General features: G+C 62.3%; 56 protein-coding genes (2 of these 56 running past the window's edge). 28 read left to right on the forward strand and 28 right to left on the reverse strand.

Annotation, left to right across the window (positions count from 1 at the left end; genetic code table 11):
• The 5 genes in view from bamC to C5P05_RS17845 are tightly spaced (at most 43 nt apart) and all read right to left on the reverse strand, a layout consistent with a single transcriptional unit that may run on beyond the window.
• On the reverse strand, positions 1–796 hold the 5' portion of the coding sequence (gene bamC, locus C5P05_RS17830) for an outer membrane protein assembly factor BamC (protein ID WP_114971183.1). The gene continues 287 nt to the left of window position 1, outside the view; 796 of the gene's 1083 nt are visible here — the first part of the coding sequence; its start codon is at positions 794–796; its stop codon lies beyond the left edge, outside the window.
• A gap of 43 nt (positions 797–839) precedes the next feature.
• Positions 840–1733, reverse strand: coding sequence for a 4-hydroxy-tetrahydrodipicolinate synthase (gene dapA, locus C5P05_RS17835; RefSeq protein WP_114971184.1), 894 nt, complete (start codon positions 1731–1733; stop codon positions 840–842).
• Positions 1734–1769: 36 nt separating this feature from the next.
• The gene (locus C5P05_RS17840; protein ID WP_114971185.1) at positions 1770–2357 is read right to left on the reverse strand and encodes a class I SAM-dependent methyltransferase; all 588 of its coding nucleotides are present in this window, start codon (positions 2355–2357) and stop codon (positions 1770–1772) included.
• 11 nt (positions 2358–2368) lie between these two features.
• On the reverse strand, positions 2369–2494 hold the full coding sequence (locus C5P05_RS34990; RefSeq protein ID WP_269813941.1) for a hypothetical protein: 126 nt from the start codon (positions 2492–2494) through the stop codon (positions 2369–2371).
• 4 nt (positions 2495–2498) lie between these two features.
• A complete protein-coding gene (locus C5P05_RS17845; RefSeq protein ID WP_420130762.1) occupies positions 2499–3692 on the reverse strand; it encodes an MFS transporter in 1194 nt (397 codons plus the stop codon).
• 141 nt (positions 3693–3833) lie between these two features.
• Here C5P05_RS17845 and C5P05_RS17850 point away from each other — a divergent pair, with 141 nt between their 5' ends.
• The 15 genes from C5P05_RS17850 (at position 3834) to C5P05_RS17920 (ending at position 18830) form a co-directional block, all read left to right on the forward strand.
• Positions 3834–5804 (forward strand): DNA topoisomerase IV subunit B, encoded by a 1971-nt coding sequence (locus C5P05_RS17850; protein WP_114971186.1) that lies wholly within the window; start codon positions 3834–3836, stop codon positions 5802–5804.
• Positions 5804–6685 carry a lytic transglycosylase domain-containing protein gene (locus C5P05_RS17855; protein ID WP_114971187.1) on the forward strand — a complete coding sequence of 294 codons (882 nt, stop codon included), beginning with the start codon at positions 5804–5806 and terminating at the stop codon, positions 6683–6685. The genes C5P05_RS17850 and C5P05_RS17855 overlap by 1 nt, the downstream gene beginning before the upstream one ends.
• A 66-nt stretch (positions 6686–6751) precedes the next feature.
• A complete protein-coding gene (gene parC, locus C5P05_RS17860) occupies positions 6752–9115 on the forward strand; it encodes a DNA topoisomerase IV subunit A (protein ID WP_114971188.1) in 2364 nt (787 codons plus the stop codon).
• Between the two features lie 25 nt (positions 9116–9140).
• Entirely contained in the window at positions 9141–9851 is a 711-nt protein-coding gene (locus tag C5P05_RS17865; protein ID WP_114971189.1) for an alpha/beta fold hydrolase, read from the forward strand.
• Positions 9852–9912: 61 nt separating this feature from the next.
• A complete protein-coding gene (locus C5P05_RS17870) occupies positions 9913–10890 on the forward strand; it encodes a hypothetical protein (RefSeq protein WP_114971190.1) in 978 nt (325 codons plus the stop codon).
• A gap of 226 nt (positions 10891–11116) precedes the next feature.
• Positions 11117–11590 carry a Spy/CpxP family protein refolding chaperone gene (locus C5P05_RS17875; RefSeq protein WP_114971191.1) on the forward strand — a complete coding sequence of 158 codons (474 nt, stop codon included), beginning with the start codon at positions 11117–11119 and terminating at the stop codon, positions 11588–11590.
• A gap of 6 nt (positions 11591–11596) precedes the next feature.
• Positions 11597–11905: a hypothetical protein gene (locus tag C5P05_RS17880; RefSeq protein WP_114971192.1), complete on the forward strand. Its 309-nt coding sequence runs from the start codon at positions 11597–11599 to the stop codon at positions 11903–11905.
• On the forward strand, positions 11883–12563 hold the full coding sequence (locus tag C5P05_RS17885; RefSeq protein WP_114971193.1) for a response regulator transcription factor: 681 nt from the start codon (positions 11883–11885) through the stop codon (positions 12561–12563). The genes C5P05_RS17880 and C5P05_RS17885 overlap by 23 nt, the downstream gene beginning before the upstream one ends.
• Complete coding sequence (locus C5P05_RS17890; RefSeq protein ID WP_114971194.1) at positions 12560–13966, forward strand: HAMP domain-containing sensor histidine kinase; 1407 nt, start codon at positions 12560–12562, stop codon at positions 13964–13966. Before C5P05_RS17885 ends, C5P05_RS17890 begins: the two co-directional genes overlap by 4 nt.
• An 18-nt stretch (positions 13967–13984) precedes the next feature.
• Positions 13985–14335: a nucleotide pyrophosphohydrolase gene (locus C5P05_RS17895; protein WP_114971195.1), complete on the forward strand. Its 351-nt coding sequence runs from the start codon at positions 13985–13987 to the stop codon at positions 14333–14335.
• A 164-nt stretch (positions 14336–14499) separates the two neighbouring features.
• Positions 14500–15771, forward strand: a complete 1272-nt coding sequence (locus tag C5P05_RS17900) for a DEAD/DEAH box helicase family protein (protein WP_114971196.1) — start codon at positions 14500–14502, stop codon at positions 15769–15771.
• Between the two features lie 34 nt (positions 15772–15805).
• Positions 15806–16069 carry a hypothetical protein gene (locus C5P05_RS34055; RefSeq protein WP_198674766.1) on the forward strand — a complete coding sequence of 88 codons (264 nt, stop codon included), beginning with the start codon at positions 15806–15808 and terminating at the stop codon, positions 16067–16069.
• A 56-nt stretch (positions 16070–16125) separates the two neighbouring features.
• Positions 16126–16548, forward strand: coding sequence for a PPC domain-containing DNA-binding protein (locus C5P05_RS17910; RefSeq protein ID WP_114971197.1), 423 nt, complete (start codon positions 16126–16128; stop codon positions 16546–16548).
• 78 nt (positions 16549–16626) lie between these two features.
• Positions 16627–17310, forward strand: coding sequence for a hypothetical protein (locus C5P05_RS33760; RefSeq protein ID WP_157979376.1), 684 nt, complete (start codon positions 16627–16629; stop codon positions 17308–17310).
• A complete protein-coding gene (locus tag C5P05_RS17920) occupies positions 17307–18830 on the forward strand; it encodes an HsdM family class I SAM-dependent methyltransferase (protein ID WP_114971199.1) in 1524 nt (507 codons plus the stop codon). The genes C5P05_RS33760 and C5P05_RS17920 overlap by 4 nt, the downstream gene beginning before the upstream one ends.
• Before the next feature lie 77 nt (positions 18831–18907).
• On the opposite strand, the gene C5P05_RS17925 is transcribed toward C5P05_RS17920, so the two are convergent.
• Genes C5P05_RS17925 through C5P05_RS17935 form a run of 3 tightly spaced genes read right to left on the reverse strand, consistent with a single transcriptional unit; the run spans position 18908 to position 21653 of the window.
• Positions 18908–20143: an NAD(P)/FAD-dependent oxidoreductase gene (locus C5P05_RS17925; protein ID WP_114971200.1), complete on the reverse strand. Its 1236-nt coding sequence runs from the start codon at positions 20141–20143 to the stop codon at positions 18908–18910.
• 3 nt (positions 20144–20146) lie between these two features.
• On the reverse strand, positions 20147–20470 hold the full coding sequence (locus C5P05_RS17930; RefSeq protein ID WP_114971201.1) for a 2Fe-2S iron-sulfur cluster-binding protein: 324 nt from the start codon (positions 20468–20470) through the stop codon (positions 20147–20149).
• Positions 20471–20474: 4 nt separating this feature from the next.
• Positions 20475–21653, reverse strand: a complete 1179-nt coding sequence (locus C5P05_RS17935) for a cytochrome P450 (RefSeq protein WP_114971202.1) — start codon at positions 21651–21653, stop codon at positions 20475–20477.
• A gap of 112 nt (positions 21654–21765) precedes the next feature.
• Between C5P05_RS17935 and C5P05_RS17940 the strand changes: the two genes are divergently transcribed.
• The gene (locus tag C5P05_RS17940) at positions 21766–22725 is read left to right on the forward strand and encodes a helix-turn-helix domain-containing protein (RefSeq protein ID WP_114971203.1); all 960 of its coding nucleotides are present in this window, start codon (positions 21766–21768) and stop codon (positions 22723–22725) included.
• A gap of 38 nt (positions 22726–22763) precedes the next feature.
• On the opposite strand, the gene C5P05_RS17945 is transcribed toward C5P05_RS17940, so the two are convergent.
• The 6 genes from C5P05_RS17945 to C5P05_RS17970 form a co-directional block, all read right to left on the reverse strand.
• Complete coding sequence (locus C5P05_RS17945) at positions 22764–23009, reverse strand: hypothetical protein (RefSeq protein WP_157979377.1); 246 nt, start codon at positions 23007–23009, stop codon at positions 22764–22766.
• A gap of 105 nt (positions 23010–23114) precedes the next feature.
• Complete coding sequence (locus C5P05_RS17950; RefSeq protein WP_114971399.1) at positions 23115–23507, reverse strand: RNA-binding S4 domain-containing protein; 393 nt, start codon at positions 23505–23507, stop codon at positions 23115–23117.
• Positions 23508–23514: 7 nt separating this feature from the next.
• A complete protein-coding gene (locus C5P05_RS17955) occupies positions 23515–24912 on the reverse strand; it encodes a sensor histidine kinase (RefSeq protein WP_114971400.1) in 1398 nt (465 codons plus the stop codon).
• A 110-nt stretch (positions 24913–25022) separates the two neighbouring features.
• Positions 25023–25703 (reverse strand): response regulator transcription factor, encoded by a 681-nt coding sequence (locus C5P05_RS17960; RefSeq protein WP_114971401.1) that lies wholly within the window; start codon positions 25701–25703, stop codon positions 25023–25025.
• A gap of 49 nt (positions 25704–25752) precedes the next feature.
• A complete protein-coding gene (locus C5P05_RS17965) occupies positions 25753–26262 on the reverse strand; it encodes a DUF1993 domain-containing protein (protein ID WP_114971205.1) in 510 nt (169 codons plus the stop codon).
• A gap of 82 nt (positions 26263–26344) precedes the next feature.
• A complete protein-coding gene (locus C5P05_RS17970; protein ID WP_198674767.1) occupies positions 26345–27562 on the reverse strand; it encodes a methyltransferase in 1218 nt (405 codons plus the stop codon).
• Positions 27563–27715: 153 nt separating this feature from the next.
• Between C5P05_RS17970 and C5P05_RS17975 the strand changes: the two genes are divergently transcribed.
• From C5P05_RS17975 to C5P05_RS17985, 3 genes are all read left to right on the forward strand, one after another.
• Positions 27716–28675, forward strand: a complete 960-nt coding sequence (locus C5P05_RS17975) for a Bug family tripartite tricarboxylate transporter substrate binding protein (protein WP_114971207.1) — start codon at positions 27716–27718, stop codon at positions 28673–28675.
• 106 nt (positions 28676–28781) lie between these two features.
• Positions 28782–29312 carry a tripartite tricarboxylate transporter TctB family protein gene (locus tag C5P05_RS17980; protein ID WP_114971208.1) on the forward strand — a complete coding sequence of 177 codons (531 nt, stop codon included), beginning with the start codon at positions 28782–28784 and terminating at the stop codon, positions 29310–29312.
• Entirely contained in the window at positions 29312–30811 is a 1500-nt protein-coding gene (locus C5P05_RS17985) for a tripartite tricarboxylate transporter permease (protein WP_114971209.1), read from the forward strand. The genes C5P05_RS17980 and C5P05_RS17985 overlap by 1 nt, the downstream gene beginning before the upstream one ends.
• A 109-nt stretch (positions 30812–30920) precedes the next feature.
• Here C5P05_RS17985 and C5P05_RS17990 read toward each other — a convergent pair whose 3' ends face one another.
• Positions 30921–31319, reverse strand: coding sequence for a hypothetical protein (locus tag C5P05_RS17990; RefSeq protein ID WP_157979378.1), 399 nt, complete (start codon positions 31317–31319; stop codon positions 30921–30923).
• Between the two features lie 228 nt (positions 31320–31547).
• Here C5P05_RS17990 and C5P05_RS17995 point away from each other — a divergent pair, with 228 nt between their 5' ends.
• The 8 genes from C5P05_RS17995 (at position 31548) to C5P05_RS18030 (ending at position 41335) form a co-directional block, all read left to right on the forward strand.
• Complete coding sequence (locus C5P05_RS17995; protein ID WP_114971211.1) at positions 31548–33044, forward strand: sigma-54 interaction domain-containing protein; 1497 nt, start codon at positions 31548–31550, stop codon at positions 33042–33044.
• Between the two features lie 157 nt (positions 33045–33201).
• Positions 33202–34401 carry a substrate-binding domain-containing protein gene (locus tag C5P05_RS18000; protein WP_114971212.1) on the forward strand — a complete coding sequence of 400 codons (1200 nt, stop codon included), beginning with the start codon at positions 33202–33204 and terminating at the stop codon, positions 34399–34401.
• 10 nt (positions 34402–34411) lie between these two features.
• Positions 34412–35188, forward strand: a complete 777-nt coding sequence (locus C5P05_RS18005) for an ABC transporter ATP-binding protein (protein ID WP_114971213.1) — start codon at positions 34412–34414, stop codon at positions 35186–35188.
• Entirely contained in the window at positions 35185–35910 is a 726-nt protein-coding gene (locus C5P05_RS18010) for an ABC transporter ATP-binding protein (protein WP_114971214.1), read from the forward strand. Before C5P05_RS18005 ends, C5P05_RS18010 begins: the two co-directional genes overlap by 4 nt.
• Complete coding sequence (locus tag C5P05_RS18015; RefSeq protein ID WP_114971215.1) at positions 35907–36899, forward strand: branched-chain amino acid ABC transporter permease; 993 nt, start codon at positions 35907–35909, stop codon at positions 36897–36899. Before C5P05_RS18010 ends, C5P05_RS18015 begins: the two co-directional genes overlap by 4 nt.
• A gap of 134 nt (positions 36900–37033) precedes the next feature.
• The gene (locus C5P05_RS18020; protein WP_114971216.1) at positions 37034–38101 is read left to right on the forward strand and encodes a branched-chain amino acid ABC transporter permease; all 1068 of its coding nucleotides are present in this window, start codon (positions 37034–37036) and stop codon (positions 38099–38101) included.
• 38 nt (positions 38102–38139) lie between these two features.
• Positions 38140–40335, forward strand: a complete 2196-nt coding sequence (locus C5P05_RS18025) for a 3-hydroxybutyrate oligomer hydrolase family protein (protein WP_198674768.1) — start codon at positions 38140–38142, stop codon at positions 40333–40335.
• A gap of 103 nt (positions 40336–40438) precedes the next feature.
• A complete protein-coding gene (locus C5P05_RS18030) occupies positions 40439–41335 on the forward strand; it encodes an alpha/beta fold hydrolase (RefSeq protein ID WP_114971217.1) in 897 nt (298 codons plus the stop codon).
• Positions 41336–41395: 60 nt separating this feature from the next.
• Here C5P05_RS18030 and C5P05_RS18035 read toward each other — a convergent pair whose 3' ends face one another.
• The 8 genes from C5P05_RS18035 to C5P05_RS18070 form a co-directional block, all read right to left on the reverse strand.
• A complete protein-coding gene (locus C5P05_RS18035) occupies positions 41396–42670 on the reverse strand; it encodes a hypothetical protein (protein WP_114971218.1) in 1275 nt (424 codons plus the stop codon).
• A gap of 66 nt (positions 42671–42736) precedes the next feature.
• Positions 42737–43483 (reverse strand): hypothetical protein, encoded by a 747-nt coding sequence (locus C5P05_RS18040; protein WP_114971219.1) that lies wholly within the window; start codon positions 43481–43483, stop codon positions 42737–42739.
• 40 nt (positions 43484–43523) lie between these two features.
• Positions 43524–44096: a hypothetical protein gene (locus C5P05_RS18045; protein WP_114971220.1), complete on the reverse strand. Its 573-nt coding sequence runs from the start codon at positions 44094–44096 to the stop codon at positions 43524–43526.
• Positions 44097–44107: 11 nt separating this feature from the next.
• Positions 44108–44383 carry a DnaJ domain-containing protein gene (locus tag C5P05_RS18050; RefSeq protein ID WP_114971221.1) on the reverse strand — a complete coding sequence of 92 codons (276 nt, stop codon included), beginning with the start codon at positions 44381–44383 and terminating at the stop codon, positions 44108–44110.
• 156 nt (positions 44384–44539) lie between these two features.
• Complete coding sequence (locus C5P05_RS18055; RefSeq protein ID WP_114971222.1) at positions 44540–45322, reverse strand: fused MFS/spermidine synthase; 783 nt, start codon at positions 45320–45322, stop codon at positions 44540–44542.
• A complete protein-coding gene (locus C5P05_RS18060; RefSeq protein WP_114971223.1) occupies positions 45306–46034 on the reverse strand; it encodes a fused MFS/spermidine synthase in 729 nt (242 codons plus the stop codon). The genes C5P05_RS18055 and C5P05_RS18060 overlap by 17 nt, the downstream gene beginning before the upstream one ends.
• A 48-nt stretch (positions 46035–46082) precedes the next feature.
• A complete protein-coding gene (locus C5P05_RS18065) occupies positions 46083–48377 on the reverse strand; it encodes an NADP-dependent malic enzyme (RefSeq protein WP_114971224.1) in 2295 nt (764 codons plus the stop codon).
• A 40-nt stretch (positions 48378–48417) separates the two neighbouring features.
• A complete protein-coding gene (locus tag C5P05_RS18070; RefSeq protein WP_114971225.1) occupies positions 48418–49227 on the reverse strand; it encodes a hypothetical protein in 810 nt (269 codons plus the stop codon).
• Between the two features lie 182 nt (positions 49228–49409).
• Here C5P05_RS18070 and C5P05_RS18075 point away from each other — a divergent pair, with 182 nt between their 5' ends.
• A complete protein-coding gene (locus C5P05_RS18075) occupies positions 49410–49619 on the forward strand; it encodes a ribbon-helix-helix protein, CopG family (protein ID WP_114971226.1) in 210 nt (69 codons plus the stop codon).
• A 9-nt stretch (positions 49620–49628) separates the two neighbouring features.
• Here the strand turns inward: C5P05_RS18075 and C5P05_RS18080 are convergent, their stop codons facing one another.
• The 5 genes from C5P05_RS18080 to C5P05_RS18100 all read right to left on the reverse strand — a co-directional run.
• Positions 49629–50027 carry an FKBP-type peptidyl-prolyl cis-trans isomerase gene (locus C5P05_RS18080; RefSeq protein WP_114971227.1) on the reverse strand — a complete coding sequence of 133 codons (399 nt, stop codon included), beginning with the start codon at positions 50025–50027 and terminating at the stop codon, positions 49629–49631.
• Between the two features lie 38 nt (positions 50028–50065).
• Complete coding sequence (locus C5P05_RS18085; protein WP_232834558.1) at positions 50066–50647, reverse strand: NYN domain-containing protein; 582 nt, start codon at positions 50645–50647, stop codon at positions 50066–50068.
• A gap of 30 nt (positions 50648–50677) precedes the next feature.
• Positions 50678–53647, reverse strand: a complete 2970-nt coding sequence (locus C5P05_RS18090) for a hybrid sensor histidine kinase/response regulator (RefSeq protein WP_114971228.1) — start codon at positions 53645–53647, stop codon at positions 50678–50680.
• A gap of 34 nt (positions 53648–53681) precedes the next feature.
• On the reverse strand, positions 53682–54776 hold the full coding sequence (locus C5P05_RS18095; RefSeq protein ID WP_114971403.1) for a response regulator: 1095 nt from the start codon (positions 54774–54776) through the stop codon (positions 53682–53684).
• Positions 54777–55285: 509 nt separating this feature from the next.
• Positions 55286–55500, reverse strand: partial view of a zinc-binding alcohol dehydrogenase family protein gene (locus C5P05_RS18100; RefSeq protein WP_114971229.1) — the final stretch only. The gene runs 793 nt beyond the window's last position; only the last 215 of its 1008 coding nucleotides appear in the window; its start codon lies off the right edge, out of view; the stop codon is at positions 55286–55288.

The following is a 55500-nucleotide window of genomic DNA, read 5'->3' on the forward strand; positions in this document are numbered from 1 at the left end:
CACGTCGCCATGCGCGATCGAAACCTTCATCAATTTGTACGACAGATTGCCCGTTGAGCGTTGTGGCGCGCGAACTGGTCTTGGTGGCGCCTGCGGCAACCAATGCCTTGGACTGCTCCTGACTCACACCCAGTTTGACCATCAAGCGACGCAGAAATTCTGCTTCGAGTTCCGGGTCTGCGGCGCGGGGTTGCCACACAGTCGATTCTTTTTTGCTGCTGTCATACACCTCGATCATGCCGCGATGACTGATGAAGACATCGGTCCCACCGGTTGCATTGCGTTCCAGACGGGTGCGAAACTTGTCGCGCTCTCCGGTCGAATAGAGTGAGTCAAGCACTTTGCCCAGCGTATTGCGGATGAAGTCTTGAGGTATTTTTGCGCGATTTTCGGCCCAGTCCGTCTCCATGATGCCCAGATTGGCTTGGTCCATGGCCAGCAGGAAACCATTTTCCTGCCAGAAGTCACGTACGGGTTCCCACAGCTTGTCTGCAGGTCGATTGATGACCAGCCATCGCTGCGTCCCAGCACGTTCAACACGAACGTCGCCTATAGACGTGACCGCGGTAGGTACGGATGATTCGGTCGTTTGGCCAATCTGAAAGCTGGATGCGGTCACTGCAGCGCCGGGAACTGCATAACGGGATTCGCGAGACAGTTGGGTCAGATCGGGCGGGACGTCCAGCGTGGGGCCTTTGCCGGCGCTCTTGTAATTGACCTTGTCGGTTTCAAGAACCGAGCACGCAGCCAACGTCAGTGAAAGGCCCAGTAGCGCAAGTTTGGAAATTTGATTCACAAAAAAATCTCTTAGAGTAATAGGTCAGGCCGGATCAGATCGATCAGACCAAGCCGGTTGCGCGCAAAGCGCTTTCAACCACGGCTTCGCTAGCTTGGGTCAGAGGCGTCATGGGCAGACGCATGGTGCCACCACACAGTTTCATTCTTGCCATGGCCCACTTCAAGGGAATGGGGTTGGCTTCCACAAACAGGTTCTTGTGCAGGGGCATCAGCCTGAACTGAATTTCCATCGCCCGTCGGGTGTCGCCCGCCATGGCGGCGACGCACAACTCGTGCATGAGGCGCGGCGCCAGATTGGCGGTTACGCTGATGTTGCCATGGCCACCGCACAGCATCAGGGCGACCGCAGTCGGGTCATCGCCCGAATAAATGGCGAATCCCCTTGGCGCTTCGCGAATAAGCCACTGCGCCCGCTCTATATTGCCCGTCGCTTCCTTGATGCCAACAATGCCGGGCACTTGCGCCAAACGCAGCGCTGTGTCATGCAGCATGTCTGCCACAGAACGACCGGGCACGTTGTAAAGAATCATAGGCAGGTCAACCGCTTCCGCAATCGCCTTGAAGTGCAGGTACTGACCTTCCTGGGTCGGCTTGTTGTAATAGGGCACAACCTGCAACTGGCAATCGGCCCCCACCTGCTTGGCAAATTTGGTAAGTTCGATCGCCTCAGCCGTGGAATTGGCGCCGCACCCCGCCATGATGGGCACGCGTCCCCCGGCCTGCTCCACAGAGACGCGGATGATTTCGCAATGCTCTTGCACATTGACGGTCGGCGATTCACCGGTGGTGCCAACGACGCCAATGCAGTCGGTGCCTTCCACGATGTGCCAGTCGATCAATTTGCGCAGGGTGGGGTAGTCCACACTGCCATCTTCATGCATGGGGGTGACGAGTGCCACGATGCTGCCCCTGATTTGGCCGGTTGAGGATGTCATGTCCGAGTGTTGGTTAACGGTAAAAGAGCATTCTAACTAGAGCGTGTAACGCATCGGTGAAGTGCCGGTTACATCCCGTGAATCGGGTTGCGCCGCTGCGAGCCGTTGCACAAAGCGGGGTGGATTCTCAAGAAAGCCTTCTTCAAAGGCGATGACGCGCATAGGGTTGCAAGCTTGCAGCAATTCTGCGGAACGCAAGAGGAAATCAGGCCTTGAGGGCTTGCCCACTGTTTCATTGCCCTCGGAAAAGGTCTCGTAGATCAGCAGTCCCCCGGGCGCAACGCTTTGGACAATCACCGGGAAAAGCGGTCGCCATAAATAGTTGGTGACGATGACCGCGTCGAATTGACGAGGCTGCTCACCATTCATCAGGGGCCAGGGACCGTTTTCGATATCTGCCAGAACGGTCTCGCCGAAAGCTGCCGCGGCATGAATGGCCTCGGCTGAGCGATCAACACCCAGCACCGCATGGCCTTTATCGGCAAACCACTTCATGTGGCGGCCCTGCCCGCAAGCCATGTCCAGTACCGTCCCGCCCGGCGGGACGAGGTGAGACCAGCGCGTGACCCAGTTTGACGGAGCCCCCAAGCCATGCGGGACTGGTGTTGTCGATCTATCTACCATATTGACTCTTTTCAGAAACAGGCCCAGACCTGGTTCGCCAGGGTGACCAAAAAATCGGGACGTGTGTACAGCGCAAACACAGCCAGCAGCACGCACGCTGCGCCGGCATAGAGCAAGACCCTGTGACTGCGTTTCATGACTTCACGCCGCTTGCGCTACAGGGCGGCGGATGATGGCCTTTTCCTGGATCGGCAGATTGACCAGTGCGGCCAGCACGCCCAAGGCAATGGCGATGTACCAGACCACGTCATAGCTGCCGGTGCGGTCATACAGATAGCCACCCAGCCACACCCCCATGAACGAGCCAATCTGATGGCTGAAAAACACAAAGCCGCTCAGCATGGACAAATGCGCCACGCCAAAGATCTGCGCCACGGCGGCATTGGTGACGGGCACGGTGGAGAGCCACAACAGGCCCATGACGCTGGAGAAAACGTAGACGCTCACGGGCGTCAAGGGCGCCAGCAGAAACAGGCTGATGGCAAGCGCACGCGCGAGGTAGATGAAGGCCAGAATGTTCTTTTTCTGCAGTCGCTGTCCCATTACGCCGGCGGCATAGGTGCCGAAGATATTGAACAAGCCAATCAAGGCCAGGGCGTAGCCCGCCACTTCGGGCGACAGTCCCTTGTCTTTCAGGTAACTGGGCATGTGCACAGCGATGAAAACCACCTGAAAGCCACAAACGAAGTAGCCCGCCATGAGCAACTGGAAGCTCGGGTACTTGAAGGCTTCTTTCAAGGCCTGCAAAATGGTTTGTTCACGACGAATGGTGCCGCCGCCGGCAAGACCCGGTTCGCGTAAACCCCAGGCCAGCGGCACCATCATCAAGGACGCCAGGCCCAGGACCATCAAGGCCTCTTTCCAGCCCAGGCTGCTGATCAGAAAACTCTCAGTCGGCACCATCAAAAACTGGCCAAATGACCCTGCCGCTGCCGCGATGCCCATAGCCCATGAACGTTTTTCCGCCGAGATGTTGCGACCGATCACCCCATAAATGACGGCATACGTGGTGCCCGCCTGGGCCATGCCAATCAGCACCCCCGCCGTGGCGGTAAATACCAGCGGTGTGGTGGCCGTGGCCATACCGGCCAAGCCGAGCGCATACAAAAGAGCGCCGCCCACGATGACCTTGAAGGCTCCAAACCGGTCGGCCAACATGCCGGCGAAAATGCCGGAAACGCCCCAGGCCAGATTCTGGATGGCGATGGCAAAGGCAAAGGTTTCGCGGCTCCAGCCCTGGCTTTGAGTGACCGGCTGCAGCCACAGACCAAAGCCGTGGCGTATGCCCATGGAGAGCGTCACGATGGCGGCGCCACACAGGAGAAGCTGCGTCATCGATAGTGTTTTGTGGGAACTTGTCATGCGGCAAATGTAGCCAATCTGTTTCCGCAACGCTGACACGGGTTCATTTTGCAGGCGATGAAAACTGGTGTTCCATACAGTTAATCCTCGGCTGCGCGACTACAATTCGCCGCTATGGCAGTCAAACCCACCCCCGAATATTCCGAAAGTTCCATCCGCGTGCTCAAGGGCCTGGAGCCCGTCAAGCAGCGCCCTGGCATGTACACGCGGACCGACAACCCGCTGCACGTTATCCAGGAAGTGCTGGACAACGCCGCGGATGAAGCCCTGGCAGGGCACGGCAAAAAAATCAAGGTTGTGCTGCACGAGGACGGCTCGGTCAGCATCGAAGACGATGGCCGGGGCATTCCGTTCGGCCTGCACCCGGAAGAAAACGCGCCGGTGATTGAGCTGGTGTTCACGCGCCTGCATGCCGGCGGCAAGTTCGACAAGGGCAAGGGCGGCGCCTACAGCTTTTCGGGCGGCTTGCATGGCGTTGGTGTGAGCGTGACCAACGCCCTGGCCACGCGGCTGGAGGCCACCACCTACCGTGAGGGCCAGGTCGCTCGCCTGGTTTTTGCCGGCGGCGATGTCATCGAGCCGCTGCTGGCGCGAAAGCAGGGCGAGGGTGACCGCAAGTCGGGCACCACCGTGCGGGTCTGGCCCGACGCGAAATACTTTGAAGCCCTGGCCTTGCCCATGGCGCAACTTATCCACCTGCTGCGCAGCAAGGCGGTGTTGATGCCTGGCGTCACGGTGACGCTGGTCACAGAGAAGACCAAAGAGACGCAAACCTGGACTTACAAAGGCGGTTTGCGCGACTACCTGATGCAAACGCTGAACGGCGAGTTGGTGATTCCGGTGTTTGAAGGCGAGGGTTTTGCCGATACCCAGAGCGAGAGCTTTGCCGAAGGCGAAGGCGCGTCCTGGTGCGTGGCCTTCACCGAAGACGGTCAACCGGTGCGCGAAAGCTACGTCAACCTGATCCCCACCCATGCCGGTGGCACCCATGAAAGCGGCTTGCGTGATGGCCTGTTCACGGCGGTCAAAAGCTTTATCGAACTGCACTCGCTGCTGCCCAAAGGCGTCAAGCTCTTGCCGGAAGACGTCTTCGCCCGCGCCAGTTATGTGTTGTCGGCCAAAGTGCTGGACCCGCAGTTTCAGGGCCAGATCAAGGAGCGTTTGAACTCGCGGGACGCTGTGCGCCTGGTGTCCAGCTTTGTGCGCCCGAGCCTGGAGTTGTGGCTTAACCATCACGTTGAATACGGCAAGAAACTGGCCGAACTGGCGATCAAGGCGGCGCAATACCGCCAGAAAGCCGGCCAGAAAGTCGAGAAGCGCAAGGGCTCCGGTGTGGCCGTGCTGCCGGGCAAACTAACCGATTGTGAAAGCCGTGATCTGGCCCACAACGAAGTGTTTCTGGTCGAGGGCGATTCGGCCGGCGGCAGCGCCAAGATGGGGCGCGACAAAGAGAGTCAGGCGATTTTGCCCCTGCGTGGCAAGGTGCTCAACACCTGGGAGGTTGACCGCGACCGCCTGTTTGGCAATACCGAAATTCACGATATCTCCGTCGCCATTGGGGTTGATCCGCATGGCCCGAACGACAGCCCTGACATGAGCGGCCTGCGTTACGGCAAGGTGTGCATTCTGTCGGACGCGGACGTGGACGGCTCGCACATCCAGGTGCTGCTGCTGACCCTGTTTTTCCGGCACTTCCCCAAGCTGATTGAAACCGGCCATGTCTATGTGGCGCGGCCCCCCTTGTTCCGCGTGGACGCGCCGGCACGCGGCAAGAAGCCCGCCTCCAAGGCCTACGCGCTGGACGAAGGCGAGCTGGCCGCCATCCTCGACAAGCTGCGCAAGGAGGGCGTGCGCGAGACCGCCTGGAGCATCAGCCGCTTCAAGGGCTTGGGTGAGATGAATGCGGTGCAGCTGTGGGAAACCACGCTCAATCCGGACACCCGCCGTTTGCTGCCGGTGCAGTTGGGCAGCATGGACTTTGTGCAAACCGAGGCCTTGATCACTAAACTGATGGGCAAAGGCGAGGCCGCCGCGCGCCGCGAGTTGATGGAGTTGCACGGGGACACGGTCGAGATCGACATCTGATGAACACGCTGCTGTTCTGCAAACGTAGATTTACAAGCATTTTTGGCCTGTGGCGCTTGATCGCCCTGGGCTTATTGCTATCGTTTTTGCAGCAGGCGGCGCGAGCAGATATCTGGGGCTACGTGGACGAGAAGGGTGTGGCCCACTATGCGGCGGAACGCATCGACGAGCGCTACGAGATTTTTTATCGAGGTGGCGAAAGTTTTGACACGGCCGGCGCTGTGACGGGAGCCGGCACCCTCTTTAATTCCGCTGAAACACCGGCCATGCAGCCTTCCATGGCGTCCAAGGTATTGGCTTTTTTTGAGGTCTCGCCCAACTACAAAGTCGTTAAGCACCATTTGCGCGAGGCGTCCCGCATGCAACAGATTGACTATGAGCTGCTGCAGGCGCTGATCGCCACCGAATCCGGGTTTGATGCGCTGGCGGTGTCGCCCAAGGGCGCCATTGGCCTGATGCAGCTCATGCCCGCCACCGCCGCACGCTATGGGGTCACGGGTGACAAAAAGACATCGATCGAGAAGAAGCTGTCCGATCCGGGCACCAATATCAAGACCGGGGCGCGCTATTTGAGCTACCTGATCAATCTTTTTCCAGACCAGTTGGAGTTGGCCTTGGCTGCCTACAACGCGGGCGAAGGGGCGGTGCAGCGCGCCGGCAACAAGATCCCCAATTACAAGGAAACGCAGAACTACGTGAAAACCGTGATGCAGCTCTACACCGTGCTCAAGCCTCCGGCGCTGAGAGCGGCCAGACGCCAAACACCGACGCGCGTGCGCATGCAAATTCAAGGCGGGGCTTTGAGCCGCGGCAACATGGTTTCAACGGTTCCGTCCATGAACCCGGCTTTCCCCGAACCCCCCGCTCAAACCCGAGACTAAACCGAAATTTAGCGGGACAAACCGCCGCTACGCGCTGGCTGAGCCAGCTCTGTCCCCAACTGATTTATGACCGACCAATCCACACTCGACTTCCCCCCGAACCTGCCCCCTGACGACGGCGGCGACTCCCCCAGCCTGGCCTCGTACGCGCAACGTGCCTACCTTGAATACGCCCTGAGCGTGGTCAAGGGCCGGGCTCTGCCGGATGTGTGTGATGGCCAAAAACCGGTGCAGCGGCGCATTCTGTATTCCATGTCGCGCATGGGCCTGGGTTTCGGTGGGGCCAATGGCAACACCGGCGCCAAGCCGGTCAAGTGCGCCCGTGTCGTGGGCGATGTGCTGGGCCGATTTCACCCGCACGGTGACTCCTCGGTGTATGACGCTGCAGTTCGCATGGCGCAGGACTTTTCCTTGCGTTACCCGCTGATCGACGGCCAGGGTAACTTTGGCTCGCGCGATGGCGATGGCGCCGCTGCCATGCGTTACACCGAAGCGCGGCTGGCCAAAATCACCAGCCTGCTGCTGGATGAAATTGACGAAGGCACGGTCGAGTTCACGCCCAACTACGACGGCTCCACCGAGGAGCCGCGCCAGTTGCCGGCCCGCTTGCCGTTTGCCTTGCTCAATGGCGCCAGTGGCATTGCCGTGGGATTGGCGACTGAAATCCCCAGCCACAATTTGCGGGAAATCGCCGACGCCTGCGTGGCGCTGATCAAGAGCCCGAAGCTCACGCATGACGAGTTGTTGGCCATTATTCCGGGCCCCGACTATCCGGGTGGCGGCCAGATCACCAGCACGGCCAGTGACATTGCCGACGTCTACCGCACCGGGCGGGGCTCGCTCAAGGTGCGTGCCCGTTGGAAAATTGAGGAACTGGCGCGCGGCCAATGGCAGCTGGTCGTCACCGAATTGCCGCCCGGCGTCAGCACCCAGCGCGTGCTGGAGGAAATTGAAGAGCTGACCAATCCCAAGATCAAGGCCGGAAAAAAAGCGCTGTCTCTGGAGCAGACCCAGCTCAAGGCGACCGTGTTGTCGGTGCTCGATGTGGTGCGAGACGAGTCCAGCAAGGACGCCGCCGTGCGCCTTGTGTGCGAGCCCAAGACCAGTCGCATTCAGCAGCAGGAACTCATTACCACCTTGCTGGCGCATACCAGCCTGGAAACCTCGTCCCCGATCAACCTGACCATGGTGGGGCTGGACGGCCGACCCACGCAGAAGTCCTTGCGCCAGATGCTGACTGAGTGGATTGAGTTCCGCCAGATCACGGTGGAGCGCCGCTCCAAGCATCGTCTGGGCAAGGTGCTGGACCGCATCCACATCCTGGAAGGGCGGCAGCTGGTGCTGCTTAATATTGACGAAGTGATCGCCATCATTCGCCAGTCCGATGACCCCAAGGTGGCGCTGATGGCGCGCTTCAAGCTGTCCGAGCGGCAGGCCGAAGACATTCTTGACATCCGCCTGCGCCAGTTGGCCCGGCTGGAAGCGATCAAGATCGAGCAGGAACTGGCAAGCTTGCGCACCGAGAAAAAAGGGTTGGAAGACATTTTGTCCAATCCGTCCGCGCTGCGCCGCTTGATGATCAAGGAAATCGAGGCCGATGCCAAGACTTTTGCCGACCCGCGCCGCACCCTGATTCAGGCCGAGAAAAAAGCCGTGCTGGAGATCAAGGTGGTGGACGAGCCCGTGACCGTGGTGGTTAGCGACAAAGGCTGGGTGCGCGCCCAAAAAGGGCACGGACACGAGCCGGCGAGTTTCGCCTTCAAGGCCGGTGACGGCTTGTACGGCACGTTCGAGTGCCGCACGGTGGACATGCTCCTGGCGTTTGGCAATAACGGACGGGTCTATTCCGTCGCCGTCGCGATGTTGCCTGGTGCCCGGGGGGACGGCCAACCGATGACCTCCTTGCTGGAACTCGAAGCCGGCACCCAGTTGTCGTATTACTTTGCCGGCCCGGCCAGCGCCACGCTGCTGCTCAGCAGCTCGGGCGGCTACGGTTTTATCGCCTCGGTGGAGAACATGACATCCCGGCTCAAGGCCGGCAAAGCCTTTGTCAGCTGTAATGAGGGCGAAGTCTTGTGCCGGCCCTCGCCGGTGGCCGGCGGCTCGGGCGCCGTGCCGTGGCCGCCCGCCACCCATGTCGCCTGCGCTTCCACCGGCGGCCGCATTTTGACCTTCGAGGTCGGTGACCTCAAAGTCATGGGCAACGGTGGTCGCGGCCTGATGCTGATCGACCTGGAAGACAAGGATGCCTTGGCCGGCGCTGCTGCTTATACCCGTAGCGTGAAAATTGCAGGCATCGGCCGCGGCGGCAAACTACGCGAGGAAACGCTGGAAATCCGCAGCCTCAACAACGCCCGGGCGGTGCGCGGACGCAAAGGCAAGGTGGCGGATTTGGGCTTCAAGCCGGCCTCGGTCATGCGCGTCGAATAGTCTGAATCTGCTTGAAAGGTCTGATATGAAACCCACCCTCATGCTCCTGTCCGGTCTGATGTGCGACGCCGCCGTATGGGCGCCCCAGTGCGCGGCGCTGCAGGCCCAGGCGCAGTGCCTCGTGCCGGACTACGGCCTGCGCGACTCGCTCACCGCCATGGCGCAGCAGGTGCTGGCCGAGGCGCCGACCGAGCGCTTCAGCCTGGCCGGCCACTCCATGGGCGGGCGCGTGGCGCTGGAGGTGTGGCGCCTGGCGCCGCAGCGCGTGGCGCGTCTGGCGCTGCTGGACACCGGCGCGCAGCCGCTGCCCGGTGGCGCCGCCGGCGAGCGCGAACGTGACGGCCGCATGGCCTTGCTGTCGCAGGCACGCCGGCAGGGCATGCGCACCATGGGCAGCCAGTGGGCGCGCGGCATGGTTCACCCCGCCGAGCGCGATACACCCATGTTTGAATCCATCCTCGACATGCTGGAGCGCAGCAGCCCCGAGCAGTTTGTCGCGCAGATCAACGCACTGCTCAACCGGCCCGATGCCAGTCCGCTGCTGCCCAGCATCACCTGCCCGACTCTGCTGTTGTGCGGCCGCGAAGACAGCTGGAGCCCGCCGGCCCAGCACGAAAAAATGCGCGATGCAATTCCGAACGCCGAGCTGTGCATCATCGAGCGGTGCGGCCACATGAGCAGTGTGGAGCAGCCGCAAGCGGTGAATGCGGCGCTGGCGGCGTGGTTGGGCACTTGAATTGACGGCCGATGCCACCATCTCGCCGAAGTAAGTTCATTACCTTTTAAGGGCACAACGCATGTTCACTGGATCAATCAAGCGGCACATCGGCAAGTGGTTGGTGGTCTCGGCATTGCTGGGCTTTGGCTTCGCCATGGCGCAGTCCGAACCGACGCTGAAGCAGGTGTATGCGGAAGCCCAGGCCGGGCGCCTGGAGCAGGCCCAGGTGATGATGCAGCAGGTGCTGGTGGCCCATCCGGGCAGTGCTAAAGCGCATTTTGTGCAGGCTGAATTGTCCGCACGCCAGGGCAAGATGAGCCACGCGCGTGAAGCGTTGGCCTCGGCGGAAAAGCTGGCCCCGGGTCTGGCTTTCGCCAAGCCCGAAGCAGTGCAGGCGCTGCGCACGCAGCTCGCCGCCAAGAACAGTGCGCCGGCCAACAATGGCTCCAACAGCAACTCATCCAGCCGGGCGCCTGCCACAGTCGCACCCGCTGCCTATTCAGCACCGGCCGCGCCAGCTTCGTCGTTCCCGTGGGGTCTGGCTCTGGCGCTGGGCGGTGGGGCGATCGCCATCGGTATTTTCCTGACACGTAAGAAAGCCGCAACGGCCGCCATGCCGCCAGCGGCCTATGCGAATCCGGCTGCCATGCCAGGCGGCTTGAACGGCCAGCAGGGCTTTGGCATGGCTAACACCATGGGCAACAACGCCGGTGGCGGCGCTGTGGCACCTGGCTTCGGTCAGCAGCCGGGTTATGGGCAACAGCCTGCCTACGGTCAACCGGCCGGCATGGGCCTGGGCGGCAAGGTGATGGGCGGTCTGGCCACGGGCCTGGCCGTGGGCGCGGGTGTGATGGCGGCGCAAGCCATTGGCAAAAGCCTGATGGGCCATGACACGCCCCCGGCGCAGAAGTCTGACACCGCAGCCAACAACGGCGTCGAGCCTTTGGCCAGCAACAACGATCTGGGTGGCCAGAACTTTGGCGTCAACGACACAAGCTCGTGGGACGACGGCGACGCCCTGGCCAGCAGTGGCGACGGCGGCGACTGGGACAGTTAACTCCATTTCTAAATCATCCGTGTCGTTGTTGCTTCGCCTTGTCATGCTACAGCACTGCCTGCGGCTTCGCGCCTAGACACGAATGATTTGGAAACGAAATAAGCCCATGCCGCGGCCGCTCTGAAATAAACCGAAACAAACCGATACCGCGCAGAGAGGACGCCGCCCACGCCCGCAGGCACCATGACTTCATGTTCAACCCCTTCTTGAAAAAGGAAACACTGTCATGAAACCCTGGATCAAACGCACCCTGTTCGGCCTGTTCGGCGCCTCCATCCTCGTCGGCGGTCTTACCGCCTGCGGTCACCGCCCCCATGGCTTTGGGGACACGATGAGCACCGAAGAGGCGGCCGAATTCCGAGGCAAGATGGTCGACCGCGTGGCGGGCAAGCTGGACCTGAACGCCGACCAGAAGCAGCGCCTCACCGTATTGGCCGACAAGCTGCGCGAGCAGCGTATGGCCCTGATGGGCCAGAGCCTGGACCCGCGTGCTGAAATGAAGGCACTGGTGGCTGGCGACAAGTTTGACAAGTCCCGCGCGCAGGCCCTGATCATGGAAAAGACCACGGCCCTGCAAAGCAAAAGCCCCGAAGTCATCGCCGCCCTGGCTGATTTCTACGACAGCCTGAACCCGACCCAGCAGCAAAAAGTGCGCGACTTCATGGAGCATCGCCGCGGGCACTGGTTCCGCCGCGGTTGAAGCACCATGCCTGCGCTCACTTTGCGCGAGTTCGCAGCGCCCGTGCGTGCTCACGGCTCGGCCTTGCTGGCAGGCTGTGACGACCCCCATGCCGAGCTGCTGGCGCTGGTGTGGGGTCCGAGGTTTGACCGCCAGCACGCCCACGGCCTGCTGGCCCACCAAGGCCCGGCAGCGCTGGACGTGCTGCAGACGGTGATGGATGCGGCGGACCGGTATGACCACCTCCCGGGCGAGCAGCAACACCGCGTGCGCCGCCTTATCTTGCGCCACCGTGCAGAGGTGACAATTCCGCATGACCCGCATTCTGCTGATTGACGACGACGCCCAACTGGGGCCACCCTTGGCGGCTTACTTCCAGCGCTTTGACCTGAGCCTGGTGAGCGCCCTGCGCCCCAGCGCCGGACTGGCCTTGTTGCGCGCCGGCGGCTTCGACGCCGCCATCCTGGACGTGATGTTGCCCGAGATGGACGGTTTCGAGCTCTGCCGCACCATCCGCAAAGAGAGCGACATCCCCCTCATCATGCTCACCGCTCGCGGCGAGGTGATGGACCGTGTGGTCGGGCTGGAGCTGGGTGCCGACGACTACGTGCCCAAACCCTTTGAGCCGCGCGAACTGGTGGCACGGCTGCAAACTGTGCTGCGCCGCCGCGCCGTGACTGCGCCCGCGACTTCCAAACTGGTGTTTGATGGTCTGGTCATCGACCCCGTCACCCGCAGCGTGCAGCGCCAGGGTCAAACCCTGGACATGACCAGCACCGAGTTTGATCTGCTGTTTCTGCTGGCGCGTGAGCCCGGCAAGGTGTTCAGCCGTGACGACATCCTCAACCACCTGCGCGGCCACGAGGCCGAGCTCTACACCCGCGCGGTGGACATTGTGGTGAGCCGCCTGCGCAAAAAGCTGGAGCCGCTGGACTGCATCAAGACCCTGCGCAACGCTGGCTACTCGCTCGCCCTGGGGCGCGTTCCGTCATGAGCACAGCGCCAAAACCTGCGCGCCGCCCCTGGCACCGGCGTGCCCGCCACGCGCTGGGCCACTCGTTGCGCGTGCGCCTGATCGGGCTGTTTTTGTTGCTGGCCCTGGCCATGGCCGGCACCTTTTTGTTCGGCATGCAATACGCCTTTTCGCTCGGCTGGCGCGACGCCGCCCGTCCGCTCGTGGCCGACTATGTGGACCGCCTGGCCGCCGACATCGGCAGCCCACCCAGCATCGAGCGTGCGACCGCGCTGACGCAGCGTCTACCGGTGACCGTGCGCATCAGCGGCCCGCAAGTCAACTGGCGCAGCCACCCCGAAGCCCCGGACACCCCCCGCCGCTGGGGCCGTGAGCGCTGGCAAAGCGACTGGACCGAAGACGACTGGCGCCGTCAAGAACCGCGCCTGCTGGAGCGCAGCACCGCAGACGGCCACCGCATCCAGTTCGGTGTCAACCGGCAGATCTGGCACAACCGGCCGCGCGTGGTTGGTTGGTACACCCTGGCAGCACTGCTGATGCTGACCGCTTTGGCCTACGCCCGCGTGCGCCGCCTGCTGCGCCCGTTGGACGACATACGCGCCGGGGCCTTGCGTTTTGGCCAAGGCGACTTCGCCCAACCCATCCCCGTGCATAAGCCGAACGGCCCCGATCAACTGGGCGAGCTGGCCGCCACCATCAACACCATGGGCGGTGACATCCACCAGATGCTGGAAGCCAAGCGCGCGCTGCTGCTGGCCATCAGCCACGAGCTGCGCAGCCCGCTCACCCGCGCCCGCCTGAACACCGAGCTGCTGCCTGAGACCCCGGACGTACAAGCCAGCCGCGAAGCCCTGCTGCGCGATCTGGGTCTGATGCGCGACCTGATCATTGACCTGCTGGAGAGCGAACGCCTCGCCAGCCCCCACGCCGCCCTGCAGCGCGAAGCCACCGACCTCGCCGCCCTGGTGGACGACGTGGTGAGCGGCCTGCCCGGCGCACCCGCCGTGCAACAACACATCGCGACGGGTTTGCCCACGCTGGCGCTGGATCGCACGCGCATGCGCCTGCTGCTGCGCAACCTGCTGGACAACGCCTTGCGCCACAGCGATGGCGCGCCACAGCCACCATCGATTGATGTTCAGGTTGACAAACCAGGCAACGGGCAGGACCAGGAGCCAGGCCAAGGGCCCGGCGTGCGCATCACCGTGCGCGACCATGGCCCCGGCGTTCCAGAAGATCAACTGCCGCATCTGGCCCAGCCCTTTTATCGGCCTGACGCGGCCCGCTCCCGCGCGGAAGGCGGTGTCGGTCTGGGGCTGTACTTGTGCAAGCTGGTGGCGCAGGCACATGGTGGAACTTTCAGCGTGCGTAACGCGCAGCCGGGGCTGGAGGTCAGCGTCACGCTGCCGGGCACGGCGGTGTAGGCGTTCACAATCACGGGCATGAACAACGATCTTCAATCCCTCACCCAATCGCTGCGCGACTTCGCCAAAGCGCGTGACTGGGAGCAGTTTCATTCGCCCAAAAACCTCGCTTCGGCCCTGAGTGTCGAGGTGGCGGAGTTGCTGGAACACTTCCAGTGGCTGACCGAGGAACAAAGCCGAAATCTCTCCGAACCGAAACAGGCCGAAGTGGCCGCCGAGGCAGCCGATGTTTTGCTCTATCTGCTGCAGCTCTGCGACAAGCTGAACATTGACCTGATGGCGGCGGCGCGCAGCAAGCTGATCGTGAATGGTGAAAAGTATCCGGTTGATAGTTCGCGTGGTTCCAGCAAGAAGTACACGGATATCTGAGAACCGCAGTGGAACGTCGTCAACCTGTCGGTAGCCGCGTCACTGTAAATTGCTATTAGAAAAATAGCTGCTTGCGCAATGAATACGAGAGCTAGAGGCCAGTTTCGCTTGAAATTCTTGACTGTCTGACCCAGGCCCTAGAATTGCGGCCAACGGGAGAAGGCATGACGCCAGAGCAAAAAGCCAGAGTCAGCATTGATGAACTACTAAAACAAGCCGGTTGGCACGTCTGCAGCATGGCGGACGCCAACATCCACGCCGCCCGTGGCGTTGCACTGCGTGAATTCCCGCTCAACACCGGTTACGGCTTTGCCGACTACCTGCTGTATATCGACGGCAAAGCCGCAGGCGTGATCGAGGCCAAGAAAGAGGGCGCTACGCTGACCGGCGTGGAGGTCCAATCCGCCCGCTACGCCCAAGGCCTGCCCGCCACGCTGCCCGCCTGGCGGCGGCCCTTGCCGTTCAGCTACGAATCCACCGGCATCGAGACCCACTTCACCCAGGGGCTGGACCCGCAACCCCGCGCCCGCAGTGTGTTCGCCTTTCACCGGCCTGAAACGTTGGCAGCGTGGTTGAAAGACCTGCCCGGAAAAGTTGGGGAGAAGGGCTGGGAATCCTCCGCGGCCGTGCACACCGGCCTTGCCAGCCCCGGCACCGCCAGCGAAGCCAACCCTGGCTTCGCGGCGACCGCCGCGCCGGCCTCCAGTGCCGCCACCTTCCTGGCCCGCCTGCAAACCATGCCGCCGCTGATCGAAGACGGCCTGTGGCCCGCCCAGAAAATCGCCGTCCGCAACCTTGAGGCCTCGCTCAAAGCCAACAAGCCCCGTGCCCTGATCCAGATGGCCACCGGCAGCGGCAAGACCTTCACCAGCATCAGCTTCATTTACCGCCTCATCAAGTTCGCCGGGGCCAAGCGCGTGCTGTTTCTGGTTGACCGGGGCAACCTGGGGCGCCAAACCAAAAAAGAGTTTGACCAATACACCTCGCCCTACAACAACTACAAGTTTGGCGAGGAATACATCGTCCAGCACCTCACCAGCAACCAGCTCGACACGACAGCCCGCGTCACTATCTGCACCATCCAGCGCCTGTTCAGCATGCTCAAGGGCAGGGAGCTGGCGCCCGAGGACGATGAGCAAAGCGTCGATGGCCTGGAGAATGTCACGGGTGGGCTATTCGCAAAACCCGAGCCCATTGGCTACAACCCCAGCTTCCCCATCGAGACCTTCGACATCATCGTCACGGATGAGGCGCACCGCAGCATCTACAACCTGTGGCGCCAGGTGCTGGAATACTTTGACGCCTACCTCATCGGCCTCACCGCCACGCCCAGCAAACAGACCTTTGGCTTTTTCAACCAAAACCTGGTCATGGAATACGGCCAACTTCAAGCCGCGACCGGTAGAAGGCGCACCTGCCACTGCCAAAGACGTTAAGCCACTTTCTTTGCTGTTGGATGGGCAGCAGCGCATGACTTCGCTGTATCAGGTCACCATGCGGGGCAAAGTGGTTGAAACAGTCACGCCCAAGAAAAAGAAGGTCAAGCGCTGGTTCTACATTGATATTCGCAAGGCACTGGATCCATCAGTGGACCGCGAGGAGGCGACCCTACCGGCGATTCGCAACACCTACGCCCACGGCAGCTCCATGCTGCATTCCACAGTGCTGGGCACTTTTGAGATCGTGACGGACTTGGTGAATCAGTTATATCCGGCGGGTTCACTATCCAAATAGAAGCTGCTTGCGCACATTCCGCCTGAGCTAGAGGCTGATTTGTTACATTAAATATCATGCAAACCCTGCCCATCCGCCTGACCCCCGGCCAGGACCTGCGCCAAGCCATAGAAGCCGCCGTGCAAAGCCACAACTGTCGCGCTGCTTTCGTGCTCTCCGGCATCGGCAGCCTGTCAACTGCTGGTCTTCGCTTTGCCGGTGCGGACCAGCCGCAGCGTCTGACAGGCGATATGGAGATCCTGAGTCTGTCCGGCACCGTGGCGGTGAACGTGACGGACAACGGCACACACAGCAGTTCGCACCTGCACATGGCCCTAAGCACAGGCACAGGTCAGGTTTTTGGCGGACATGTGGCGCCCGGCTGCATCGTGCGCACCACGGCAGAGGTGCTGCTGGCGCTGCTGCCGGAATGGGCGTTCTCCCGCGAGCCGGATGCGGTGACGGGCTATGACGAGCTGGTGGTGCGGGGGCGGACCTGATGGTTCGCGCTGCAAGCCTTTGCAGTTGAAAGTTAATCAAGTACATTCTGTATTCGCAATTCAAGAATATAGAATTTAATGCTACTCAAGCCCCAAGACTTCCTGGTCGCCCTCAAACTGGTGGCTTGGGGTGATCAGCGCTGGACGTATGCGCGCTTGGCGCATGAGCTGGGCTTGAGTGCATCTGAGGCGCACGCCTGCATTAAACGTGGCATTCAGGCCGGGTTGCTGCTTAAAAACTACGATGATGCAATTGCTGCACATGGTGACGCTGCACAACCCAAATTCGATGAAATTCATCGAACAACTGGCAGAGTAAGGCGTTTGCGACAGTCTGCAGCGCAGCAGATGGCGGGAGCGGCCTCAAGTGGCACAGACAATCCCGCAAGGATACATTCACGTACTCTGGCTGAGTTTGCTGTGTATGGCGCCAAATACGCATTTGCAGCCGATAGAACTGAACGCACCATTGGCGTGGCTACCAGCCATAGCGCCCCTGCATTTGCAGGTGTTTTTGCACCAGGGTCAGAAGACTATGTCTGGCCGCACCCCAATGGCCCATTGTGGGGCACTGGTGTTATGCCATTACATCCCAGCGTGCCATATGCAGCGATGCAAGATCCAAAGCTCTATGAAATGCTCGCCTTGTTTGACGCCCTGCGTGTCGGGCGTGCACGCGAGCGCGGCATGGCACTAAAACGGCTACCCGCATTGATCAATCCTGACGGATTTTTACCGTCGCTACAAGCGGAACCCCCATGAACTCAGCCACCATCGTCCAGAAGCTCTGGAATTACTGCAACGTGCTGCGCGACGACGGCATGAGCTACGGCGACTATGTCGAGCAGCTCACGTACCTGTTGTTCCTCAAGATGGCCGACGAACGCAGCCAGCCGCCGTGGAGCCAGCCCAGCCCCATCGCCAAGGGCTACGACTGGCCGTCGCTGCTGGCGCGCGACGGTGATGATCTGTTCGACCACTACCGCCACACGCTGGAGAAGCTGGGCGCCGAGAAGGGCACCATAGGCCTGATCTTCGGCAAGGCGCAAAACAAGTTCCAGGACCCGGCCAAGCTGCGCCGCCTGGTGGTGGACCTGATCGATTGCGAAAACTGGTCGGCCATGGGCGCTGATGTGAAAGGCGATGCCTACGAGGGCCTGCTGGAGAAAAACGCGCAAGACACCAAGAGCGGGGCCGGTCAGTACTTCACGCCGCGCCCGCTGATTCAGGCGATGGTGGATTGCATTGCGCCCAAGCCGGGCGAGACCATTTGCGACCCGGCCTGTGGCACCGGCGGCTTCTTGTTTGCTGCCCACAACCATGTGGCGGACCACAACCCCAACCTCACGCGCGAGCAGAAGAAACACTTAAAAGAACAGGCCCTGCGCGGCTGGGAGCTGGTGCAAAGCACGGCACGCCTGGCGGCCATGAACATGATGCTGCACGGCATTGGCTCCGACAAGTCGGTGCCCATCGTGGTGGCCGATGCGCTGGCGTCCGACCCCGGTGAGCGCTTTGACGTGGTGCTGGCCAATCCACCGTTTGGCAAGAAGAGCAGCACCATGATCACCGGCGCCGAAGGCCGGGTGAGCACCGAGAAAGACGTGATCGAGCGCGACGACTTTTGGGCCACAACATCGAACAAGCAACTCAACTTTGTGCAGCACATCAAGACCCTGCTCAAGCAGCACGGCCGTGCGGCGGTGGTGCTGCCCGACAACGTGTTGTTTGAAGGCGGCGCGGGCGAGACCATCCGCAAGAAGCTGTTGCACGAGTGCGATGTGCACACATTGTTGCGCCTGCCCACCGGCCTGTTTTACGCACAGGGTGTAAAGGCCAATGTGGTGTTTTTTGAACGTAAGCCCGCCAGCGAGACGCCGTGGACCAAAAAGCTGTGGATTTACGACCTGCGCACCAACCAGCACTTCACGCTCAAGACCAATCCGCTCCGGCGCGAGCATCTGGACGAGTTCGTCAAGCTCTACAACCCGGCCAATCGGCATGACCGCAAAGCAACCTGGAGCGCCGAGACCAATGCCGCCGCTGGCTCCGGCCCGGATGGCCGCTGGCGCGTGTACGACTACGGTGATCTGATTGCCCGCGACAAGGCCAGTCTGGATATTTTCTGGCTCAAAGACGACTCACTGGCCGACAGCGACAACTTGCCGCCGCCGGACGTGATCGCGCAGGAGATCGTGGACGATCTGGAGGCTGCGCTGGAGCAGTTCAGGTTGATTGCGGGGGATTTGGCTGCGGATGCAGAGGAAACTGAATCAGTTTGAGTGCTTTTTTGCTATTAAATAAGTAGCTTACTGCGCATGTTCCACGGGGGCTTGAGGCCAATTTTGCTCAAAAAGTTTCACTTCACCAGCAAACCACCCAAATCAAACTCCATATCTGCGGCCTGGTCCACCGTGGGTGACACACTGGCGTCCAGCAGCTTGCGCGCCTGCAGGTGGTCGCGGCTGGCGTTGACGCTGTCGACGGCCAGTAAATTGCGCCCTTTGAAGTGGTAGACGCTGAAACTGCCGCTGGCCAGGTCGCCACGCACGGCCCATTGGTCAGCACCGGTGGACAGGCCCGCCATTTGCAGTTTCTTGTCGAACTGGTCGCTCCAGAACCAGGGCGTGGCGGTAAAGGGACGCTCTTGTCCCAGCAGTGCGGCAGCGACCGACTTGCCTTGTTCAGTGGCGTTTTGCACCGACTCCAGGCGCAGCAGGCTCCCGTCCGCCAGGCGCCGTGCAGTGCAGTCACCCGCCGCCATGATGAGCGGATCGCTGGTGCGGCCGCAGGCATCAACCACAATGCCGCGCTCGCATGCCAGGCCGGCGTCGCGGGCGAGCTGGTCGTTGGCGCTCACGCCAATGCCCACCACCACCAGACCGGCGGCCAGCACCGTGCCATCCGCCAAACGCACGCCGCTGACGGCGCCTTGGCGGTCGGTTTCCAGCGCCGTGATCTGCGCTCCCAGCAGCAGGCTGACACCCTGACTGCGGTGCAGCTGGGCGTACCAGTCCGACAGCAGCGGCGCCAGCACGCGGCCCAGCAGGCGCGGCGCGGCTTCCAGCACGGTGACGCGCAAGCCCTTCTTGCGCGCGGTGGCCGCCACTTCCAGGCCGATAAAGCCGCCGCCAATCACCACCACGGGCAACTGTTGTTCGATGCACATCGCCATGCGCTTGGCTATGGCGCTGGCATCGTCGCGTGAGCGCAGGGCCAGCACGCCCATGGCATCGCCGCCGGGAAGCGGCAGGCTGCGCGGAGTGGCGCCGGTGGCCAGCACCAGACCGCTGTAGGGCAGGGCGCTGCCGTCGGTCAGCCAGACTTGGCAGGCCGTACGGTCAATGGCACGGACCGTCTGGCCGGTGCGCAGCGCGATGTTTTTGCGTGCCAGTGCTTCGGGCGCGCGCATCACCAGTTGCTCTGCACCGATGTCGCCGGCCAGCCACGCTTTGGACAGCGGCGGGCGGTGGTAGGGGCCATGGGGCTCGTCGCCGAGCAGGGTGATGGCGCCTTCAAAACCGCCGGTACGCAGGGCTTCGGCGGCTTGCACACCGGCCTGGCCGGCGCCGATGATGACGATGGAGGCGGTCATCACTTATTCCTGCATTTCGGGCAGGTGGATAACCAAGCCGTCCAGTGCGTCGCTGGCCTTGATCTGGCAGGCCAGACGGCTGCCCGGGCGGCGTTCGGCCGCCACGTTTTCGAGCATGGCCAGTTCGTTGTCGCTGGCGGGGGGCAAGTCCGCCAGACGCGCTTCATCGACATAGCAGTGGCAGGTGGCGCAGGCGCAGGAGCCGCCGCATTCGCCCAGGATGCCATCCACGCCGTTGGCGGTGGCGCCCTGCATCAGGCTCCAGCCGTCGGGCAGATTCAGGGTGGTGGCGTTGCCCGAGGCTTCGATGTAGGTGATGTTGGCCATGGTGTCAGGCCACTGCCAGTTCCAGCACCATCGGGCTGCGGAAGGTGGATGACGGCATCCATGGCAGTTGCTCCTGCACGCGCTGGTACTCGGGCACGACCTTGTGGAATTCCTCGAACGCAATCTTGACCGACAGGCGGGCAATCGCGGTGCCCAGGCAGGCATGTACGCCACCGCCAAAGCCGAGGTGGCCGCGCGGCTTGCGCGTGATGTCATAGGCATCGGGGTTGGGGTACTGGCGCTCGTCGCGGTTGCCGCTGCCATAGGCCAGGCAGACAAAGTCGCCCGCCTTCATGGTCTGGCCGTGCAGGGTCACGTCGCGCGTCAAGCGGCGGCGAAAGCGCTGGGCCGAGGTGTTGAAGCGCAGCGACTCTTCCACCGCGTCCACCAGCAGGGCCGGGTTCGCCACGCACTGGCGGCGGGCCTCGGGGAAGTCGGCCATGTTGAGGGCAAACATGGCCATGAAGCCGCCCAGCGATTCAATGCCGGCCATGATCAGCGTGGTGGTGGTCAGCAGCACTTCGCGTTCGTCGAGTTTGTCGCCATCAATTTCGGCCATGCTGAAGTGCGAGATCAGGTCGTTGCGCGGGTTGGCGCGGCGCTCGGCAATGACCCCGGCAGCGTAGTCCTGCATCCAGTTGTAGGCAGCGAGGTGCTCGGGGCCTTTGGTGCGGGTGACCGGGTCGCTTTGCACCATCAGCACGGCGTTGTCGCGCACGGTGGATTCGGGTACGGTGGCTTCAGTGCCGGTGGGCAGGCCGAGCGCGGCAAACAGCACGCGCACCGTGAATTTGGACGAAAACTCGGTGATGAAGTCAAACTGCTTTTTTCCCCGCAAGGATTCGGCCACTTCGCGGGCGATGTCACGGATCGGCTCGCTCAAGGATTCCAGATTGCGTTTCATGAACGCGTGCTGGATCAGGCCACGCAGGCGGTCATGGCGCGGTGCGTCGGTGGTGCCCAGCGTGGCGCCGGCCCGCCCGGGCAGCTCGGTCATCAGGTTGCCGCTGGCGGACGAATAGGTCTGCGCGTCCTGCCCGGCGGACACGATGTCGGCGTAGCGCGACAGAATCCACATGTCGGCTTCAGGGCTCCAGAAGCAGGGGTGTTCGTCGCGCAGGGTTTTGTAGAAAGGGAAGGGATTGGCGTCCACAGCGGGCGCATAGGGGTCGAAACTGAACATGGCTTGTCTCCGGTAGTTATTGGGTCGAAGCCGAACTTTAAGTGGATCAGGGCCAAATGACACTACAAAAAGTATGGCAAAAAATTGCACTTTTCGTTCAAAATGCAGGACCATGAAAAAAGCGGACACTACCGCCGTTGCGGCCAGCACCCCGGCGTCCAAGGGCGCGGTACGGGGCGTGCGACAGGCTGTTGCGATTCCCACGTTTGCCCTCTACGGCGAGACCGCCACGCCGGGGCAGGAAATGCTGCACATCGAAGAAGTGCAGTCGCGCAGCCGTCTCTACCACTGGGAAATCGAGCCCCATGTACACCACGGTCTGTACCAGGTGCTGTGGGTGCAGCAAGGGGGGGCCGAGGTGGTGTTGGATGAATGGCGGGAAGAAGTGCAAGGCCCGACGGCCATCGTGGTGCCGCCGGGCGTGGTCCATGGCTTTCGCTTTGCCCCGGATACCGACGGCATGGTTCTCACTTTAAGTGCGCGCTTTCTGGTGGAGGGCGAATTCCAGTCGGTAGGCGAAGCGTTTCGCGCGCTGTTTTCCGCGCCGGGGGTGCTGTGCTTTACGCCGCAGGAGGGGCCGGCCGCGCGGCTGGATGCGTTGTTTCGCGAGCTGTCCGCCGAGTTTGTGCTGCCCGGTGCGGCCGAATCACCGGTGGCTGGCTGGCTGGCGCGTGCCGTGGTGTGGCGCCTGGCGCAATCGAGTGCGCAAGGGCGGCAGGTTCAGGGTAAGCGCGCGCATCGGCACCAGGCACTTTTGATTCGATTCCAACTCTTGGTGGAACAGCATTTTCTGGAGCACTGGCCGCTGGAGCGTTATGCCTCGCACCTGGGTCTTTCCACGCCGCGCCTGAATCGTCTGGTGCGGGCGGAGCGCGGCCGTAGCGCGCTGGAGCTGGTGCACGAGCGCCTGACGCGTGAGGCCTGCCGCCGCCTGGTCTACATTGCAGCGCCAGCGGCGAATCTGGCGATTGAGTTGGGTTTTGATGACCCCGCTTATTTCTCGCGATTTTTCAAACGCCGCACCGGCATGAGTCCGCACCGCTATCGTCAGGCACACGGCGCGCAGGACTGAGAGTGCCAGATCGGCGCTGACAAGCCCTTGAGCGCGGGTTAAAGTTGTTTGACTTCGTGCAGTTCAATAAGGTTCATCAGCGCCGCCACCACCTCGCGCTTGAAGCCGATGCGCGCCTTGCCGGAACCATCGCCACCGCTGAGAATCAATTTTTGAATGTAATCAACGCAGTCTTTGTGGCCCCAGAACAGTTGGATGGCTTTGGCGATGCGCTCATGGTGTGCCGTGATGGTCGCCAGTTCCTGCTCTATGCGGACCAGCCGCGGCAGTTCGTTGTAGGTCATGGGACGGGTTGCCTGAAACTCAGTGTGTTTGAGGTCAGGAAAGCCGACGAATTTTTTATCTACCATGTGCTGCATTTTAGTGACATGCGAATCCGGCCTGGCCGATCAGGGATCAAATGATGTATTGCGGGCCTTTTCGAGGCTGCGCCGGTCGCGCTTGGTGGGGCGACCGTGCTCAATGGTCTGGGCAGGTTCGCTGCCCAGGCGCCGTTGCTCGGCGCCACGTTCCCGCTCGCGGATGCTGTCGGCCGTCTCCGCATACAACTGCTGCGCCACCGGCGCCGGGCCGCGCTGCTGGCTGATACCCAACACAGTGATGGTCCGGTTCACCGGGCCCTGGCGCAGCACCACCGTGTCGCCCACCTTGACTTCGCGGGACGGTTTGGCGACCTGTTCGTTGACCTGGACCCGGCCTTTGACGATCTCGTCGGAGGCGAGCGAGCGCGTCTTGTAAAAGCGGGCGGCCCACAGCCACTTGTCGATGCGAAGTCGTTCCATGTCCATATCAGGCTGCATTTTGCCCCAGCGGCAGGCGTACCGTGGTGTCCAGGCCGGAGAGGTGGCCATGCGCCTCGCGGTTGTCCAGGCTGATGCTGCCGCCCAGCGCCTGCACGATCTCGTGGCAGATGGCCAGCCCCAGACCGGAGCCGGAGCGTGCCTCGCCGGCCGAGAAGGGCTGGAACAGCCGCGTGCGCAGCTCCGCTGAAATGCCGGGGCCGCTGTCACTGATTACCAGTGCCACGGAGCGTGAATCACAGAGCAATTGCACGGTCAGCGTGCCGTTGGCGGGGGTGAAGCGAATCGCGTTGTGCAGGAGGTTGCGCGAGAGTTCACGCAGCATCCAGTCGTGGGTGCGGATCAGCGAGGGGACGGTCGATATTTCAAAATCAATGTCCTTGGCCGCGATCAGCGGTGACAGGTCGAGCGCCACTTCGCGCAGCACCTGCGCCCAGTCGACATCGCTGCTGGGCGCTTGTTGAACCAGTTGCGCTACTTTGGCCAGCGACAGCATCTGGTTGGCCAACACCGTGGCGCGTTCGACCGTGTCGCTGATCTCGTGCAGCGCCTGTTCGGGCGCAACGTCGCCGCGCAGCGCCGACTGCACCTGCACCTTCAGCACGGCCAGTGGCGTGCGCAATTGATGGGAGGCGTCACGCACAAAGCGTTTCTGGTGTTCCAGCAGATGTTGCAAACGCGTCATCAGGTTATTGGTGGCTTCGATCAGGGGAACGAGTTCGCGCGGGGCGTCCGGCGCTTGCAAGGGCGTCAAGTCACCGTCCGGTCGGGCTTGCAACTGGGCGCTCAACTTGCGCACCGGGCGCGTGGCGCGCTGTACCACCACGATCACCACCAGGGCGATGACCGACACCAGCGCGGCTTGTCGCCACAAGGTGTCGATCAGGATCTGGCGTGCCAGCGTGCGCCGCAATTCCAGTGTTTCGGCCACCTGCACCACGGCCATGACGCGGGCGCGGTCGACGGCAACGGGCTGCAGCAAGACCGCCACGCGCACGGGGTCGCCACGGTAGACGTCGTCATAAAAGTCCACCAGCGCGGCATAGGGGCCGCGGTCCGGCAGGCTGCCGCGCCAGGCCGGCAAGTCGGTGAAACCGTCGATCAGGTCGCCCTGAATGCTGGAGATGCGGTAGACCATGCGGCTGCGGTTGTCGGCTTCAAAAGCTTCCAGCGCCGCATAAGGCACGGTGGCGCGCAGCTGCGCCGCGTCGCCTTCGCCTACGGCGTTGATGTGTTCGCCAATGGATTTGGCCGAGGCCAGCAGGGTGCGGTCGTAAGCGGTGTTCACTGCCGCCAGCGCCTGGCGGTACAAGGTGATGGTGTTCACCAGAATGAACAGGGCTATGGGCAGCAGGATGCCCAGGAACAGATAACGGCGCAGAGAGATGGCCCCCACGCTGGTCGCTTCGCGTACTGCGCGGCCCCCCGAGGGGGCCTTCGCGCCTTGGGGCGGCCCGGCGTCGCTTATCGCCCCCACGCTTGCCGCTTCGTGATTTTTCACGCGGCTTCCTTCAGCAGGTAGCCCAGCCCGCGCAGGGTCATGAGCTTGGCGCCGGTGTGCAGGAGTTTCTTGCGCAGCCGGTACACCACGACTTCAATCGCTTCATACTGCACCTCCACCTCACCCGGGAACACCAGTTCAAACAGCTTTTCCTTGCTGACGGCGTGGCCGGGCCGGGCCAGCAAGGCCCTCAGCAGGGCCAGTTCACGCGGCGTCAGGTCCAGAACCTGGCCCTGGTGGTAAATGGCTCCGCTATCTTTATCGTAGCTAATCCCGCTTATTCCATGAGGGCTAGGGGCTAATTCCGCATTATTTTCCGGGCGCCGGCGGTGCAGGGCGCGGACCCGGGCTTCGAGTTCGTCGAGGTCGAAAGGTTTGGGCAGGTAGTCGTCGGCGCCGGCATTGAGCCCCAGCACCTTGTCGCCCACCGTGCCGCGCGCGGTCAGGATCAGTACCGGCGTGGTGAGACCGTCATCGCGCGCCTGCGCCAGGATCTGCAGGCCGTCCCGGCCGGGCAGGGTCAGGTCCAGCAACACGACATCGGGTTGACTGGCGCGCCAGCGGCCCAGCGCGGCGCGGCCGTCGGTGCAAACTTCGACCTCCCAGCCCAAGCGGGTCAACGCGCGCAACAAGGTGGTGTGCAGCGCGGGGTCATCTTCAACCAGTAACAGTTTCATGGGCGCGAACATAGCATGCTGTCATGGCGCCCCAACTGAAACGGTTCGCTCAATAGCTGCCGATGTAATCTTTCTTGCCCACTTCCACGCCGTTGTGGCGCAGGATGGCATAGGCGGTGGTGGTGTGGAAGAAGAAGTGCGGCAGGCCGTAATTGAACAGATAGGACTGGCCGGTAAAACGCTTTTCCTTGGGTGTGCCGGCCTGCGTGACGATCTCGCGGGTGGCGGCTGCTTCAAAGTTGTCCACGGGCAGTCCATTCAGGAAGGCCAGCACGGTGTCGATGCGGGCCTGCAGATCGGCAAAGGTCTGTTCCTTGTCGTCCAGCTTGGGAACTTCCACGCCAGCCAGACGCGCCGACACGCTTTTGGCGAAGTCGCTGGCCACCTGCACCTGGCGCAAGAGCGGGAACATGTCCGGGTACAGGCGGGCTTGCAGCAGGGCGTTGGGGTCGATCTTTTTTTCGGTCGCGTGCGCTTCGGCCTTGCGCAAGACCTCTTTAAGGCCACCCAGCATTTGCTTGAAAACGGGAATGGAGGCGGTGTAGATGGCGTGAGTCATGGGTTCTTTCGTTGAAGGAGCCGCGGATTCTCGCCGGATTCAAGCGCCCGTGCTCCGGGCGGGCTATTGAACCGTGCCCAGCTTACTTCACGGCCGCCAGACGCCACAGCGAGGTCACTTCGCGCGACCGGGCATCGGCGAGCGGGTCGTTGGCATCCGAGGCCTTGGGGTGCAGCGGCTTGGCGTCGATGCGGCTCACCACGCGCAAGCCGTTCGCCTCGAACGCGGCCAGCAGTTCCTCGCGCGTGCGCAAGCCCAGGTGTTCGGCCAGGTTGGACAGGATCAGCCAGCCTTCACCCTTGGGCGTCAGGTGCGCCGTCAAGCCCTTCAGGAATCCAGCCAGCATGCGGCCGCCTTCGTCGTACACCGCGCGTTCAATCGGCGAACTGGGCCGCGCCGGCAGCCAGGGCGGGTTGCACACCACGAGCGAGGCTTGGCCTTCGGGGAACAGATCGGTCTGCACCACCTGCACCTGCTTGGTTACGCCCAGCTGGGCCAGGTTGTCACGCGCGCAGGCCAGCGCCCGCGGGTCCTGATCGGTGGCGACTACCTTGTCGACGCCGCGCCGCGCCAGCACGGCCGACAGCACGCCAGTGCCGGTGCCGATGTCAAACGCTACCAGGGGCTGGCCGGTCGGGGCTTTGGGCAAGTGGGCGGTGGCGACCAGGTGGATGTATTCACCGCGCACTGGCGAGAACACGCCGTAATGTGGATGGATGCGGTTGCCGGGCTCCTCGCCGAGCGCCGCAATTTCAACGCCTTTTCTGCGCCATTCGTGGGCGCTGGTCACGCCCAACAGTTCGCGCAGCGACACCACCGAGGCGCCGGCCGTATCGTCCGCCGGGCCCCAGGCCTCGGTGCAGGCGACCTTGACGTCGGGGCCGCGGCGTAGCGGAATGCTGTAGTCCGCATTGAAAGGAATCAGCAGCATGCCGAGCATGCGCGCCCGTTGCGATTGGGCCAGACGGTGCAGGTGGAAGGCCTCTGCCACCGGAATTTCCTTGGCGGCTTTCTTGCGCTTGCGCGTGGGAACCTGGTCGGCGCGCCGGGCCAGTGCCTGCAGCAACTGCTTGGCATTCTGAAAATCGCCGCGCCAGAGCAGGGCCGTGCCCTCGCAGGCCATGCGGTAGGCAGTGTCGGCGGTCGTGGTGTCGTCGGCCAAGACCACCCGTTTGGGCGGCGGTGCGCCGCGTTCCGAGCGCCAGAGCGCCGAGCGTTCCTCGCCGGCCTCGGTCCAATGGAGGGTCGGGGAGGGGCTGGCGACAGCTTGTGTAGCAGGAGTGGGGGAAGAGATAGGCATCGGCTGGGTCATACGCAAAAAATGGATAACAAGTGTTTTAACAGATAGGCGAATCCGCCTGGCGTATCGGTACTTTCCCTAGTGTCTGTGGACAGCCATTTGACAGCTAACTGTTGCATTATCAAAGCGTCTAAAAAACCACAGGAGACACTGATGCGTCGTAATACTTTCCTTAAATCCATGGCCGCCCTGGCTGCCACAGCCGGTCTGCCCTTGTCGGCACTGGCCGCTACCAACGTCAAGATGATGATTCCCGCCAATCCGGGCGGCGGTTGGGACGCTACCGGTCGCGCGCTGGGCAAGGCGCTGATCGATGCCAAGGTGGCAGATACCGTGACCTATGACAACAAGGGCGGCGCCGCCGGTGCCTTGGGCCTCGCCCAGTTCGTGAACGGCAGCAAAGGTGACCCGAACGCCATGATGGTGATGGGTGCCGTCATGCTGGGCGGCATCATCACTGGCAAGCCGCCGGTGTCCTTGAGCGCGGCCACGCCACTGGCACGCATTACCAGTGAATACAACGTGTTCGTGCTGCCGGCCAATTCGCCGTTCAAGACCATGAAGGACGTGATTGAGCAGCTGAAAAAAGACCCCGGCAGCGTCAAATGGGGCGGCGGTTCGCGCGGCTCCACAGAGCATATCGCTGCGGCCATGATCGCCCGTGAAGCCGGTGTGGACCCGGCCCGCATCAACTACGTGGCCTTCCGGGGCGGCGGTGAAGCGACGGCGGCCATCCTGGGTGGCAACGTCACCGTGGGTGGTAGCGGCTACAGCGAGTTCGCCGAATACATCAATGCTGGCAAGATGCGGGCCCTGGCAGTCACCTCGGGCACCCGCCTGAAAGGCGTCAATGTGCCCACGCTAAAAGAGCAAGGCATCAATGTCGAGATTGGCAACTGGCGCGGCGTCTATGGCGCACCGGGCATCACGCCCGAGCAGCGCAAGACCTTGACCGATATGGTGGTCAAGGCCATGAAGTCCAAAGCCTGGGCCGAAGCCATGGAAAAGAACAACTGGACGCCTGCCGTAATGACCGGCGCAGAGTTCGAAAAATTCGTCGATGACGACTTTGCATCGTTGCGCGCCACCATGGTGAAGTCCGGCATGATCTGACCCCCAGGCAAGCGCTTGGAGCCGATGTTTTCCACAGCACGGATGCATCGGCTTTTTTACGGGTGCAAGGCACCCCCGTATTTTTTTGGCGACGAGGTAAATAACCATGAAACAAGATCCCGAGACGCAAGACCGCCGAACGCCATCTTTTCTTCAAGGCTTGGTCGGCCTTGGCGTGATCGCGTTGGCGCTGGGCCTGGCAGTGGGGGCGATCAGCATTCCCTCCGACGCGGGTTATGCCGGCGTCGGCCCCAATTTCCTGCCCTGGCTGGTGTCCGCGGCCTTGTTGCTGTGCGGTGGGTTCATGGTGTATGAGGCCCGCACCGGCGGTTTTCGCCACATGGAGGAAGGCCCGGTTGGGGACCAGCCTTACTGGCCCGGTTTTGTCTGGATGTCGGCCGGGTTGCTGGCCAACGCCGGACTGATCACCACCATTGGCTTCATCTTCAGTTGTACCTTGTGCTTTGTGTTGGCGGCGCGTGGGCTGCGCAACGCGGAGGGTCGCGTGGGGGATGGCCTGAAATCCTGGGGGATCGACCTCCTGACTGGCGTACTGATTGCAGCGCCGGTGTACTGGATGTTTACGCAATTCCTGGGCATTAACCTGCCCGGCCTGACACAAACGGGGTGGCTTTAATGGATATCTGGAACCAACTTCTTCAAGGTTTCGCCACGGCGGGCACGCCGGTCAACCTGTTGTGGGCCTTTGTGGGCTGCGCATTGGGAACGGCGGTCGGTGTGCTGCCTGGCATTGGCCCGGCCACGGCCGTGGCCATGCTGTTGCCGATCACGGCCAAAGTCGAGGCGACGGCGTCGATGATCTTTTTTGCTGGCATTTACTACGGCGCCATGTACGGCGGCTCCACCACCTCCATCCTGCTGAACACGCCGGGGGAAACGGCCAGCATGGTGACAGCCATGGAGGGCAACAAGATGGCCAAAAGCGGCCGTGCCGGTGCGGCGTTGGCCACCTCGGCGATTGGCTCCTTTGTGGCGGGCACCATTGCCACCATATTGGTCACGCTGTTTGCGCCCGTGGTGGCCGAGTTTGCCGTCAAGCTGGGGCCGCCGGAATACTTCATGCTGATGCTGCTGGCCTTCACGACGGTCAGTGCCGTGCTGGGGCAAAGCTCGGTACGCGGGCTGACGGCTTTGTTTGTCGGTCTGGCCGCCGGCCTGGTGGGCATGGACCAGATCACCGGTCAGGCACGCTACACCGGGGGCGTGCCCGAGTTGCTGGACGGCGTGGAAATTGTGCTGGTGGCGGTTGGCCTGTTTGCGGTTGCCGAGGCGCTGCATGCCGTGCTGTTTGAAGGCAAGGTGGTCGAGTCTGAAAACAAGATGAGCCGCGTCACCATGACCAAAAGTGATTGGCGTCGTTCCATTCCCGCCTGGCTGCGTGGCACCGCCATTGGGGCACCGTTTGGCTGCATTCCCGCAGGGGGCACCGAGATTCCGACCTTTCTGAGCTATGCGACCGAGAAGAAGCTGGCCAAGGGCAGCGACAAGGCCGAGTTCGGCACCAAAGGCGCGATCGAGGGCGTGGCCGGGCCCGAGGCTGCCAACAACGCGACCGTGACGGCGGCCCTCATTCCCTTGCTGACGCTGGGCATTCCGACCTCCAACACCACGGCCATCCTGTTGGGCGCGTTTCAGAACTACGGCATTCAGCCGGGGCCACAACTCTTCAGCAGTTCGTCGGCACTGGTCTGGGCTTTGATCGCCTCCTTGTACATTGGCAATGTGATGCTGCTGGTGTTGAACCTGCCGCTGATCGGCATGTGGGTCAAGCTGCTCAAGGTGCCCAAGCCGCAGCTCTACGCCGGCATTCTGGTTTTTGCGACCGTGGGGGCCTATGGCATGCGCCAGAGCGCGTTCGATCTGTTCCTGCTGTATGCCATCGCGATCCTCGGGCTGGTGATGCGCCGCTTCAACTTTCCCACTGCTCCGGTGCTGGTGGGCATGATTCTGGGCCCACTCGCCGAGGCGCAGCTGCGCAACGCGATCTCCATCGGCGAGGGTAGTCCGATGGTGTTCCTGCAGCGCCCCATGTCCTTGACGCTGCTGATCGTGGTGGTGTCTATTTTGGTGGTGCCGCGTTTGCTGAACAGGCGCCGTCCGGCCCGGTTAGCCTGATTTGGCGTGATGGGATAGTGAACTGGCCGCATCGAAAGATGCGGCCAGTTGCGTTTTGGATGCTACTTAATTAATAGCTTTCTACGCACTGTCTGCAAGGGCTGGATGCCTATTTCTCTTGTAGTCGGGGGAGCACCCGGAATGACCCCAGGATCAGCGGGATCGAGGTCGATACCTGGGCTTTCAAGATCTCATTCGAGACGGCGTGCGTGCCTGCGGCGCTAAGTGTGTTCAAGGTGAACGCCATCAGACCGGCTCCAGCGACCACCGCATTCGCCCCGGTGGACGTAGCCCATGCAGGTGTCGTTACTGCGTTGGGTGTCAGCGCGCCGGCAGGGCTTACCCCGGCAGCCTGCTCGTGCTCAGCCAGAACGGGACCGTGCAAGGAGTCTTCGAAAATCAGGATCAGCGGGGTGGCCAGCGCAGCTTGCGCGGCAGCCAGTCCGATCAAAAAAGACGAACCGCTCAATACCGTACGAAGGCGTCTGCGCAGGCTTGGAAGAGTCATCGTGCATTCCCCGGGTTTGATGTATGAGGGCACTTGATTGGGCTGAAATTTGAAGCGCAAGAAACATGCCGTTACATATGGAGCGTGCGGTGCCGACCTGTAATCTCAATCAAATCAAGGATCTTGGCTTGGCCGCAACACAGGCCACTCGCCGGAGGCCCTGGCGCCTCCCATTAGTTGTTAATTTTCCCGACAGGCTGCCCATGGCCTGCGCGGTAACATGCCCGCATGGATACAACAGACCCACTACCGCGTGACGCCCAGAGCATTCTGGAGCTGGCCGCGCGCTCCATGTTCGACCTCTTTGCCAACGCCAGCGAGGGCATGATGCTGGTGGATCGGCAGGCCCGCGTGGTCTGGATCAACGACCAGTACAAACGCTATCTGCCGGCCCTGGGCTTTGAGCGGGTGGAAGATTTTGTCGGCCACCCGGTGGCCAGCGTGGTGCAAAACACGCAGATGCATCACGTGCTGGAAAGCGGCAAACCCATCCTGATTGACCTGCTCACCAACCGGGCCGGTACCTTTGTGGTGAGCCGCATTCCCTTGCGCGACAGTGTGGGGGCGGTCATCGGCGCCTTGGGCATCGTGCTGTTCGATCATGCCGAGATCAGCCTGCAGCCGCTGGTGGGCAAGTTTGCCCTGCTGCAGCGCGACCTAGACGATGTCCGGCGCGAGCTGGCCAGCCAGCGCATCAGCCAGCAAAACAGCGGGCGCCCTGGCCAGCGTCAGTCGCGCTACACCTTCGCCAGTTTTGTCGGCGCCAGTGCGGCGGCCGTGGAAGTCAAGCGCCATGCCCGGCGCGCCGCGCAAACCTCCAGCCCGGTGCTGCTGCTGGGCGAAACCGGCACAGGCAAAGAACTGCTGGCGCATGCGATTCACGCTTCATCGGCGCGGGCGGACGGCCCGTTCATCAGCCTGAACATTGCGGCGGTGCCCGATACCTTGCTGGAGGCCGAGTTTTTTGGCGTTGCGCCCGGCGCCTACACCGGCGCCGACCGCAAGGGGCGCGAGGGTAAGTTTCGCCTGGCCCATGGCGGCACGCTTTTTCTCGACGAGATCGGCGACATGCCACTGAGCCTGCAGGCCAAGCTGTTGCGCGCCCTGCAAGAAGGCGAGATCGAGCCGCTGGGCTCGAACAAGCTCCTGCCTTTTGACGCGCGGGTGATTGCCGCCACCTCGCGTGACTTGAACAAGCTGGTACGCGAGGGCAACTTCCGCGAAGATTTGTTCTACCGCCTGAACGTGTTGCCCATCCGCGTGCCACCGCTGCGCGAGCGGCGCGAGGACATTCCCGCCCTGGTCGAAGTGCTGGGGGAGGACATGGCCTTACGCAGCGGCGCGCAGCCGCCCGAACTTAGTGCCGAGGCACTGGCCCTGCTGTCGGCCCAGGTCTGGCGCGGCAATATCCGGGAGCTGCGCAACGTGCTGGAGCAGGCCACGATGCGCGGCGATTCGCACCGCATTCTTGCGCCAGAGCTGCAAGCCGTGCTGCGCGAATCGGGTGTTGCGGAACTGGCGCCGCTGACCGCACCGGCCTTGCCAGACTCGGCCGCGGCGGCCGGCGCCGGCTTGCTGCGGCCGCTGGCTGAGCAGGTGGCCGAGCTGGAACGTCAAGCCATTGGTGCCGCCATGACGGCGGCCAAGGGCAACAAGGCGGCGGCCGCCAAAATGCTGGGCATATCTCGTGCAACGCTTTACGGACGTCTCGATGAGGATGTATGAAATTCATACAGATTGACTGAAATACAGCTTGCTAAAGTGTATGAAAAAAATACACATTCTCTTTCTGGAAAATTAACTTCAATAAAATCAATAGCTTGCGATGTGGCATGGTTGCTGCGTAGTCTCTCGAATAAATTGACTACAAGAGGAGACCACCATGCATCGTCGTACTTGGGTTGCGCGCACCGCGCTGGCTGCTGCCACATTGGCTTGCACCCTGACTTCCACGCTGGCTTTCAGCCAGGACAAGCAAATCAAAATTGCCCACATTTATAGCAAGACCGGTCCCTTGGAGGCCTACGGCAAGCAAACCGCCACCGGCTTCCTGATGGGCCTGGACTATGCCACCGGCGGCTCCATGATGGTGGCGGGCAAAAAGCTGGTGGTGATCGAGAAAGACGATCAGGGCAAGCCTGACTTGGGCAAGAGCCAGCTGGCGGCGGCCTACGGTGATGACAAGGTGGATCTGGCCGTGGGCCCGACCGCCTCGCCGGTGGCGCTGGCGATGTTGCCGGTGGCTGAGGAATACAAAAAGATCCTGCTGGTCGAACCTGCCGTGGCGGATTCCATCACGGGCGAGAAGTGGAATAAATACATTTTTCGCACCGGTCGCAACAGCTCGCAGGACGCCATCGCCAATGCAGTGGCGCTCGACAAAGCCGGCATCACCATTGCCACCATGGCACAGGATTCGGCCTTTGGCCGCGATGGCGTGAAGGCCTTCAAGGAGGCCATCAAAAAAGCCAAGGTGGTGCATGAAGAGTTTCTGCCACCCGCCACGACCGACTTCACCGCCGGCGCGCAACGGCTGATCGACAAGCTCAAGGACCAGCCCGGCCGCAAGGTGATTTTCATCATCTGGGCCGGCGGCAATCCGTTCAAGATTGCCGACATGGACTTGAAGCGCCACGGCATCGAGATTGCCACCGGCGGCAATATTTTGCCGGCCATGACGGCCTACAAGCAGTTCCCCGGCATGGAAGGCGCGGCCTACTATTACTTCGGCATCCCGAAGAACCCGGTCAACGAGGCCATGGTGGCCCAGCACTACAAGCAGTTCAAGACTCCGCCGGATTTCTTCACGGCCGGCGGTTTCTCAGCCGCCATGGCGGTGGTGACGGCGCTGAAAAAATCCAATGGCGACACGTCGGCGAACACGCTGATCAAGACCCTGGAAGGCATGAGCTTCGACACCCCCAAAGGCACGATGACCTTCCGCAAGGAAGATCACCAGGCCATGCAGAGCATGTACCACTTCAAGATCAAGGTGGACCCGGCCTTTGCCTGGGGCGTGCCTGAACTCGTGCGCGAGATCAAGGCGGAGGAAATGCAGATTCCGATCAGAAACAAACGCTGATTGGTTCGCCATGCTTGAGACGAGGGAGCTCACGGTTCGCTTCGGCGGACACGTGGCGGTGAATGCGGTCAGCTGCATTTTTCGGCCCGGCACGCTGACCGCCATCGTCGGTCCCAACGGCGCGGGCAAGACCACTTTTTTCAACCTGATCTCGGGCCAGATCAAGGCCACCAGCGGCGAGGTGCTGCTCAATGGCAACAGCCTGGCGGGTCTGAGTCCCTCCAGCCGAACCCGCGCCGGGCTGGGGCGAGCGTTTCAGCTCACCAACCTGTTCCCGAACCTGTCGGTCCTGGAGAACGTGCGGCTCGCGGTGCAGGCGGCACGGCCTGGCGCGCACTTGCGCGGACTCAATCTCTGGAGCATCTGGAGCGACCACAAGGCCTTGACGCAACTCGCCGAGGAAGTGCTCGACGCCGTGGCCATGAACGACAAGCGCCATGTGCCGGTGGCGAATCTGCCGCATGGCGACCAGCGCAAGCTGGAGGTGGCCTTGCTGATGGCGCTGGACCCACTGGTGTACATGTTCGACGAGCCCACGGCCGGCATGAGCCATGACGAAGCGCCGGTCATCCTCAACCTGATTCGTGCCTTGAAAAACGACAAGACCAAAACCATTTTGCTGGTGGAACACAAGATGGACGTGGTGCGCGAACTGGCCGACCGCATCATCGTGCTGCACAACGGCGCGCTGGTCGCCGATGGCGAACCGGCGGAAGTGATTGCCTCGCCGGTGGTGCAGGAGGCCTATCTGGGCGTGGCGCCGGTAGCGGCGGAGGCGGGCGCATGAGCGACGCGTTGCTCACCCTGGCGGGGGTCCACACCCACATTGGCGCGTACCACATCCTGCACGGCGTGGACCTGGTGGTGCCGCGCGCTCAGCTCACCATGCTGCTGGGGCGCAACGGCGCCGGCAAGACCACCACCTTGCGCACCATCATGGGTTTGTGGCACGCCAGCCAAGGCAAGGTCACGTTCGGCTCGCGTGACATCACGGCCACGGGCACGCCGGAGATTGCCGCACTGGGCATCGCCTACGTGCCGGAAAACATGGGCATCTTTGCCGACCTCACCGTCAAGGAAAACATGCTGCTCGCCGCGCGTCAGGCCAGGCGCGCCAGCCAGATGGACGAGGCGCGGCTGACCTGGATTTTTTCCCTGTTCCCTGCGGTTGAGAAATTCTGGAACCACCCGGCCGGCAAGCTCTCGGGCGGGCAGAAGCAGATGCTGGCGGTGGCGCGCGCCATCGTCGAACCGCGCGAACTGCTGATCGTCGACGAGCCCAGCAAAGGCCTGGCGCCCGCCATCATCAACAACATGATCGAGGCCTTCGCCCAGCTCAAGGCGACCGGCACGACTATTTTGCTGGTCGAGCAAAACATCAATTTCGCCAAACGCCTGGGCGATCGCGTGGCCGTGATGGACAACGGCCGCGTGGTGCATGCCGGCGCCATGCAGGCGCTGGCCGAGGACGAAGCATTGCAGCAGTCGCTGCTGGGCTTGGCGATATGAGCGCAGGGATTCAAAAAGACTTCGACTGGAAACCTCTGGTGCTGGTGCCGCTGCTGGCGCTGCTGGTGCTGCCCTTCATCGGCTCAGCCTCGACCTGGCTCACGCTCACCGTGGCGGGCCTGGCCATGGGCATGATTGTGTTCATCATCGCCTCCGGCCTGACCCTGGTGTTTGGCTTGATGGACGTGCTGAATTTCGGCCATGGCGTGTTCATCGCGCTGGGTGCGTTTGTGGCGACCACGATCCTGGGCCTGATGGGGGACTGGACCGGCTCGCAGGATCTGTGGCGCAACCTGCTCGCCGTGTTTCCGGCCATGCTCGTGGCCATGCTGGTGGCCGGCGCTGTCGGCCTGGCCTTCGAGCGCTTCATCGTGCGCCCCGTGTACGGCCAGCACCTGAAGCAGATTTTGATCACCATGGGCGGCATGATCATTGGCGAGGAACTCATCAAGGTGATCTGGGGGCCGGCACAAATTGCACTGCCCCTGCCGGAAGGCCTGCGCGGCGCCGTGCTGCTCGGCGATGCGGCCATCGAGAAATACCGCCTGCTGGCGGTGGCGGTGGGCGGCGTGGTGTTTGCGGTGCTGGCCTGGACCTTGAGCCGCACCAAGATTGGCCTGCTGATCCGCGCCGGCGTGCAGGACCGCGAGATGGTGGAAGCCCTCGGCTACCGCATCAAGCGCCTGTTCATCGGCGTGTTTGTGGTGGGCAGCGCGCTGGCCGGGCTGGGCGGCGTGATGTGGGGCCTGTACCAGCAAAACGTGACGCCGCAAATGGGCGCGCAGGTCAATGTACTGATTTTCATCGTGATCATCATCGGCGGCCTGGGCTCGACCGGTGGCGCGCTGATTGGTGCCTTGCTGGTCGGCCTGATTGCCAACTACACCGGCTTCCTGCTGCCCAAAGTGGCGCTGTTTTCCAACATCGCGTTGATGGTGGCAATTCTGCTGTGGCGCCCGCAAGGCGTTTACCCCGTCGCAAACCGCTAAAAAGCCATGAATAAACCTACTGCGCAAACCGATCTTGCAACTGCGGTGCTCACCGTACACATGTACGGCTCCGCTCCTCGCCGCAACCTCGGCTCGCTCGCTACGGTTTCTTCACGACTTTTGAGAGTCGAAGTATGCTGAAAAGAATCCTCTCCAACGACTTTCCCCGCAGCCGGGTGCTGGCGGTCTTGCTGGTCGTGCTGCTGATTGCGCTGGCCGGTGCGCCCTTTATTTTCCCCGGCGTCAAGGCGCTCAACGTGGCGGCCAAGGTGCTGGTGTTCATTGTGCTGGTGGCCAGTTTTGACTTGCTGCTCGGCTACACCGGCATCGTCAGTTTTGCCCACACCATGTTTTTTGGCATTGGCGCCTATGGCATCGCGGTTGCCACGACCCGCCTGGGGCCGAGCTGGGAAGCGTTGGCGGTGGGCGTGCTGTGCTCGCTGGCGCTCTCGTTTGTGCTGGCTCTGCTGGTAGGGCTGTTCTCGCTGCGGGTGCGAGCCATCTTTTTCGCCATGATCACCTTGGCTGTGGCCTCCGCTTTTTTGACGCTGGCGTCGCAGCTGTCCGACATCACAGGGGGTGAGGATGGCCTGTCGTTCAAAGTGCCCGAGCTGCTGTCGCCCAGTTTTGAATTCAGGGATGAGCCCTTTCTGGGCGTCATGCTGGATGGGCGCCTGCTGTGCTACTACCTGCTGTTTGTCACGGCGCTGGTGCTCTTGCTGGCGCTGCTGCGCATCGTGAACTCGCCGTTCGGGCGCGTGCTGCAGGCGATCCGTGAGAACGAGTTCCGGGCCGAAGCCATCGGCTACCGCGTGGTGGTCTACCGCACCACCTCCAGCATTTTGTCGGCCTTGTTTGCCTGCCTGGCTGGCGCCATGCTGGCGCTCTGGCTGCGCTACAACGGGCCCGATACCTCGCTGTCGTTCGAGATCATGATGGACGTGCTGCTGATGGTGGTGATTGGCGGCATGGGCACGATTTACGGCGCGGCCATCGGCGCCGCCCTGTTCCTGGTGGCGCAAAGCTACCTGCAGGATTTGCTGCGCGTGGGGCACGAGGCGGCGTCTGCCTTGCCCTGGCTGGCCGCCTTGCTGTCGCCGGACCGCTGGCTGCTCTGGCTCGGCCTCCTGTTTGTTTTGTCGGTTTACTACTTTCCCACGGGCGTAGTGGGGCGGCTGCGTGCCGTGCGTACGCAGAGATAGATACGCTGCTGATCTATTCAAAAACCAAGGAGACAAGCATGAAGAAAAAATTGCAGAATGCGACCGGGCCAGTGCGGCTGACGACGGCGATGGCGCTGGGGGTGGGCTTGCTGGCCGGTTGCGGCGGCAGCGATGGGACGGTGACAAACGACTTGCCCACGGGTGTGACGCAGCACAGCGTCACACTCTACCCCGCCACAGCGCGTGGCACCGGGGACACCGCCGCCACGCAGGATTTGCTGACGGCGGGCCTGGGGCGCACCGGCCTCGGCGCTGCGGCGCCGGCTTATGTCGCGCCGCTGGCACCGACCGCGCTGGAGTTGCGCCGCAACGCCATTCACGGCAACTACCGCGGCCTGGTCGACGTCTCCGCCAACGGCGGCTACGGCACGCTGTATGGACCGAACGTGGATGTGGCAGGCACGGTCACCGCCAATGAGGGCTTGATTCCGGGGCGCGAATACATGGCTTCGCTGGACGATGGCACCGGCCGCAAACGCGTGGTCATGGCCGTGCAGGTCCCCGACAGTTTCGACCAGGCTGCGCCCTGTGTGGTGGTCGGGCCTTCATCGGGCTCGCGCGGTGTCTACGGTGCGGTGGGCGCCGCCAGCGAATGGGGTCTCAAGCGTGGCTGTGCCGTGGCCCTGACCGATGCCGGCAAAGGTGTTGGCCTGTATGACCTGAGCGATGACACCGTCAACCGCATCGACGGCACGCGCGCCACCCGGGCCGAGGCCGGCGCACTGAACTTCTTTGCCGCCAACATCACGGATGTTGCCCGCGCCGCCTACAACCTGCTGTTTCCCAACCGCCTCGCGCTCAAGCAGGTGCACTCGCAACTCAACCCCGAGAAAGACTGGGGCAACGACACGCTGGCCGCCGCGCGCTACGCGCTTTTCGTCTTGAACGACCGCTATGGGAGCGCCGCCAATCCGCTCCCCTTTGCAGCGGCCAACACGCTCATCATCGGCGCCTCGGTGTCCAACGGCGGCGGCGCGGTGATTCGCGCAGCCGAGCAAGACAGCAGTGGCCTGATTGACGGTGTGGTCGCCAACGAGCCCAACGTCCAGCCCTCGGTGGCCACGGGCTATGGCATCAACTTCGGCGGTGCGGCGGTCGCCGGTGTGGGCAAATCGACAGTTGACTACACCACCTATGGCAACCTGCTTCAGCCCTGCGCGGCCTTGTCTGCTGCGGCGTCGATGGGGGCGGAAGTGTCCTTTCACAATTACATTTCCTTCGCAGGCATGACGGCGCGTGCGACGGCGCGCTGCGACGGCCTGGCCGCCAAGGGGCTGGTGAGCGGCGCGGATACGGCCGCGCGCTCGCTGGATGCCTTGAGCAAGTTGCGCGCCTACGGCTGGACGCCTGACAACGACACCATGCACAGCGCGCATTACGGGCTCGGCAATGGCCCGATTCTGTCGGCGATGTACCCCGTCAGCTACGGCCGTTTCTCGGTACTTGATAACGTCTGCAACACCAGCTTCGCCCAAGTGGTTGCAGCCACCGGCGACCCGGTGGCGGTCACCGCGACGACCAAGGCCGGGAGCTTTGCCAGCGCCAACGGCACCGCCAATGGACAACCGGCCAACGTCGTCTACAACGACTCCGTGGGCGGCGCACGCTCCTGGCAGCTGGCGACTTCGCTGTCCACCGGCGTGCAGGACTTCGGGCTGGACAACGCGGTATGCCAGCGCGCGCTGGTGACCGGCGTGGACGCGGCCGGTGCCGCCCTGACAGTGGCAACGACGCCAACGCTGGCGCAGAGCACCGCCGTGCGCACGGGTCTGGCCGAAGTCCTGTTCAACGGCAATCTGCGGGCCAAGCCGACCCTCATCGTGGCCGGGCGCAGCGACGCGCTGTTGCCGATCAACAATGCGGCGCGCGCTTATGTGGCCTTCAACCGCTCGGTGGAGGGTTCGGCCAGCAAAGCGCGCTACATCGAGGTGACCAACGCGCAGCATTTCGACGCCTTCCTGGGGCTGAGTGGCTTTGACAGCCGCTACATCCCGATGCACACCTACTTCAACCGTGCCATGGACGCGATGTACGCTCATTTGAAGAACGGGACCGCGTTGCCGCCGAGCCAGGTGGTGCGCACCACGGTGCGGGGCGGCACGCCCGGCGCTGCGCCTGCGATCACGGCCGCCAATGTGCCGGCCATCGCCGCGACCGCCGCGGCAGGCGATGCGATCAGCTTTAGCGGCAACAACATCACCATTCCGCAGTGAGGATGGAGGGGCATCGCAGGCTGGATGCCACCCCCGCACGGCCTTCGGGCCGGTGCGGGGGCACAGTGACCAGAGGGACGACGAGCAGACAGGAGACCACGCCATGCCAATGACATCACACTATCTGAGTTGCGCCGGGCGCGAGATGCATTACACCGAGTGGCGCACTGACGAGCCTATTGTCGAGCGCGGCACCGTGATCGCCTGGCACGGCCTGGCCCGCACCGGGCGCGACATGGATGAGTTGGCGGCCCACTTGAGCGCGCGTGGCTACCGGGTGATCTGTCCCGACACCATCGGCCGGGGCTTGAGCCAGTGGAGCCCCGACCCCCAGCAGGAATACTGCCTGGCGTTTTACGCGCGCCTTGCGCGGGAGCTGTTCGAACAGCTCAAGATTGAGAAAGCGCACTGGGTGGGCACCTCCATGGGCGGCGCCATTGGCACCGTGTGCGCATCCGGCCTGCTGCAGGCCGACATGAAGCCGCGCATCCAGAGTCTGACCTTGAACGACAACGCACCGCAACTGGCGCAGGCCGCTATTGAACGGATCAAGGCTTACGCAGGCAAACCGCCTGCATTCGCCACGGTGCTGGAACTGGAGGCCTTTTTCCGCCAGGTCTACAAACCCTACGGCGCTTTAAGCGACGCGCAGTGGCGGCGCCTGACCGAAACCTCCGTGCGCCGTTTGCCCGATGGCCGTGTCACGCCGCACTACGACCCGGCCATGGTGCAGCAGTTCACCCACCATCCCGATGACTACCTCCTCTGGGACCATTACGACCTGCTCGACATGCCGGTGCTGTGTTTGCGCGGTGCAGACTCTGATCTGGTGCTGCCCGAGACAAGCAACGAGATGCTGCGTCGCGGACCGGGCGCCCTGGGTTTGACGCAGGTGGTCGAGATTGAAGGCTGCGGTCACGCCCCGGCACTCAACGTGCCCGGGCAGCTGGACCTGGTCACCGCCTTCATTGACGGTGTCAATAAAACGTATGCTATTTAGTTGATAGCGGGTTGCGCAGGGTGTACGAGGGCTAGAGCCCTATTTGATGCTGAAAATCCGCTACTTCACATTGCACTCACGGCGCAGCAGGGCGATGGCGTCCTTCAACTCGTAGTCAAAGTCGCTTTGCAGCGTGGGCTGCGCTTCGTCCAGAAAGGCCTGCCACAGCTGGGCGTAGTCGTCCTGGTGTTGCGCGGGGGCGTGATTCAGGATGTACTGGCGAGTCAGTTCCGGGCTGAGGCCGGACTTGCGGATCTTGCGGACCAAGGCGGCAGCGCTTTTTTCGGTCAACAGGGTTTTGGGCGCGGTCTTGGTGGCCACGCACAGGAACAGGGTCAGCAGCGAGCCGTCATCACTGTGGCCGCCCGTGGCCTTGTTCCAGGCCAGCGAGGCCGAGCGGTCATGGTGGTCTACTTCGCTCAAGCCGTCCTCGGTCCAAAAATACCGGCCCATGAACGCTGGTGTCTGGTCAAACAGTTTTCTGGCGGGCAGGGTGGCGTCAAGAATCTTCGGCAAATCCGCCAGCACGGACTGGCGCACCGCCTCCACGGCGGCGCTGAGGTGACCGGGCAGATTTTTTGGGATCGTGATAAGGACAGCGAGCAAACTGGTGTTCGCGTTGGCCGGGTCACTGCCTTGGCCTGCCGCTTTTGCTTCGCCATATTTTTTGCGCAGCGCCGCCACCATCTTTTCAAATGCGACCCAGTCCGGCATCTCGGTGCGTTTGCAGGCCAGGACCAGCAAGGCGGTGCGGATGACCGCTTCGGCGTCCTTGCCCGCCTCTTCCAGTTCGCTGGCTTCCATGCCCAGTTTGTCCGCCAGCCAGATGGCGGCATCGATCACTTGCGCTACCTGGCGGCGTTTGGCGAGTTCGGCCTGGTACTCGGCCAGGCTTTTGAGCGACCACTTGGCCAGCAGCGGAATGTGCTCGTCGGTGAAGCCGCCGTGCTCATTCATGCCGAAGTGGCTGTTCTGCGGCATGGCCACCAGGCTTTTGAGCATGTCCGAGCCGCCTTTGGAGCGCGACAGAAACGAATGGTCGCGCAGCGCCTCGGCCGCAAGCGTCAGGTCGCCGTTGCTCGTGCTTTCCAGGTAGAGGCTGACCAGATTGACCATGCGGTCCTTGGCTTTTTCCAGCTCGGGGCGCAAGAACTCGTTGCCAAAGTAGCGCGCAATTTGCACCATGCCCTTGGGCGCATCCTCGCAAATGGTGTCCAGTTTCTGCCGATCAATGATGCCGTTTTGCACGCCAAACAGCAGTGCTTTCTCAAAAAACGGGCGAGTGTCGTAGACCGAAACGGTTGCAGCGGGGAGGGCGGTGGTGTGCGTGGGCATCGTGACGAAAGTGGCAAGTCCGGGTTGGCAGATCGGGGGGTAGGTCTTGAGTGAGCGGCACCCGGCCTAAATGGCCGATTCCTCGTCCGACTCGCGCGCCGCCGGTGTGGCTTTGCCGCGGTCGGTGTCGCCGGTCTCGACCTTGCCGTCATCTTCTTCAGCTTCGCCGTCCTCACCCCCGCCGGCCTCGAACGCACGGGCTTTGGCGCGCAGCACCAACAGCATTTCAATGAAAAGATCGGGGCACTGATAGCGCAGTATCCACGCCAGCTCCATCCAGTCCTGGTCCGCCACTTCGTCCTGTTCCAGGCGCGGCTTGGCGTAGGCCGAGGCGTAGAGGGCAGTTTCTGACAGCATTTCGCCGTCGTCTTCCACCGTGTCAAAGGTGCCGGTGCGGGCAAAGGCCTCGACGCGGCTCCATTTTTCTTCAAAGTAGTCCGCCAGCGCCTCGCTGCCGCCTTCCAGGTCGCCAATGGCGGTCATGAACTCGACCGGGTCCGCGTCCTCCCGAAAGATGATCGAGTTCAGCATGCCGCGCAGGTGGGTGCGGGTCAGGTCCTTGTATTGCTTTTCGATCACCACCGCCCGGGCAAACTGGGCCGGGGTGACCATCAGGTTGATGACCGATTCCTTGGAGTTGTCGTATTCGCGGATGATGGCCAGGATGTCCTTGGGCGGCAGTTGCTCCAGCACCACCATCAGCGCCGAGTCGCCCTCGATGTCGGCCAGTTCGACCAGGGCCGACTCGGCGCCGACGATGTCGCCGGCGGCAATCAGGCTTTGGGTTTTTGCGATGAGGGCGAGGTGGTTCATTGGAGTTTCCTGGTCAGTTAGAGGGGGCAGCGCGGGCGCTTTACCGGTCTTTGCGGTCAAAGCCCTGTTCGACCATCCAGTCGGCGCCAGCGTCTTCGCGCACGCGGGCTGCTTTTTCTTCTTCGGCGTCAAACTCGTTGAACGGCTCGTCGCCATCCTCCTCATCGCCGTTTTCGCCGTCTTCGTCGTCATCCTCATCCGCACTTTGGGCAACCGGCGTGGTGTCCGGCTTGCCGTACATGTACTCCAGGCCGGCCGCCACCGTTAAAAACCAGGCGCCCATGGGTTCCTTCAGGATTACCTGGGTCAATTCGTGAGCCCAGGGCGTCAGATGCGCCGCGTCCACCAAAGTATCCCAATCCGGGAATTCGTCCGACTCGTGCGTGAGCAGGTGATCCATCACGGCGGGCAGTTTGAAGCGAAAGCCCTGGTGGAAGATCACCGCCACCATCTCCGGGCTGAGTTCGATCATCTGGAGCAAAAAGCCGAGTTCTTTGCGTCTTTGCGTCAAACGCTGGCGCAGCACGTCCCGTCCTTCGGAATCAAATGTCAGATCGTCCATTTCAGACTGGTAAGCCGAGCGCAGCTGGAGGAAAAAGGGGGAAATTCTCATGTCACCGGGTTTCAAAGTAGAGGGTTAAAGTAGTTTTGCCAAATATCGCGCGCCGTCTCGATCGGGCTGTCGAGCAGGTTGCGGCGGCGGTTGTCGTCGTAAGCCTGGCGTTTGGCATCATCCGAGAGCACCTCATAGGCCTCTTGCACCGCCCGAAAACGCTCCGGCGCACTGGCAGCGGCATTTCGGTCAGGGTGGTGAAGCGACGCCTTCTGGCGAAACGCCTTCTTGATATCGGCCAGCGTCGCAGCGCTGCCAAGCCCGAGGGTTGCGTAGTGGTCTTTCATGCGTACTCTGGCTGTTGGTGTGGCAAGGTTGGGGATGGTTCAACCTATCTGTCACATTTTGTGGGGGCTGTTCTTCGTTTTTCCGGCGCCGGATGGGCGACGGGCCGGGGCGGTGCAAACAAGGAACTTGGGGGGTGTGATTATGCCCGGCGCGAATTACGGCGTCGCACAAGTCACCTGACCCAGGGGTTGCCGGCTGTCCAGAATCTCCAAAATGCGCTGCAGTTCTGACTGCAACTGGCTTCGCGTCTCCAGCGCATGATGGCCCAGGCTCCCGCTCAGACTCATTTCGCAGGATGAAATTGGGATGCCCTTGTTGGCGAAAGCAATGCTGTTGCTTCGATCGAGGACGTTGATTTCCACGAAATTGCCCTCGAACGCCTGCTTGATTCGATCGATGAACACCGGATGCGCCGGATTGTCGTTGTCGAGGTTGACCACCAGCACACTGCTGGGCGTCATGATGCGACAACAGTTTCTGTAAAAGGCGGGGGTGCACAACTGAACCGACAGGCCGCGCGCATCAAAACCGTCCACCAGGATGACGTCAAACCCGGGCGGCGCATCACGCACAAAATCGGCCCCGTCGGCGCACACCACCTGCAAGCGCTCATCATCGTCCGGGATCAGAAACTGCTGACGCATGGCAATGACGTGCGGGTTGATTTCCACCACCGTGATCCGGGTTTGCGGGAAGTTTTGGTAACAGAACTTGGCGAGTGATCCGCCGCCCAGGCCGATCATCAATATATGCGCTGGTCGGGGCTTGGCCAGCAGAAAAGCCATCATGGTCTTCGTGTAAGGCAACTCCAGGTCGAACGGCCGTTGACAGGACATCAGGCTTTGCATGCCGTCCATGTGGAAGTGCAGGGACCGACCTGCCGGGTCGTTCTGGACAAAAGGCTGGGCGTGGTCTGGCACGTCAAGCGACTCGGGCATGCAGGGCTTTTCGCTCGTTCAAGGCAAAGTAATCAAAATCAACGTTGCCGCGCATGGCGTGCGCAGACACGGGAATGTTCTTGCCGGCGAAGACAATCACATTCCCGTCCCTGTTGGCAGGCACCTCAGCCGTGTTGTTGCCAAATGACCGGTTGATGCGGTCTATGAACAGCTCGTACAAGCGGTGGTAGCCATGCAGGTTGACCGCCATGACACCGGGGTCGGCCAGCACCCGGCAGCAGTTTTCATAAAAGTGCTGCGAACACAGCGCGGCGGGTTGGCCCTGTTGGTCGTAGCCATCGACCAGCAGCACGTCGAAATCCGGTTCGGCATCGCGCACGAAATCGGCGCCGTCGGCCTCGATCACCTGGAAGCGTTCGTTGTCGTCGGGAACCAAAAACTCCTGGCGCATGGCAATCACATGGGGGTTGATTTCCACCACCGTGATCTTTGTTTCGGGCAGTTGCCGATAGCAGTATTTGGCCAGGCTCCCGCCGCCCAAGCCGATCATCGCAATGTGTCGGGGTTGGCGCTGGAGGCGCAAAAACCCCATCATGGTTTTGGTGTAGTCCAGTTCCAGCTCGTCCGGCTGGCTGGTGCGCATCCGGCTTTGCAGGTGAGTGTTGGAAAAGTGCAAGGACTTGCTGTTCTTGTCCTCGCAGATGGTGGGCACCTCATGGTGCGGACGGGCGGATTCAGCGTGATCTGGCATAAAAAGGACAAATTTGAGGGGACAGCAGCAGCGGCGCGACGTCAAACCTTAGCGTTGCGCGTTGACCTCGGCCACGGTCAAGGCGGTCATATTGACCAGACGGCGCACCGTGGCGGCGGCGGTCAAGATATGAATGGGCTGGGCCGCCCCGAGCAGAATGGGGCCGATCGAGATGCCACCACCCGCCGCTGCCTTGAGCAGGTTGTAGGTGATATTGGCCGCGTCCAGGTTCGGAAACACCAGCAGATTGGCTTCTCCGTTCAGGGTGCTGCCCGGCATGAGCTGGCGCCGGTGGGCCGTGTCGAGCGCCATGTCGCCATGCATCTCGCCGTCAATCTCCAGCCAGGGCGCCTGTTCCTGCACCAGCGCCAACGCCTGGCGCATCTTGACGGCGGAGGCTTGCTGGCTGGAGCCGAAGTTGGAGTGGGACAGCAAGGCAGCTTTGGGGTGCACGCCAATGCGCAGCATTTCTTCGGCCGCCAGCACCGTGATCTCGGCAATCTGCTGGGCGCTGGGGTCGTAGTTGACATGGGTGTCGACCAGAAAGACCTGGCGGCCCGGCAGGATCAGGCCGGTGACACAGGCGTAGGTATTGACGCCGGGACGCTTGCCGATGACCTGGTCCACATAGTTCAGGTGCAGCGAGGTGGTGCCCCAGGTGCCGCAGATCACGCCATCGACCTCGTTTTTCTTGAGCAGCATGACCGCGATCAGGGTCAGGCGGCGGCGCATTTCAATCTTGGCGGTCTGCTCGGTGGTGCCCAGGCGTTCGGTCAGCTGGTGGTAGGTCTGCCAGAAATCGGGGTAGCGCTCGTCTTGCTCGACGTTGACGATGTCGTAGTCCGCACCTTGTTTCAGGCGCAGCCCAAACTGCTCGATGCGCTGGGCGATGATGGCCGGGCGGCCAATCAGCGTGGGTCGTGCCAGGGCTTCATCCACGATGATCTGGCAGGCACGCAGCACGCGTTCATCCTCGCCTTCCGCGTAAGCCACCCGCTTGGTCGGCGCCCGTTTTACCGCGGCAAAAATAGGTTTCATGAGTGTGCCGGAGGCATACACAAAGGCCTCCAGGCGTTCGCGGTAGGCCGCCAGATCCGTGATCGGCGTCATGGCCACGCCCGATTTCGCAGCGGCCTCGGCCACGGCGGGTGCGATGCGCGTCATCAGGCGCGGGTCGAACGGGCGCGGAATCAGGTAGTCCGGGCCAAACGCCATTTGTTCACCTGCGTACGCTGCCGCGACCACGTCACTTTGTTCCGCTTGCGCCAGTTCGGCAATCGCATGCACGGCGGCGATTTCCATCTCCAGTGTGATGGTGGTGGCGCGCGAGTCCAAGGCGCCCCGGAAGATGTAGGGGAAGCACAGGACATTGTTGACCTGGTTCGGGTAGTCGGCACGCCCGGTCGCCATGATCGCGTCGTCGCGCACGGCCCGGACCTGCTCCGGGGTGATCTCCGGCGTGGGGTTGGCCAGGGCAAACACCAGCGGTCGCGCCGCCATGGACCGGACCATCTCGGGCTTGAGCACGCCACCCGCCGACAGGCCCAGAAAAATATCGGCCCCTTCGATGATTTCGCCCAAGGTGCGCGCGCTTGTCGGTTGGGCGTAAACAATCTTGTCCTCGTCCATCAGCTCGGTGCGTCCCTCGTACACCACGCCGGCCAGGTCGGTGACATAAATGTTCTCGCGCGGAATGCCCAACTTCACCAGCAAGCCCAGGCAGGCCAGGGCGGCGGCACCGGCGCCCGAGGTCACCAGCTTGATCTTCTTGGGGTCTTTGCCCACCACCTTCAAACCGTTCAGGATGGCGGCGCCGACCACGATGGCCGTGCCATGCTGGTCATCGTGAAACACCGGAATGTTCATGCGTTCGCGCAATTTGCGTTCCACATAAAAACAGTCCGGCGCCTTGATGTCTTCCAGGTTGATGCCGCCAAACGTGGGCTCCAGCGCAGCAATGATGTCCACCAGCTTGTCCAGATCGGACTCATCGATCTCCAGGTCGAACACATCAATGCCGGCGAACTTCTTGAACAGAACGGCTTTGCCCTCCATCACCGGCTTGGCCGCCAGCGGGCCGATATTGCCCAAGCCCAGCACGGCCGTGCCGTTGGTGATAACGGCCACCAAATTGCCACGGCTGGTGTATTTGAAGGCCGCGTTAGGGTCTTTGACGATTTCTTCGCAGGGGGCTGCCACCCCGGGCGAGTAGGCCAGACCCAAATCATGCTGGTTCACCAGTTGCTTGGTTGCGGCAATCGCCAGCTTGCCCGGTATCGGGTGTTCGTGATAGTCGAGCGCGGCCTGACGGAGTTGTTCGTTTTTGGTGATTTGCGTTGGCATGGTGACGGGTCTTTCTGCCGCGTGGACGGCGTTAAATGTTTCAGGAATCTTTGGACACCAGGGCCAACAGGGCGGCGCGAATCACGCCGAATTCCAGGCTGCTGATCGTGACGCTTTTTCCCATCACCATGGGCGTCTCAAGGTCCAGGCCCGGCATCACCAGCAAGGCGTGTTGCCACGTCGCCTCCGTCTGACTCATTCGGTTCATGGCATGGATCCCGCATTGGATGACCTCGGGGCGAGACAGTTTTTTCAGGAGGCAGACGCGAATGGACAGGCCATTGGGCAAATACACCGTGGCGACGTCGCCGGTGTCGGCGCCGGTCTCCAGCACGTCCATCTGGCCGTCCTTGAAATCCGGGTCTTCCTTGAGCAAGCTTTTGATCGACTGCGCCAGACACTGCCGCGCAACTTCTTCGATCAAGGCCTCGTCGGGCAACAAGGCATGGCCCAGACCCCCCAGGCCCAGGGTCTGGTCCGAGGCGTCGTAGCGGGTGCAACGCAGCCCCCATTCGGGTTCGGCCTCGCAGGCCAGGCGAACCTGTGCCGTTGCTTGCGCGGCATAACAGACGGAATCCAGCCATTCCATAGACCGCTCAAACGCATCCACCATGCCGATGGCACAGGGGAATTTTTTGATGAAGGGCTGGGGATCGAGAATGCCGGCCCGCTTGCGCAGCAGGGGACTGGCCAGATGGACGTGATCGTGCTCTTCCCAGATGGCGGCACACGTCTGGCTTTCATCACATCCGGCCGGATGGAACTGGACCAGACTGAGACCACTGCTTGGGTGCGATCTGCCGAGGATCGTGGGCTGACCAGCGGTTTTGTGAACTCTTCGTTGCGGCATCAGAACATCTCAATTCACGCGACTATCAACATGCATCAGCGGCGTGACCAGCACGTTCGCTGCGTTCAACCGTGGGCCCGTCCGCCTATGGAAATGATGTAAATAGTCTAACAATAAGTGTATTGTAGTCGCTCTAAAAACACATAGAATGATAATCAAATTAACATATTAAAGCGCAAGCCATGGAACTCAAGACTGCTCGATTGACTGTGTTGGTCGATCCCGCCAAAAAGAAGGCCTTTGAGGCCCTCTGTGCGCGACAGGACGTGACGCCGTCGCAGGTGGTGCGACGGCTGATTCGTGACTATTTAATCCAGCATGGTGTGGATTTCATTCCCAGCGGGTCGCTCAAGGCGAGCGACCCCAAAGAAGACGGCCCGGGTCTGGGCTGAGTCTTCCGCTTACTTTTCGATGGCCAGCAGCTCGACTTCAAACGTCAGCGTGGCATTCGGCGGCACGGCAGCGCCTGCGCCACGGTCGCCATAAGCAGTGGCCGGCGGGCAGGTCAGCGTGGCCTTGCCGCCGACCTTGATTTTTTGCATGCCCTCGGTCCAGCACGGGATGACCCGGCTCAGCGGAAATGTGGCGGGTGCATTGCGCTTGTAGGAGCTGTCGAACTCCTTGCCGTCGACCAGGGTGCCACGGTAGTGCACCTTGACCGTGTCGGTCGACTTGGGGTTGGCGCCCGTGCCCTCGGTCGTGTGAGCGATCTTCACGCCGGAGGGCAGGGATTCCGTGGTGGCGGCGATGGCGCTGGTGGCAAGGACGGAAATGGCAAAGAGGGAGTAGAAAGATTTCATGCGGATGAATGGGGATGGTTGGGTTTTGGACCCGTAGTTTACGGCCCCGCTCCGCGCACGCTGGCGTCTGACGCATCTACCCAAACGGGGGCATCGACCAGATTTTCATAGTATTGAAATTCATGGCAACTTTTGGCCCAATGCGGGTTGGTCGATTTGCGGTCGCCCACGCCAATCAGCGTGCGGCCAGCCGCCTTGATCTTTTGCGCGAGGGGCATGAAGTCACTGTCGCCGCCAACGATCACGAGGGTGCCAATGTGGCCAAAGCGACCCAGGTCCTCAAACGCGTCGAGACACAGCCTGATGTCAGCCCCATTTTTGGCCGACGCGCCCGGGGGGAAAAGCTGAACCAGTTCTACCGCGCCCTGCAGCAAGGCATCGCGGTAGCGACCGAAAAACTGCCAGTTGCAATACGCGCGATTGATGGCCACCGGTCCAAACGACGCAGCCAGCTCGATGATGGCTTTGACGTCGATGAGGGGCTCCTGCGCCTTGAAGCGCCCATCCGGTTTGTTGTAGGAACCTTCTCCCAGTCGCGCCTCCGACAGACTCGCGTGAAGGTTTTCGAAGTCCCAATAGAGCGCGACCGATTTGTTTTCAACGCTGTTGCTTGTGTTCACGATGTCTTCCCGTCCATGGATGCTTGTCCATCATGCTAACCGGGCCGCCTGGCGCGTGGTGCGCAATGTTGCCAGCGCTGCATCAAAGGCAAACTGTGTGATCTGCCGCCCGAGGGGCTCACCGGGCTGGCCCAGTGCGGCTTGCAGCAAGGCGGCATGCGCCTGGAAATGCGCGATGGCGGCGGTGTCGCTCTGTGCCAGCAAGGTGTCGAGTTCGTCGAGCACGGCCCGCAGGGTTGCCGGGTCCGTTGGTGTGGTGTCCGCTGCAGGGCGCGCATCCGTTGAGGGGGGCAGGGCGGCGGCCAGGGCCATCAGTTCGCGGTTGATGGCATCGAGTTCCAGGTGAATGTCCTTGTCACGCAGCTGCTCGATCGGGCTTTCCCGCAAGCTCACTTCCAGGAGCCAGGCCATTTCCGCCAGACGCTCCGCCCCCAGAGTGCCTGCCGTGCCCTTGAGGGTGTGGGCCAGGCGCCGGGCGGTGGCCAGGTCGCCGCCGGCCAGGCTCGCGGCCACCTGTGTCATGTCATTGGCATGCGACTGGGCGAAATGGCCCAACAGATCGAGGTATTTGTGGGCTTGGCCGCGCAGTGTCGTCAGGCCACGCGCCACGTTGAGTCCTGGTACGCCGGCCAGGCGTGCCAGGGTGGCGGCGTCGGAAGTCGATCTTGGTGCGGGCTTTGCCACCGTATCAGTCGCGCGATCGGGCGGGTTCAATGGCCTGGCCTGCGCACCCTTCGTTGTCCCGGGCGGTAGCCATTTCAACAGGGCGGCATAGAACAGGTCCGGTTCGATGGGTTTGGCGACAAAGTCGTTCATGCCCGCTTGCAGGCAGGCACGGCGGTCCTCGTCGAAGACGTTGGCCGTCATCGCCAGGATCGGTTGGGTCTCCCAGCCCACCAGGGCGCGGATGGCGCGGCTGGCTTGTAGGCCATCCATATGGGGCATCTGAATGTCCATCAGGATCAGGTCGTAGGCCTGGGTCTGTGCTTTGGCCAGCGCTTCCTGGCCATCGCCGGCCGTGTCCACCGCCAGACCCACGCCGTGCAGCAGCTCCAGCACCACCTCACGGTTGATCAGGCTGTCCTCCGCCAGCAGGAGCCGGGCGCCGCCATGGCGCAGACGCAGTTGCATCTCCGCACTCCCGAAGTCCACGGCCTGCGTGCCAGGGGATGCGCTGGGCATGATGCCGTGGCCGCGTTGCAGGCGAGCCGTGAACCAGAAGGTGCTGCCTACCCCCGGCGTGCTGTCGGCACCGGCCTCGCCGCCCATCAGGTGCGCCAGCCGTCGGGTGATCGTCAGCCCCAGGCCGGTGCCGCCGTATTTGCGCGTGGTCGAGGTATCGGCCTGCTCAAAAGCCTGAAACAGGCGCGCCATCTGCTCGGGCGTAATGCCAATGCCCGTGTCCTGGACCTCGAAACGCACCAGCAAATCGTGCTCCTTGTCTTGCAACAGTCTGGCGCGCAGGACAATCGTGCCGTGCTCGGTGAACTTGATGGCATTGCCGGCGTAGTTGAGCAAAGCCTGGCGCAGCCGGGTGGGGTCGCCGCGCAGCCACAGGGGAACCGCACCCGCATCGAGTTCAATTTTCAGCCCCTTGCTGCGTGCCGATTCGCCGACGATGGAGTCGACATTGTCAAGAACGGCGGCAAGGTGAAAGTCGGTGTTTTCCAGTTGCAGCCGGCCCGCCTCGATTTTGGACAGATCGAGGATGTCGTTGATGATCGACAACAGGTGCTGGCCCGCGCTGTCAATCTTGTCCAGCCGCTCGCCCTGTTCCGGTGTGGTCCCGGTGCGTCGCAGCAGATGCGTCAGGCCGATGATGGCGTTCATGGGCGTGCGGATTTCGTGGCTCATGTTGGCCAGAAACGCGCTCTTGGCCTGGTTGGCGGCATCAGCCTGCTGCCGTGCCGTGCTCAGTTCCGCGGTGCGGCTGGCCACCAGTTCTTCCAGACCGTGACGATAGTGGTCCAGCTCTTCGCCCAGTCGCTTCTTCTCGGTGATGTCTTCCTTCACCGCCACGTAGTGGGTGATGCGCCCGTCCGGTTGACGCAAGGGGCTGATGATGGCGAACTCGGTGTATTCGCTGCCGTCTTTTCGGCGGTTCTGGAACTCGCCCTTCCAGGGCAGGCCCTGGGTCATCGCCGCCCACATGGCTGCATAGGTTTCGGTCGCCGTTTTGCCCGAGTGCAAAAGGCGCGGGTTCTGGCCGATCACCTCCTCGCTGGCGTAGCCCGTGGCTCGGACAAAGGCATCGTTCACATACTCGATTTGGGCCTGCATGTTGGTGATGACGATGCTTTCCGGGCTTTGCTGCACCGCCAGCGACAGTTTGCGCAGCTGGTCCTCGCTGGCTTTGCGCTCGGTGATGTCGCGGGAAATGCCGAAGACACCGAAGACCTGTCCGGTGCTGTCGCGCAGCGGCCCCTTGGTGGCCAGATACGTGCGCTCGCCATCGACGGTGGAGACGGTTTCCTCGTAGGTCTTGATCACGTTCTCGGTGATCACGCTGCGGTCATGGGCGCGGATCATCGCGGCCTGTTCCGGCGGGAAGAGCGCCGTGTCGTCGTGGCCCAGCGCCTGCCCGGAGGACTTGGCGGTGACCCGCATGGTTTCCTTGTTGAACAAGAGGTAGCGACCTTCCAGGTCCTTGACGAAGATCGCGTCGGTCGAACCGTCAACAATCGCCGCAAGCAATTGCTGGGTACGCCGGTTGTCAAGTTGCGCCTCCCGTTCACGCAGTGACAAGGTCAGGGCCTGCGCGAGCAGACGCCCGACCAGGGCAAAGAGCAGCAGCGAGGTCACGGCCACAAACAGCCATCCCTTCAAGGTACTGGCCAGGAGCATCTGAGCCGGGTCGCTGATCAGCCCGGCCAGCACTTTGTCAGACAGCACGATCCACAGGCCGGCGAACAGCGCATAGGTCAGAACCAGCTTCAAGGTGGCGGTCGTGGCCTGCAGGGTGCTGGCCGCCGTGGGTGCTGGACTTGGTTCAGGATTCATGGCCACTCTCTTATCAGGTCTGCCGCCGCTGCACTCAGTGGCCGTCGCGGTACTGTTCGGCAATCGTCACAAAATCAGTGAAGCCGGCCAGGAAGGCGTCGCACACGTCGGGATCGAAGTGCTTGCCGCGTCCGGCGGCGATGTGGTCGCGCGCGACGGCGTAAGGCATGGCCGTCTTGTAGACGCGCACCGAGATCAGGGCGTCGAACACATCGGCCACGGCCATCAGGCGCGCGGGCAGGGGAATGGCGTCGCCCGCCAGGCCGTCGGGATAGCCGCTGCCATCCCATTTTTCGTGGTGCCAATGGGCGATTTCCTTGCCCACGGCCAGGAAATCCACCGGCGTCTTGATGTCACGCTCCGCCTGCTCGATGGCGTCGCTGCCCAGCTTGGCGTGGGTTTGCATGATGACCCATTCCTCGGCGTCCAGCTTGCCGGGTTTGCGCAGGATGTGATCCGGAATGCCGACCTTGCCGATGTCGTGCAGCGGCGCCGAGCGGGCCAGCAGATCAATGTAATGCTCGCTCAGGGTCGCCACAAAGCGGGGATGCGCACGCAGCCCGAGGGCCAGGCGCTGCACATAGCCCTGGGTGCGCATGATGTGGTTGCCGGTTTCCGGGTCGCGTATCTCGGCCAGGTGCGCCAGCGCCCGAATGCTGACCCATTGCGTGAGGTCGTTCTCGGTCATGCGCCGGGCCACTTCGGCTTCGAGTGCTGTGTTCTGGTCTTTCATCCAGTCACGGGCTTGCTTGGCCTGGAGTTGTGTGAGCACCCGGGCCAGCACCACCGCCGGCTTGATCGGCTTGGTGATGTAATCGGCCGCCCCCAGCAGCAGTCCGCGCTCCTCATCGCCGTCGGCGACCAGGGCGGTCAGGAAAACCACCGGAATGTCCTGGGTGGCCGGCTGCTCGCGCAGCCGCGCCAGCACCGCATAGCCGTCCATGCCGGGCATCATCACATCGAGCAGGATCAGATCCGGCACCGGCAGGCTGCTGGCCACGCGCAAAGCGCCTTCACCCGAGGTGGCTGCCAGGACCCGGTATTGCGGGCGCAGCAGTTCGCTCAAGATCAACAGGTTTTCGGGCGAATCATCGACGATCAGGATGGTGGCGCTGGGTGCTGCGGACATGCGGGTTTTGCCGGGGCGTCTGGTGAAGATCAAACAGTATTACACCGCAAACCACCGGGCCCTTTTTGCCGATGAAAAATATATATGAAATTGGCGTATAGCCCGCTTGCAGTATGCGTAAGTAGCTATCAATTCAGGAGTTTGTGGTCTGCTTGTTGGTCTGCCAGCTGACGGCATCATAGATGCACATAGCTGGATATAAACGCAGTATTGTTGGGCACCCGGCCCATGCGAGCACGCTCGGGCTGGCACTGCCCCATGCCCGCCGCAGCACGTCCAGCGCAAACGCACTCGCATCCGCACACGGGTGGACCAGCGGGTGCCAAGCCAACTCTACAACCCGCGCCACCCGCAGCGTTCGCTGCTGTACCACACCATCAGTGAGCACCGAGCGGCGCAACAAGGACCGCGCGTTCGGCCGTTTCATCCACACCTGCGAGAAGCAGAAGGGCGACCCGGACCGGGAATAGCCCTGAGCGGACAGCCGTGGCCTGACCACTACCCGCCGGTCAGCACTCGACGATGGCCTTGATCACCCCGGCGGACGGGTCGAGCAGGTTCTGGAACTGGGTCGGTACATCCGCCAGCGCCAGGCGGTGGGTGTTCAGGGTGGGCGGGATCAGGCCCGCGCGCATGGCGTCGAGCACCGTGGTGAAGTCTTCGGTGGTCGCGTTTCGGCTGCCCAGCAGCGTCATCTCGCGCTTGTGGAATTCGGGGTCGGAGA

This window comes from Rhodoferax ferrireducens (assembly GCF_003347515.1).
Taxonomy (GTDB): Bacteria; Pseudomonadota; Gammaproteobacteria; order Burkholderiales; family Burkholderiaceae_C; genus Rhodoferax.

Coding starts and splice junctions, on each gene's coding strand:
- C5P05_RS17975 (WP_114971207.1), top strand. CDS start 27,716: ATGCGTCGTAATACTTTCCTTAAATCCATGGCCGCCCTGGCTGCCACA.
- C5P05_RS17930 (WP_114971201.1), bottom strand. CDS start 20,470: ATGGCCAACATCACCTACATCGAAGCCTCGGGCAACGCCACCACCCTG.
- parC (WP_114971188.1), top strand. CDS start 6,752: ATGACCGACCAATCCACACTCGACTTCCCCCCGAACCTGCCCCCTGAC.
- C5P05_RS17870 (WP_114971190.1), top strand. CDS start 9,913: ATGTTCACTGGATCAATCAAGCGGCACATCGGCAAGTGGTTGGTGGTC.
- C5P05_RS17900 (WP_114971196.1), top strand. CDS start 14,500: ATGACGCCAGAGCAAAAAGCCAGAGTCAGCATTGATGAACTACTAAAA.
- C5P05_RS17910 (WP_114971197.1), top strand. CDS start 16,126: ATGCAAACCCTGCCCATCCGCCTGACCCCCGGCCAGGACCTGCGCCAA.
- C5P05_RS17940 (WP_114971203.1), top strand. CDS start 21,766: ATGAAAAAAGCGGACACTACCGCCGTTGCGGCCAGCACCCCGGCGTCC.
- dapA (WP_114971184.1), bottom strand. CDS start 1,733: ATGACATCCTCAACCGGCCAAATCAGGGGCAGCATCGTGGCACTCGTC.
- C5P05_RS17875 (WP_114971191.1), top strand. CDS start 11,117: ATGAAACCCTGGATCAAACGCACCCTGTTCGGCCTGTTCGGCGCCTCC.
- C5P05_RS17950 (WP_114971399.1), bottom strand. CDS start 23,507: ATGGAACGACTTCGCATCGACAAGTGGCTGTGGGCCGCCCGCTTTTAC.
- C5P05_RS17920 (WP_114971199.1), top strand. CDS start 17,307: ATGAACTCAGCCACCATCGTCCAGAAGCTCTGGAATTACTGCAACGTG.
- C5P05_RS17960 (WP_114971401.1), bottom strand. CDS start 25,703: ATGAAACTGTTACTGGTTGAAGATGACCCCGCGCTGCACACCACCTTG.
- C5P05_RS17990 (WP_157979378.1), bottom strand. CDS start 31,319: ATGACTCTTCCAAGCCTGCGCAGACGCCTTCGTACGGTATTGAGCGGT.
- C5P05_RS17895 (WP_114971195.1), top strand. CDS start 13,985: ATGAACAACGATCTTCAATCCCTCACCCAATCGCTGCGCGACTTCGCC.
- C5P05_RS17985 (WP_114971209.1), top strand. CDS start 29,312: ATGGATATCTGGAACCAACTTCTTCAAGGTTTCGCCACGGCGGGCACG.
- C5P05_RS18000 (WP_114971212.1), top strand. CDS start 33,202: ATGCATCGTCGTACTTGGGTTGCGCGCACCGCGCTGGCTGCTGCCACA.
- C5P05_RS18055 (WP_114971222.1), bottom strand. CDS start 45,322: ATGCCCGAGTCGCTTGACGTGCCAGACCACGCCCAGCCTTTTGTCCAG.
- C5P05_RS18035 (WP_114971218.1), bottom strand. CDS start 42,670: ATGCCCACGCACACCACCGCCCTCCCCGCTGCAACCGTTTCGGTCTAC.
- C5P05_RS17995 (WP_114971211.1), top strand. CDS start 31,548: ATGGATACAACAGACCCACTACCGCGTGACGCCCAGAGCATTCTGGAG.
- C5P05_RS18030 (WP_114971217.1), top strand. CDS start 40,439: ATGCCAATGACATCACACTATCTGAGTTGCGCCGGGCGCGAGATGCAT.
- C5P05_RS18010 (WP_114971214.1), top strand. CDS start 35,185: ATGAGCGACGCGTTGCTCACCCTGGCGGGGGTCCACACCCACATTGGC.
- C5P05_RS17845 (WP_420130762.1), bottom strand. CDS start 3,692: ATGACGCAGCTTCTCCTGTGTGGCGCCGCCATCGTGACGCTCTCCATG.
- C5P05_RS33760 (WP_157979376.1), top strand. CDS start 16,627: ATGCTACTCAAGCCCCAAGACTTCCTGGTCGCCCTCAAACTGGTGGCT.
- C5P05_RS18005 (WP_114971213.1), top strand. CDS start 34,412: ATGCTTGAGACGAGGGAGCTCACGGTTCGCTTCGGCGGACACGTGGCG.
- C5P05_RS18025 (WP_198674768.1), top strand. CDS start 38,140: ATGAAGAAAAAATTGCAGAATGCGACCGGGCCAGTGCGGCTGACGACG.
- C5P05_RS17925 (WP_114971200.1), bottom strand. CDS start 20,143: ATGACCGCCTCCATCGTCATCATCGGCGCCGGCCAGGCCGGTGTGCAA.
- C5P05_RS18040 (WP_114971219.1), bottom strand. CDS start 43,483: ATGAACCACCTCGCCCTCATCGCAAAAACCCAAAGCCTGATTGCCGCC.
- C5P05_RS18050 (WP_114971221.1), bottom strand. CDS start 44,383: ATGAAAGACCACTACGCAACCCTCGGGCTTGGCAGCGCTGCGACGCTG.
- C5P05_RS17885 (WP_114971193.1), top strand. CDS start 11,883: ATGACCCGCATTCTGCTGATTGACGACGACGCCCAACTGGGGCCACCC.
- C5P05_RS18095 (WP_114971403.1), bottom strand. CDS start 54,776: ATGTCCGCAGCACCCAGCGCCACCATCCTGATCGTCGATGATTCGCCC.
- C5P05_RS18090 (WP_114971228.1), bottom strand. CDS start 53,647: ATGAATCCTGAACCAAGTCCAGCACCCACGGCGGCCAGCACCCTGCAG.
- C5P05_RS18075 (WP_114971226.1), top strand. CDS start 49,410: ATGGAACTCAAGACTGCTCGATTGACTGTGTTGGTCGATCCCGCCAAA.
- C5P05_RS18015 (WP_114971215.1), top strand. CDS start 35,907: ATGAGCGCAGGGATTCAAAAAGACTTCGACTGGAAACCTCTGGTGCTG.
- C5P05_RS17840 (WP_114971185.1), bottom strand. CDS start 2,357: ATGGTAGATAGATCGACAACACCAGTCCCGCATGGCTTGGGGGCTCCG.
- C5P05_RS17970 (WP_198674767.1), bottom strand. CDS start 27,562: ATGCCTATCTCTTCCCCCACTCCTGCTACACAAGCTGTCGCCAGCCCC.
- C5P05_RS17850 (WP_114971186.1), top strand. CDS start 3,834: ATGGCAGTCAAACCCACCCCCGAATATTCCGAAAGTTCCATCCGCGTG.
- C5P05_RS17945 (WP_157979377.1), bottom strand. CDS start 23,009: ATGACCTACAACGAACTGCCGCGGCTGGTCCGCATAGAGCAGGAACTG.
- C5P05_RS17965 (WP_114971205.1), bottom strand. CDS start 26,262: ATGACTCACGCCATCTACACCGCCTCCATTCCCGTTTTCAAGCAAATG.
- C5P05_RS17980 (WP_114971208.1), top strand. CDS start 28,782: ATGAAACAAGATCCCGAGACGCAAGACCGCCGAACGCCATCTTTTCTT.
- C5P05_RS17880 (WP_114971192.1), top strand. CDS start 11,597: ATGCCTGCGCTCACTTTGCGCGAGTTCGCAGCGCCCGTGCGTGCTCAC.
- C5P05_RS18080 (WP_114971227.1), bottom strand. CDS start 50,027: ATGAAATCTTTCTACTCCCTCTTTGCCATTTCCGTCCTTGCCACCAGC.
- C5P05_RS17890 (WP_114971194.1), top strand. CDS start 12,560: ATGAGCACAGCGCCAAAACCTGCGCGCCGCCCCTGGCACCGGCGTGCC.
- C5P05_RS18065 (WP_114971224.1), bottom strand. CDS start 48,377: ATGCCAACGCAAATCACCAAAAACGAACAACTCCGTCAGGCCGCGCTC.
- C5P05_RS18060 (WP_114971223.1), bottom strand. CDS start 46,034: ATGCCAGATCACGCTGAATCCGCCCGTCCGCACCATGAGGTGCCCACC.
- C5P05_RS17935 (WP_114971202.1), bottom strand. CDS start 21,653: ATGTTCAGTTTCGACCCCTATGCGCCCGCTGTGGACGCCAATCCCTTC.
- C5P05_RS34055 (WP_198674766.1), top strand. CDS start 15,806: ATGACTTCGCTGTATCAGGTCACCATGCGGGGCAAAGTGGTTGAAACA.
- C5P05_RS17865 (WP_114971189.1), top strand. CDS start 9,141: ATGAAACCCACCCTCATGCTCCTGTCCGGTCTGATGTGCGACGCCGCC.
- C5P05_RS17855 (WP_114971187.1), top strand. CDS start 5,804: ATGAACACGCTGCTGTTCTGCAAACGTAGATTTACAAGCATTTTTGGC.
- C5P05_RS18070 (WP_114971225.1), bottom strand. CDS start 49,227: ATGCCGCAACGAAGAGTTCACAAAACCGCTGGTCAGCCCACGATCCTC.
- C5P05_RS18020 (WP_114971216.1), top strand. CDS start 37,034: ATGCTGAAAAGAATCCTCTCCAACGACTTTCCCCGCAGCCGGGTGCTG.
- C5P05_RS18045 (WP_114971220.1), bottom strand. CDS start 44,096: ATGAGAATTTCCCCCTTTTTCCTCCAGCTGCGCTCGGCTTACCAGTCT.
- C5P05_RS34990 (WP_269813941.1), bottom strand. CDS start 2,494: ATGAAACGCAGTCACAGGGTCTTGCTCTATGCCGGCGCAGCGTGCGTG.